This window comes from Bradyrhizobium sp. BR14999, assembly GCF_056106085.1.
On sequence record NZ_CM148536.1, the window covers coordinates 7,737,257 to 7,794,632 of the forward strand.

Annotated in this window: 51 protein-coding genes (2 of these 51 cut by a window edge); 33 read left to right on the forward strand and 18 right to left on the reverse strand. The window is 63.1% G+C overall.

All coding sequences use genetic code 11. From position 1 onward, the window contains the following. Window positions 1-702: the end of a phosphoketolase family protein gene (locus ACR9YP_RS36195; RefSeq protein ID WP_474218279.1), read on the forward strand. 1,713 nt of this gene lie to the left of the window's left edge; only the last 702 of its 2,415 coding nucleotides appear in the window; the start codon falls outside the window, past its left edge; it ends in the stop codon at window positions 700-702. A 4-nt stretch (window positions 703-706) separates the two neighbouring features. Further along, window positions 707-1,903 (forward strand): acetate/propionate family kinase, encoded by a 1,197-nt coding sequence (locus ACR9YP_RS36200; protein ID WP_474218280.1) that lies wholly within the window; start codon window positions 707-709, stop codon window positions 1,901-1,903. Window positions 1,904-2,157: 254 nt separating this feature from the next. Here the strand turns inward: ACR9YP_RS36200 and ACR9YP_RS36205 are convergent, their stop codons facing one another. Beyond that, window positions 2,158-2,997: an RMD1 family protein gene (locus ACR9YP_RS36205; RefSeq protein ID WP_474218281.1), complete on the reverse strand. Its 840-nt coding sequence runs from the start codon at window positions 2,995-2,997 to the stop codon at window positions 2,158-2,160. Window positions 2,998-3,336: 339 nt separating this feature from the next. On the opposite strand from ACR9YP_RS36205, the gene ACR9YP_RS36210 reads away from it, so the two are divergent. Then, window positions 3,337-3,912 carry a glycosyltransferase family protein gene (locus tag ACR9YP_RS36210; protein ID WP_438111557.1) on the forward strand — a complete coding sequence of 192 codons (576 nt, stop codon included), beginning with the start codon at window positions 3,337-3,339 and terminating at the stop codon, window positions 3,910-3,912. 62 nt (window positions 3,913-3,974) lie between these two features. Further along, window positions 3,975-4,904, forward strand: coding sequence for a bifunctional helix-turn-helix transcriptional regulator/GNAT family N-acetyltransferase (locus tag ACR9YP_RS36215; RefSeq protein WP_474218282.1), 930 nt, complete (start codon window positions 3,975-3,977; stop codon window positions 4,902-4,904). Window positions 4,905-5,155: 251 nt separating this feature from the next. On the opposite strand, the gene moaB is transcribed toward ACR9YP_RS36215, so the two are convergent. Together moaB and ypfJ are read right to left on the reverse strand one after the other, a co-directional pair. Continuing rightward, entirely contained in the window at window positions 5,156-5,719 is a 564-nt protein-coding gene (gene moaB / locus ACR9YP_RS36220; protein WP_128943726.1) for a molybdenum cofactor biosynthesis protein B, read from the reverse strand. Between the two features lie 216 nt (window positions 5,720-5,935). Next, on the reverse strand, window positions 5,936-6,877 hold the full coding sequence (gene ypfJ / locus ACR9YP_RS36225) for a KPN_02809 family neutral zinc metallopeptidase (protein ID WP_091894186.1): 942 nt from the start codon (window positions 6,875-6,877) through the stop codon (window positions 5,936-5,938). Window positions 6,878-7,298: 421 nt separating this feature from the next. On the opposite strand from ypfJ, the gene ACR9YP_RS36230 reads away from it, so the two are divergent. The 3 genes from ACR9YP_RS36230 to ACR9YP_RS36240 all read left to right on the forward strand — a co-directional run bounded on the left by ACR9YP_RS36230 (window position 7,299) and on the right by ACR9YP_RS36240 (window position 9,746). After that, on the forward strand, window positions 7,299-8,429 hold the full coding sequence (locus ACR9YP_RS36230; protein WP_091894188.1) for a site-specific DNA-methyltransferase: 1,131 nt from the start codon (window positions 7,299-7,301) through the stop codon (window positions 8,427-8,429). A gap of 173 nt (window positions 8,430-8,602) precedes the next feature. Continuing rightward, window positions 8,603-8,929, forward strand: a complete 327-nt coding sequence (locus ACR9YP_RS36235) for a hypothetical protein (RefSeq protein WP_091894190.1) — start codon at window positions 8,603-8,605, stop codon at window positions 8,927-8,929. Between the two features lie 130 nt (window positions 8,930-9,059). Further along, window positions 9,060-9,746, forward strand: a complete 687-nt coding sequence (locus ACR9YP_RS36240) for a glutathione S-transferase family protein (RefSeq protein WP_474218284.1) — start codon at window positions 9,060-9,062, stop codon at window positions 9,744-9,746. 55 nt (window positions 9,747-9,801) lie between these two features. Here ACR9YP_RS36240 and ACR9YP_RS36245 read toward each other — a convergent pair whose 3' ends face one another. Together ACR9YP_RS36245 and ACR9YP_RS36250 are read right to left on the reverse strand one after the other, a co-directional pair. After that, window positions 9,802-11,811, reverse strand: a complete 2,010-nt coding sequence (locus ACR9YP_RS36245) for a methyl-accepting chemotaxis protein (RefSeq protein ID WP_474218285.1) — start codon at window positions 11,809-11,811, stop codon at window positions 9,802-9,804. A 432-nt stretch (window positions 11,812-12,243) separates the two neighbouring features. After that, a complete protein-coding gene (locus tag ACR9YP_RS36250) occupies window positions 12,244-12,687 on the reverse strand; it encodes a nuclear transport factor 2 family protein (protein ID WP_474218286.1) in 444 nt (147 codons plus the stop codon). 91 nt (window positions 12,688-12,778) lie between these two features. On the opposite strand from ACR9YP_RS36250, the gene ACR9YP_RS36255 reads away from it, so the two are divergent. Further along, complete coding sequence (locus ACR9YP_RS36255; protein ID WP_474218287.1) at window positions 12,779-13,702, forward strand: LysR family transcriptional regulator; 924 nt, start codon at window positions 12,779-12,781, stop codon at window positions 13,700-13,702. Between the two features lie 95 nt (window positions 13,703-13,797). Here the strand turns inward: ACR9YP_RS36255 and ACR9YP_RS36260 are convergent, their stop codons facing one another. Then, window positions 13,798-14,418, reverse strand: coding sequence for a glutathione S-transferase family protein (locus ACR9YP_RS36260; RefSeq protein ID WP_128935576.1), 621 nt, complete (start codon window positions 14,416-14,418; stop codon window positions 13,798-13,800). A 128-nt stretch (window positions 14,419-14,546) separates the two neighbouring features. On the opposite strand from ACR9YP_RS36260, the gene ACR9YP_RS36265 reads away from it, so the two are divergent. Next, window positions 14,547-15,827, forward strand: a complete 1,281-nt coding sequence (locus ACR9YP_RS36265) for a flavin-dependent oxidoreductase (RefSeq protein ID WP_474218288.1) — start codon at window positions 14,547-14,549, stop codon at window positions 15,825-15,827. 193 nt (window positions 15,828-16,020) lie between these two features. Here the strand turns inward: ACR9YP_RS36265 and ACR9YP_RS36270 are convergent, their stop codons facing one another. Next, a complete protein-coding gene (locus ACR9YP_RS36270; protein ID WP_474218289.1) occupies window positions 16,021-16,440 on the reverse strand; it encodes a PaaI family thioesterase in 420 nt (139 codons plus the stop codon). A gap of 69 nt (window positions 16,441-16,509) precedes the next feature. After that, entirely contained in the window at window positions 16,510-17,610 is a 1,101-nt protein-coding gene (mutY, locus tag ACR9YP_RS36275) for an A/G-specific adenine glycosylase (protein ID WP_474218290.1), read from the reverse strand. Window positions 17,611-17,771: 161 nt separating this feature from the next. Between mutY and ACR9YP_RS36280 the strand changes: the two genes are divergently transcribed. The 8 genes from ACR9YP_RS36280 to ACR9YP_RS36315 all read left to right on the forward strand — a co-directional run bounded on the left by ACR9YP_RS36280 (window position 17,772) and on the right by ACR9YP_RS36315 (window position 27,485). Beyond that, on the forward strand, window positions 17,772-18,263 hold the full coding sequence (locus ACR9YP_RS36280) for a DUF721 domain-containing protein (protein WP_438111534.1): 492 nt from the start codon (window positions 17,772-17,774) through the stop codon (window positions 18,261-18,263). A gap of 138 nt (window positions 18,264-18,401) precedes the next feature. Then, window positions 18,402-19,073: a DsbA family protein gene (locus ACR9YP_RS36285; RefSeq protein WP_091894218.1), complete on the forward strand. Its 672-nt coding sequence runs from the start codon at window positions 18,402-18,404 to the stop codon at window positions 19,071-19,073. Between the two features lie 216 nt (window positions 19,074-19,289). Further along, entirely contained in the window at window positions 19,290-22,754 is a 3,465-nt protein-coding gene (gene smc / locus ACR9YP_RS36290; protein ID WP_474218291.1) for a chromosome segregation protein SMC, read from the forward strand. Window positions 22,755-22,864: 110 nt separating this feature from the next. Beyond that, entirely contained in the window at window positions 22,865-23,842 is a 978-nt protein-coding gene (locus ACR9YP_RS36295) for a small ribosomal subunit Rsm22 family protein (protein ID WP_474218292.1), read from the forward strand. A 137-nt stretch (window positions 23,843-23,979) separates the two neighbouring features. Next, window positions 23,980-24,540, forward strand: a complete 561-nt coding sequence (locus ACR9YP_RS36300; RefSeq protein ID WP_370990433.1) for a LemA family protein — start codon at window positions 23,980-23,982, stop codon at window positions 24,538-24,540. Window positions 24,541-24,573: 33 nt separating this feature from the next. After that, window positions 24,574-25,809 carry a M48 family metallopeptidase gene (locus ACR9YP_RS36305; protein WP_474218293.1) on the forward strand — a complete coding sequence of 412 codons (1,236 nt, stop codon included), beginning with the start codon at window positions 24,574-24,576 and terminating at the stop codon, window positions 25,807-25,809. A gap of 195 nt (window positions 25,810-26,004) precedes the next feature. Next, window positions 26,005-26,757 carry a P-loop NTPase family protein gene (locus ACR9YP_RS36310; RefSeq protein WP_474218294.1) on the forward strand — a complete coding sequence of 251 codons (753 nt, stop codon included), beginning with the start codon at window positions 26,005-26,007 and terminating at the stop codon, window positions 26,755-26,757. Window positions 26,758-26,816: 59 nt separating this feature from the next. Further along, the gene (locus tag ACR9YP_RS36315) at window positions 26,817-27,485 is read left to right on the forward strand and encodes a hypothetical protein (RefSeq protein ID WP_438111527.1); all 669 of its coding nucleotides are present in this window, start codon (window positions 26,817-26,819) and stop codon (window positions 27,483-27,485) included. Between the two features lie 246 nt (window positions 27,486-27,731). Here the strand turns inward: ACR9YP_RS36315 and ACR9YP_RS36320 are convergent, their stop codons facing one another. The 5 genes from ACR9YP_RS36320 to petA form a co-directional block, all read right to left on the reverse strand. Then, window positions 27,732-28,271: an adenine phosphoribosyltransferase gene (locus ACR9YP_RS36320; RefSeq protein WP_091894232.1), complete on the reverse strand. Its 540-nt coding sequence runs from the start codon at window positions 28,269-28,271 to the stop codon at window positions 27,732-27,734. 9 nt (window positions 28,272-28,280) lie between these two features. Next, window positions 28,281-30,446, reverse strand: a complete 2,166-nt coding sequence (locus ACR9YP_RS36325) for an anthranilate synthase component I (RefSeq protein ID WP_474218295.1) — start codon at window positions 30,444-30,446, stop codon at window positions 28,281-28,283. Between the two features lie 305 nt (window positions 30,447-30,751). After that, window positions 30,752-31,426 (reverse strand): dienelactone hydrolase family protein, encoded by a 675-nt coding sequence (locus ACR9YP_RS36330; RefSeq protein ID WP_370990430.1) that lies wholly within the window; start codon window positions 31,424-31,426, stop codon window positions 30,752-30,754. A gap of 240 nt (window positions 31,427-31,666) precedes the next feature. Next, the gene (fbcH, locus tag ACR9YP_RS36335; protein WP_474218296.1) at window positions 31,667-33,739 is read right to left on the reverse strand and encodes a cytochrome b/c1; all 2,073 of its coding nucleotides are present in this window, start codon (window positions 33,737-33,739) and stop codon (window positions 31,667-31,669) included. A gap of 62 nt (window positions 33,740-33,801) precedes the next feature. Then, window positions 33,802-34,332, reverse strand: a complete 531-nt coding sequence (gene petA / locus ACR9YP_RS36340) for a ubiquinol-cytochrome c reductase iron-sulfur subunit (RefSeq protein WP_091894240.1) — start codon at window positions 34,330-34,332, stop codon at window positions 33,802-33,804. Window positions 34,333-34,611: 279 nt separating this feature from the next. Between petA and ACR9YP_RS36345 the strand changes: the two genes are divergently transcribed. From ACR9YP_RS36345 to ACR9YP_RS36370, 6 genes are all read left to right on the forward strand, one after another. Continuing rightward, window positions 34,612-35,079: a tRNA (cytidine(34)-2'-O)-methyltransferase gene (locus ACR9YP_RS36345; RefSeq protein WP_249760248.1), complete on the forward strand. Its 468-nt coding sequence runs from the start codon at window positions 34,612-34,614 to the stop codon at window positions 35,077-35,079. A gap of 10 nt (window positions 35,080-35,089) precedes the next feature. Further along, complete coding sequence (gene queE / locus ACR9YP_RS36350; RefSeq protein WP_474218298.1) at window positions 35,090-35,722, forward strand: 7-carboxy-7-deazaguanine synthase; 633 nt, start codon at window positions 35,090-35,092, stop codon at window positions 35,720-35,722. A gap of 16 nt (window positions 35,723-35,738) precedes the next feature. Then, the gene (locus tag ACR9YP_RS36355) at window positions 35,739-36,104 is read left to right on the forward strand and encodes a 6-pyruvoyl trahydropterin synthase family protein (RefSeq protein WP_370990428.1); all 366 of its coding nucleotides are present in this window, start codon (window positions 35,739-35,741) and stop codon (window positions 36,102-36,104) included. A 129-nt stretch (window positions 36,105-36,233) separates the two neighbouring features. After that, a complete protein-coding gene (hemF, locus tag ACR9YP_RS36360) occupies window positions 36,234-37,121 on the forward strand; it encodes an oxygen-dependent coproporphyrinogen oxidase (RefSeq protein ID WP_474218299.1) in 888 nt (295 codons plus the stop codon). After that, window positions 37,112-37,855 carry an HAD family hydrolase gene (locus ACR9YP_RS36365; RefSeq protein WP_474218300.1) on the forward strand — a complete coding sequence of 248 codons (744 nt, stop codon included), beginning with the start codon at window positions 37,112-37,114 and terminating at the stop codon, window positions 37,853-37,855. The genes hemF and ACR9YP_RS36365 overlap by 10 nt, the downstream gene beginning before the upstream one ends. A 305-nt stretch (window positions 37,856-38,160) precedes the next feature. Continuing rightward, window positions 38,161-38,367 carry a YodC family protein gene (locus tag ACR9YP_RS36370; protein ID WP_438111518.1) on the forward strand — a complete coding sequence of 69 codons (207 nt, stop codon included), beginning with the start codon at window positions 38,161-38,163 and terminating at the stop codon, window positions 38,365-38,367. A gap of 262 nt (window positions 38,368-38,629) precedes the next feature. Here ACR9YP_RS36370 and ACR9YP_RS36375 read toward each other — a convergent pair whose 3' ends face one another. Next, window positions 38,630-40,546: an adenylate/guanylate cyclase domain-containing protein gene (locus tag ACR9YP_RS36375; RefSeq protein ID WP_370990425.1), complete on the reverse strand. Its 1,917-nt coding sequence runs from the start codon at window positions 40,544-40,546 to the stop codon at window positions 38,630-38,632. Window positions 40,547-41,757: 1,211 nt separating this feature from the next. Between ACR9YP_RS36375 and ACR9YP_RS36380 the strand changes: the two genes are divergently transcribed. From ACR9YP_RS36380 to ACR9YP_RS36395, 4 genes are all read left to right on the forward strand, one after another. Then, on the forward strand, window positions 41,758-42,159 hold the full coding sequence (locus tag ACR9YP_RS36380; RefSeq protein WP_091894255.1) for a hypothetical protein: 402 nt from the start codon (window positions 41,758-41,760) through the stop codon (window positions 42,157-42,159). Window positions 42,160-42,277: 118 nt separating this feature from the next. Next, window positions 42,278-43,180: a hypothetical protein gene (locus tag ACR9YP_RS36385; protein ID WP_474218301.1), complete on the forward strand. Its 903-nt coding sequence runs from the start codon at window positions 42,278-42,280 to the stop codon at window positions 43,178-43,180. A 119-nt stretch (window positions 43,181-43,299) separates the two neighbouring features. Beyond that, entirely contained in the window at window positions 43,300-46,668 is a 3,369-nt protein-coding gene (locus tag ACR9YP_RS36390; RefSeq protein WP_474218302.1) for an adenylate/guanylate cyclase domain-containing protein, read from the forward strand. A 66-nt stretch (window positions 46,669-46,734) separates the two neighbouring features. Next, window positions 46,735-46,950, forward strand: coding sequence for a DUF2158 domain-containing protein (locus ACR9YP_RS36395; RefSeq protein WP_438111793.1), 216 nt, complete (start codon window positions 46,735-46,737; stop codon window positions 46,948-46,950). A gap of 158 nt (window positions 46,951-47,108) precedes the next feature. Here ACR9YP_RS36395 and ACR9YP_RS36400 read toward each other — a convergent pair whose 3' ends face one another. The 4 genes from ACR9YP_RS36400 to ACR9YP_RS36415 form a co-directional block, all read right to left on the reverse strand. Next, entirely contained in the window at window positions 47,109-47,642 is a 534-nt protein-coding gene (locus ACR9YP_RS36400; RefSeq protein WP_474218303.1) for a P-loop NTPase family protein, read from the reverse strand. A 687-nt stretch (window positions 47,643-48,329) separates the two neighbouring features. After that, window positions 48,330-48,695, reverse strand: a complete 366-nt coding sequence (locus ACR9YP_RS36405) for a hypothetical protein (protein WP_474218304.1) — start codon at window positions 48,693-48,695, stop codon at window positions 48,330-48,332. Between the two features lie 63 nt (window positions 48,696-48,758). Next, entirely contained in the window at window positions 48,759-48,980 is a 222-nt protein-coding gene (locus ACR9YP_RS36410) for a hypothetical protein (RefSeq protein ID WP_128935602.1), read from the reverse strand. A 270-nt stretch (window positions 48,981-49,250) separates the two neighbouring features. Next, the gene (locus ACR9YP_RS36415; protein ID WP_474221174.1) at window positions 49,251-50,342 is read right to left on the reverse strand and encodes a TRAP transporter substrate-binding protein; all 1,092 of its coding nucleotides are present in this window, start codon (window positions 50,340-50,342) and stop codon (window positions 49,251-49,253) included. Between the two features lie 695 nt (window positions 50,343-51,037). On the opposite strand from ACR9YP_RS36415, the gene ACR9YP_RS36420 reads away from it, so the two are divergent. The 6 genes from ACR9YP_RS36420 to ACR9YP_RS36445 all read left to right on the forward strand — a co-directional run. Next, complete coding sequence (locus ACR9YP_RS36420) at window positions 51,038-51,835, forward strand: Crp/Fnr family transcriptional regulator (protein ID WP_474218305.1); 798 nt, start codon at window positions 51,038-51,040, stop codon at window positions 51,833-51,835. 222 nt (window positions 51,836-52,057) lie between these two features. Next, on the forward strand, window positions 52,058-53,401 hold the full coding sequence (locus ACR9YP_RS36425) for an ABC transporter substrate-binding protein (RefSeq protein WP_474218306.1): 1,344 nt from the start codon (window positions 52,058-52,060) through the stop codon (window positions 53,399-53,401). A 129-nt stretch (window positions 53,402-53,530) separates the two neighbouring features. Further along, window positions 53,531-54,559: an ABC transporter ATP-binding protein gene (locus ACR9YP_RS36430; protein ID WP_474218307.1), complete on the forward strand. Its 1,029-nt coding sequence runs from the start codon at window positions 53,531-53,533 to the stop codon at window positions 54,557-54,559. 15 nt (window positions 54,560-54,574) lie between these two features. After that, on the forward strand, window positions 54,575-55,504 hold the full coding sequence (locus ACR9YP_RS36435; RefSeq protein ID WP_474218309.1) for a carbohydrate ABC transporter permease: 930 nt from the start codon (window positions 54,575-54,577) through the stop codon (window positions 55,502-55,504). 1 nt (window position 55,505) lies between these two features. Beyond that, window positions 55,506-56,351, forward strand: a complete 846-nt coding sequence (locus ACR9YP_RS36440) for a carbohydrate ABC transporter permease (RefSeq protein WP_474218310.1) — start codon at window positions 55,506-55,508, stop codon at window positions 56,349-56,351. A gap of 452 nt (window positions 56,352-56,803) precedes the next feature. Next, window positions 56,804-57,376: the 5' end (the start) of a PQQ-dependent dehydrogenase, methanol/ethanol family gene (locus tag ACR9YP_RS36445; protein WP_474221175.1), read on the forward strand. It continues 1,113 nt past the right edge of the window; 573 of the gene's 1,686 nt are visible here — the first part of the coding sequence; it begins with the start codon at window positions 56,804-56,806; its stop codon lies beyond the right edge, outside the window.

Below are 57,376 nucleotides of genomic sequence, written 5' to 3' on the forward strand. Positions count from 1 at the left end.
GATCATTGCCTGCGCACCTACAACCGCATCAATGTGATCGTCGCCGGCAAGCAGCCGGCGCCGCAATGGCTGTCGATGCGGGAGGCGGCCACGCATTGCGATGCCGGCATCGGCATCTGGACCTGGGCGGGCACGGAGGACACAAACACAGAGCCCGACGTGGTGATGGCCTGCGCCGGCGACGTGCCGACACTGGAGACGCTCGCCGCCGTCGACCTGCTGCGCAAGGCGCTGCCTGACCTGAATATCCGCGTCGTCAATGTCGTCGACCTCATGACGCTGCAGCCGAAGGAGCAGCATCCGCACGGTCTGTCCGACCGCGATTTCGACAGCCTGTTCACATCAGACAAGCCGGTCATCTTCGCCTATCACGGCTATCCTTATCTCATTCACCGGCTGACCTATAACCGCACCAACCATGCCGGCATGCATGTGCGCGGATTTGCCGAGGAAGGCACCACGACGACGCCGTTCGACATGGTCGTGCTCAATGAGCTCGACCGCTACCATCTCGCGATCGAGGCGATCGAGCGCGTGCCGGGGCTTGCGACCAGGGCTGCGCAGGTCAAGCAACAGTTCCGCGACAAGCTGATCGAACACTCCCGCTATGTCCGCGAGCATGGCGAGGACATGCCTGAGGTCCGCGATTGGGTCTGGTCGAACACCGCCGGCGGCAACACGCCGGCCAAAGCCGGCGACTGAAGCCATGTCGGACACTGTTCTTGTGCTTAACTCGGGATCATCGAGCATCAAGTTCGGCCTGTTCGAGCTGGCGGCATCCGGCCCCGACCTGCTCTGCAACGGCTTGCTCGACGAGCACGAGGCAGCGCCCCGGCTCGTGGTGAAGAGCCCAGCGGGCGAGACAATGTTCAAGGCGCGGAAGGACTCATCCGATACGGACAGTGGTCATCTGTTCGCCGAGGTGCTGGCGTTCATCGACGAGCGTTTTGGCGAGCATCGTCTGCGCGCCATCGGTCACCGCATCGTCCACGGCGGTCCGGATTACTCCGGCCCGGTCGAACTGACGGACGACGTCTATGCCAAGCTGGCGGCGCTGACCAAGCTTGCTCCGCTGCACCAGCCGCGTTGCCTGGAGCCGATTCGCACCATCCAGGCGATCCGCCCCGGTCTGACGCAGATCGCCTGCTTCGACACCGCCTTTCATCACAGCATGGCCCAGCCCGCGAGCCGTTTCGCGATTCCGAGGCGCTATGAGGAGCGCGGCGTCCGGCGCTACGGGTTTCACGGCCTCTCCTTCGAATATGTCGCGGGGCGCCTCGCGGCAATCGCGCCGCAGCTCGTCGCAAAGCGCACCGTCATCGCGCATCTCGGCAATGGGGCGAGCCTGTGCGCGCTGCGCGATGGCCGCAGCGTCGACACCACGATGGGACTGACACCGCTCGACGGCCTCGTGATGGGCACGCGTTGCGGCACGATCGATCCCGGCGTGCTGCTCTATCTGCAACAGCACGAGTACATGTCCGTCGAGGCCATCCAGCATTTGCTCGATCTCGAGTCGGGCCTGCTCGGCGTCTCCGGCATCTCCGCGGACATGCGCACGCTGCTGGCAAGCCGCGAGGCTGCGGCGCGGGAGGCGGTCGATCTCTTCGTCTTCCGGGCGGCGCAGCAGATCGCGATGATGGCGACCACGCTTGAAGGATTGAACTGCCTGGTCTTCACCGGCGGCATCGGCGAGCATGCGAAAGAGATCCGCAGCGCGATCGGCGAACGTCTTAGCTGGCTCGGTGTGAGCATCGATGCCGCTGCAAATGATGCCGCGCGCGAGCGCATCAGCGGGAGCGATAGCGCTGTTGAGGTGTTCGTCATTCCAACGAATGAGGAACTAACGATCGCGCGGCATTGTGCGGCGGTGCTGCGAGCGACGAGAAATTCAGCCGCATAGTGCGTGATGAAATACGAACGGCAACTCCGATCTTCCCTTCTCCCCTTGCGGGAGAAGGTGGCATAGGCGGCCTCCGGCCGCCGTTCTCAAGAGACGCCGAAGCAAAGCTTCGGCTATGGCGCCGGATGAGGGCTTCTATCCACATGCACATATGCAAATGAGGCAAACCCCTCACCCGAGCGAGCTTGTGTCTCCTGGCGGTGCTGCCCTCTCCCGCAAGGGGAGAGGGCACTGCAATGCGCAGTCGCTCGCTATTAATGCGTGCCCGACCATATCTGAAAGCACCCGATCGCGATCTCGATCACGATCAGCACCACGATCGCAATTTCGAGGCGGAGCGAGCGCTGGGTGTCGATGATGTCGGTCAATGCGTTGGCGGTCTCCGACACCGCCGTGAGTTTGCGCTCGAGCGTGTCGAGGCGCTCCTTCAGCTCATACTCGTCCTCGAGCCGGGCATAGAGCCGGTCGAGCTCGGGCTTCTCCCAGAGCACGTCGGGTTTCTCGGCGACGGCAACACGGCCCGCGACACGCTGCTGGACGAGAAGCGCATTGCCGATCAGCTGTAAAATGCCCTTGCGCCGGCGCGGCGTGCGGCCGCGCTCGGCGAGCTCCCGCGCAAACGGCTCGATCACGTCGAAGACCGCCGCGACGCGCCGCTCGTCGCGGGCGAGCGACGTGCTCTTGGCGAGCGCATCCGCGATCAGGAGCAGCCGGTCGTCGGAGAATTTGGCGAGACAGATCGGCCCGCCCGGCTGGATCGCCTCGACATTCTCGTCCTTGCAGAGCTGCGCCTGCGCGGTCTCTTCCTCATGAGGACTGAACTCGCCGAGCACCCGCGGCTTCAGGCTGTCGATCAGCACCTTCTCCTCCGAGGGCAGAAGACCGATCAGCACCACGACGCCGTAGCGGAAAATCACGACAAGTCCGGCGTGGACGCGGAAGGCAGCCGGCGTCGAGGAGACCAGCGTGCCGATCTCGAGGCCGGAAGCATTGATGCGGTCGCCCAGCATCAGGGCGCGAACCCGCAGGGTCGGCACGGCGTCCTGCTTCGGCGTTGTTGCCGTCGCGTTGACGGCGAGTTGATCGGCATTCATGCAAGGCCTCCGTCAGCACCAATCAGCACCCAAGTCAGCACCCAAGTCGCACATCGTTCCCGTTCGACGGTTGGTTGCAGCCCATCCCCTCCTTGGACGGTTGCGAACTGCCCTGCGCCGCGCAACATCATCGTCGGACTCCGGGTTAATACGGACCGGACGAGCTTGTGCCGAAATATTCGACCAAAATACCATCCCGCGCGCGACACATTTGGCTGCGAGTTTACCATTGCATGCCGAAGCCCCGCCGAAAAAGTTGCACTCGGCAACGCCAAGTGTTTATGACAACATCATGAAAAGCTACGCTTCTTCCGAAGTGCAGATATTGAAGCTTCAATCATGCTGAGCGTCATCATTCCGACCGAAGGCGTCGAGCAGACGGCAGTCGCAACGCTGGCCGCGCTCGTCCCCGGCGCCGCGGCCGGCATCATCCGGGAAGTGCTCCTGGTCGACGGCACCCGCAACGGCGTCATCGAGCGCGTCGCCGACGTCGCAGGTTGCCGCTTCATCAGCTTCGAGGGCTCTTCGCAAGGGGCCGCGCGCGCCGCCGGCGCCCTCCAGGCCCGTTCGCCGTGGCTGATGTTCCTCCCTGCCGGCGCGGTGCTGGAAACCGGCTGGATCGAGGAGACCACCCAGTTCATCCAGGCCGTCTCGAGCAGCGGCCGCGATCGAGCGGCGGTGTTTCGCTATGCGCGTTCACCCTACGCCGACACCGGGCTCGGCGACATCCTCCGCGCCGTGGCGCGCAAGCTCGTCGGCCCGTTCGGCGATCAGGGGCTTTTGATCGCGCGCGATCATTATGACCGGATCGGCGGCTACCCGCCGCAGGCCCGCCGGTCCGAGGCACGGCTGCTCCGGCGGCTCGGCCGCTCGTCCCGGACCATGCTGCGCAGCCGGATCGTCATGGTCGGCTGAAGCCGCCCAATACTTGCCAAAGTCAAATAATTGTTTGACAATGGCAAGTATCGAGGTGACCCATGTCCTTTGAAGCTACCGACGACCACATCGGAGCGGTCCGCGCCTTCAACCGCTTCTATACCCGCAAGCTTGGTGTGCTCGACCAGCACCTTGGAAAAAGCCCGTTTTCGCTCAGCGAGGCCCGGGTGCTCTATGAACTCGCGCATCGCGACGACCTCGCGGCCAAAGAGATCGGAAACGAGCTTGGTCTCGACCCCGGCTATCTCAGCCGCATCGTGCAAAGCTTCGATGAAAAGGGGCTGATCACGCGAAGGCCCCTGCCCGCAGATCGCAGGCAATACCAGCTCAGCCTCACCGCCAAGGGCCGCCAGGCCTTCGCCAAGCTGAACCTAGGCTCGCAAAACGACGTTGCCGCCATGCTCGCTCAGCTTTCGGCCAGCGATGCAACGCGGCTCACGCAGGCGATGGCGACCATTGAGGCTGTGCTGGAGCAACGTCGAAGCCAGCCCGCGGCTTTCATGCTGCGCAGCCATCGCGTCGGTGACATGGGCTGGGTCATCTCCCGACAGGCCGCCGCCTACGCCGCGGATTACAACTGGGATATCAGCTACGAGGCGCTGGTCGCCGAGATCTGTGCACAGTTCATCAGGAACTACGACGCCGCGCGCGAGCACTGCTGGATCGCGGAAGTAGGTGGCGAGCCGGTCGGCTCGATCTTTCTGGTCAAGGCCACGGATGAGATCGCCAAGCTGCGCCTCTTGCAGGTGGAGAAGAAAGCGCGGGAGCTCGGCATCGGTCGCGCGCTGGTCGAGCAATGCATCCAAGGCGCACGCGAGAGGGGCTACAGCAAGATGACGCTGTGGACGCAGAGTATCCTCGTCGCCGCGCGCGGCATCTATCAAAGTGCAGGCTTCAAGCTCGTGAAGGAAGAGAAACACCACAGCTTCGGTGCCGATCTGGTCGGGGAGACCTGGGAGCGGGATCTCTGACGAGCTTGCTGCGGAAGAAATGCATGTTGCGGCGAGATGCACGTTGATGTGCCCTCTCCCCTTGCGGGAGAGGGCGGCGACGCTGGCAGACACAGACTCGCTTGGGTGAGGGGTATGTCTCCGAACTCTCCGTGCCGATAGAGACCCCTCACCCGTCTCGCCGCTACCGCGGCGATCCACCCTCTCCCGCAAGGGGAGAGGGGAAGAGGTCCGCGCCTAGCTCAGCGGAGAGAGCGTCAAAGCAACCGCAATCACACCGTCGCGCCTTGCGCCTTCGGTCTCCGCAGATGCTCGTCCAGCCTTGGCATGATCTCGACGAAATTGCAGGGACGCGTGCGGTAGTCGAGCTGGGCGGCAAGGATGCCGTCCCAGCCGTCGCGGCAGGCGCCGGGCGAACCTGGCAGGCAGAAGATGTAGGTTGCGCCCGCGACGCCCGCAGTGGCGCGGCTCTGGATCGTCGACGCGCCGATCTTGGCGTGGCTCAGCATATGGAACGCGATCGAGAAACCATCCATGCGCTTCTCGAACAGCGGCTCGATCGCCTCCGGCGTGACGTCGCGCCCGGTGAAGCCGGTGCCGCCGGTGGTGATGACGACGTCGATGCCGGCATCCGCGATCCAGCGGCGGATCACGTTGCGGATCGCCTCGATGTCGTCGGTGACGATCTCGCGCGCGGCGAGCTTATGGCCGGCAGCCAGGAGACGGTCGGCCAGCGTCTGGCCCGACTTGTCGTCGGCGAGGACGCGCGTGTCTGATACGGTGAGCACCGCGATGTTGAGCGGGATGAATTGCTTTGTCTCGTCTATGGAGGCCATTGTATCGCACCTTCTATCCCGCCCACCGCCGTCATCCTGGGGCGCTCGCCCTGCGGTGCAAGCGCACCGAAGGGCGAAGGATGGGCCACGGGCTCCGCCATCCTTCGAGGCTCGCCGGGCGAGCACCTCGGGCTGACGCCACTTCTTCTGAATCCTCAGAAGCGCAACCGCGCAACATAATTCGTGCTGCGTTGCGTCCGGGGCACGAAGCCTTCGTTACAGCGCCCCGGCACCGAACGTGTTGCAGGCCTGCACCGAGCCCTGCTGGTAGCCGGTCATGAACCACTGCTTGCGTTGCGCCGCCGAACCGTGGGTGAAGGAATCGGGCACGACGCGGCCCGTCGCCTGGCGCTGGAGCGTATCGTCGCCGATCGCGCTCGCCGTGGTCAGCGCGGCGTCGATGTCGCCGGGCTCGAGGAAGTTCGGGCGCTTCTTGGCCTCGCGGTTGACCCAGACGCCGGACAGGCAGTCGGCCTGCAATTCCACCTTCACCTGAAGCGCATTCGCCTCGGCCTTGCTGCCGGCCTGCTGCTGCAGCCGCGTCACGCGCGGAATGATGCCGAGCAGGTTCTGGATGTGATGGCCGGCCTCATGCGCAATGATGTAGGCGGTGGTGAAGTTACAGGCGGACTTGCCGGAGCAGCCGCGGAAGCGCGTCTCGACCTCTCGGAAGAAGCCGGTGTCGAGGAAGATGGTGCGATCCGGCGGACAATAGAACGGCCCCATCGCCGACTGCGCCATGCCGCAGCGGCCGCCATTGGTGGCGTTACGGAACAGTACGATCTTCGGACCGGTATAGGACTGGCCGCTGGCCTGGAAGATCTCGCTCCAGCGATCGTCGATCTCGCCGAGAATGCCGGAGATCATGCTGCCCATCTCGTCGGTCGGTGCGCCGCGCTTGCCGGAGGACGCCTGGCGGTCGGTCTGGTAGGTGGGCGCATGGCCGCCGCCGGTGAGGATCTCGGCGCCGCCGATCAGGATGCGCGGGTCGATGCCGAAGGCGTAGCCGACCAGGCCGAGGATGATGATGGTGCCGATGCCGAGCCCGCCGCCGCCCATCGGCAGCCCGAACCCGCCTCCTCCGCCGCCGCCAAACCCACCACCTTCGTCGCGACGATCCTCGATGTCGTCGCTGCGGCGGAAGTCATCGTAACGCATGGCGGCCTTTCCCCTGGGGGTCCCTGGTATCGTCGGCTTCGTCGGGCGCATGAGCGCCAAAGCTCAACGCGCCACACAGGTAAAATTTCCGTTGCGTTTATCAATATCGTGGCCGGCAAAAATTGCCTAGTGCGACACCATGCCGATGCCAGCAATTTTTTCCGAGGGTCGAGCAATTTTTTCCGAGAGAAATTTGGATCTTTTCTGAAGCCTCGACTGCTCGCGCGAGGCGAAGAAGCACGAAATGCACTGTAAAACACGGCGAATGCACGCAACGTCCCGCACACGACGCGCGATGCGGAGGCTGCTCACGAAAGCGGCGGGTTAAGTCGATTTTTACTTTGCCGCTTCAATGTATCGGTCAGTCGGTTGTTTGGTCCCGCGTCGCCGACAGCGTCGCCTGAGTCAGAGTTCTTGAGTCATGGTAGAGTCGCGTCGCGGGGCGTCTGCAAGGGCGCCCCGCACAAATTTTGAGTCCCCTTCGCATCGCATCATCCTCGGCGATTGCGTCGCCGAGATGTCGAAGCTTCAGGCCGGTTCGGTCGACCTCGTGTTCGCCGATCCGCCCTACAATCTTCAGCTTAAGGGCGATCTCAAGCGTCCCGACGAATCCCATGTCGATGCCGTCGACGACGAATGGGACAAATTCGATTCGTTCTCAGCCTATGACGATTTCACCCGCGCCTGGCTGCTTGCCGCCCGCCGCGCGATGAAGCCGTCGGCGACGATCTGGGTGATCGGCTCCTATCACAACATCTTCCGCGTCGGCGCCATCATGCAGGACCTCGGCTTCTGGCTCCTGAACGACATCGTCTGGCGCAAGACCAACCCGATGCCGAATTTCCGCGGCCGCCGCTTCACCAACGCGCACGAGACCATGATCTGGGCCGCGCGCGACGAGAAGGCCAGGGGCTACACGTTCAACTACGAGGCCCTGAAAGCCGCGAACGAGGACGTGCAGGCGCGTTCCGACTGGCTGATCCCGCTCTGCACCGGCGAGGAGCGCCTCAAGGGCGCCGACGGCAAGAAAGTTCATCCGACGCAGAAGCCGGAGGGCCTGCTCGCGCGTGTGCTGCTGTCCTCATCCAAGCCCGGCGATCTCGTGATCGATCCTTTCAACGGCACCGGTACCACCGGCGCGGTCGCAAAGCGTCTCGGCCGCTCCTATATCGGCTTCGAGCGTGACAAGACCTATGCGAAGGCAGCCGAAGCCCGCATCGCGGCGGTCGAGCCGCTGCCGGAACAGAGCCTCGCCCCATTCATGACCGCGCGCGAGGCGCCGCGGGTCGCGTTCTCCGAGCTGATCGAGCGCGGCATGATCATGCCCGGCACGAAACTGTTCGACTCCAAGAAGAAGCTCGGCGCTCTCGTGCGCGCCGACGGCGCCATCATGTTCGGCGACAAGGTCGGCTCGATCCACCGCATCGGCGCCGTGGCGCAAGGCTCGGCCGCCTGCAACGGCTGGACCTTCTGGCACGTCGAGACCAAGAAAGGTCTCAAGCTGATCGACGAGCTGCGCGCCGAGATCCGCGCCGGCATGGCGGCGGAGTAATCCGATCGTGATCTCGTAGGGTGGGCAAAGCGAAGCGTGCCCACCATCTTGAATGCCGTCTAGGACCCGGTGGACACGGCGCAAGAGCGCCTTTGCCCACCCTACGGCTTCTTGAAAGCCGCCCCCGCCAGGACTAGATTCGCCCGATCAGTCTCGTCCCGACCGGTCCTCCCATGCGACGACAGTCCGAGACATTGCTGCTGGTGCCGCTGCTGCCGATCTTCCTGCTCGGCATGTTTCCGATGTTCCTGATCGCGCTCTTGGGATTTTTCGGCCTCGCCTTGTTCGGCGTGCTCGTCGTCTGTGTCGGGCTCGCCAGCAGCAACGAGGCCCACGACAATTTCAATCACGACGTCATCGTGCACGGTTACGCGCGCGGAACGGAGCGCAAGGCGCGGGCTTCCGATATGCATCTCGCCACGCGACTCGGCCTGCGCCTGGAAGCGGTCGGCGCGGCGATGATCATTACGGCGGCGATCGGCCTCTGTTACGCCGCCTGATCTGCGCCGCGCGCAGATACCGCCCGGCAAACTCGCCGGTTGCGCTTCCGAAAGGTTCGGGCAAGACAAGCGGCCTCGCTGCAATGATGCTGCGCTCGCTCTCGGCAACAACCCCCTGGGGAGATGATCGATGCTCAAGTTCTATTTCAACGGATCGCCGAACCCGACCAAGGTCGCGCTTTATCTCGAAGAGTCCGGCCTGCCCTTCGAGCCGGTCGCGGTCGACACCCGCAAGGGCGAGCAGTTCTCGCCGGAGTTCCTCAAGATCAATCCGAACAGCAAGGTGCCGGCGATCGATGACAATGGCACCATCGTGTTCGACTCGAACGCCATCCTGCTCTATCTCGCCGAGAAGACCGGAAAATTCCTGCCCGCCGCCAGCATGCGCGGCGAGACGCTGTCGTGGCTGATGTTCATCGCGACCGGCGTCGGGCCCTATTCGGGTCAGGCCGTGCACTTCAAGCATTTTGCGCCGAAGGACCAGAACCACGACTACGCCCATAACCGCTATCAATACGAGACCGATCGCCACTACAGGGTTCTCGACGGTCACCTCAAAGGCCGCCGCTACATGGTCGGCGATGACTATTCGATCGTGGACATGGCGCTGTGGGGCTGGGCGCGGATGGTGCCGTTCAAGCTCGGCGACGACGCCTTCGCGCGATACCCGAACGTGAAGCGGCTGGTGGACGAGATCTCGGCGCGGCCCGCGGCGGCGCGCGCGATCGCCTTGAAGGACAAGTTCGCCTTCAAGGCCGAGATGGACGAGGAGGCGAGAGCCAACATGTTCAAGCACATGAAATCGAAAGTGGCCTGATCGCGCGCCGTTCTTCGAGGCCACGCGCATGCGCGTGGCCTCTTGCTTTTAAAGCTCAGGCGGCGTGAACCGTCTCCAGGAACCTCGCGACTTCGACCTTCAAGCGGTTGCTGTCGGCCGACAGCGAGCGCGCCGCCGAGAGCACTTGCGACGAAGCCGAGCCGGTCTCGGAGGCGCCGCGCTGCACGTCGCCGATATTGGTCGAGACGCGCTGGGTCCCGTGAGCGGCCTGCTGCACGTTGCGGGAGATTTCCTGCGTGGCGGCGCCCTGCTCTTCCACGGCGGCAGCGACCGCCGAGGAAATCTCCGACAGTCGCTCGATGGTGCCGCTGATCTCCCTGATGGCGCCAACCGATTGCTCGGTGGCGGCCTGGATGTTGGCTATCTGCTGGCCGATCTCGCCGGTCGCCCTCGCCGTCTGCTCCGCGAGCGCCTTGACCTCGGAGGCGACCACGGCGAAGCCGCGACCGGCTTCGCCCGCGCGCGCGGCCTCGATGGTGGCGTTGAGCGCGAGGAGATTGGTCTGGCCGGCGATGGTGCTGATCAGCTCGACCACGTCGCCGATCCGGGCGGCCGCCTTGGAGAGCTCGCCGACGCGGTCGTTGGTCCTGCTGGCCTGACCGACGGCCTCGCCCGCGATGCGGGCGGATTCCTGCACCTGGCGGGCGATCTCGCTCACCGAGGAGGACAGCTCCTCGGTGGCGGAGGCGACCGCCTGCACGTTGGCGGTGGCTTCCTGCGATGCGGATGCCACTTCGGTCGACAGATCCTGGGCGCGCGAGGCGGTCGTGGTCAGCGTGCCGGCGGAGGCTTCCAGCTCGTTCGACGCCGACGACACGGTGTTGACGATCTCGCCGACGGCCTGCTCGAATTGGTCGGCGAGCCTGACCATGTCTTTCTTGCGGCTCTCGGCCTGCCGCGCCTCGAGCTCGGCCTGCTCGGCGCGCATGCGCTCGGTGTCGATCATGTTGTCCTTGAACACCTGGATCGCCTTGGCCATGTCGCCGGTCTCGTCGGCCTTCCCGCGCCCGGGAATCTCGATCTCGAGATCACCGCCGGCCAGCCGCCCCATCGCACGCGTCATCGAGGTCAGGGGACCGACGATGCTGCGGGCGATCAGGAAGGCGACGATGCCGCCGAACAGGATGGCGAGACCGCCGGCGGTCTCCTGAACGGTCGTCGTGCTGGCGATCACGGCTGCGGCATGGTTGCGCGATTCCTGATAGTCCTTCTTCAGCGTCGTTTCTGCGGCCTTGAGTTTGCCGATGCTCTCGACGATGAGGGGCGCGAGGTTCTTGTGATAGATCTCGTCGGCCTGAAGCATCGCGGCCGATGTCATCTCGAACGCGGATTTATAGATTCCGAGCGAGGTCTTCACCGGCGCGAGCGTGGCGCGCAAGTCCGCGGCCTGCGGGCTTTTCTCGATCGCCGCGAGCCGTTGCGCTGCCCTGTCCACACTCGCCCTGAAATTCGCCGGTCCCTGCGCGTCGCGCAGGGCCAGGAAACGCCAGTTTGCGACCCGGACAAGGAGGATCCTGGATTCGAGGTCGGCGACCAGGGCCGCGGTGTCTTCATCGACGGCGGCGCGCGCCGCATCGACCAGCTTGCCCATCTTGACGGCCAGCTCCTCCCCGCTCGGCAGCAGGGTCGCCTTGCCCGTTCTCGCCTCGTTGACGGCATCCCCGAGATTGTCACGCAGGCGTCGCATCTTGGCGATGTCGCCGATGAGGCCGTTGTAGAGGGCTCGCCGCTCCTCCGAGAGCGTGCCCTTCGCCCCGACCTGCAACAGCTCGGTCGCCGCGGTCTCCCGCTCTTGCGCCTCTTTCATCGCGGGTTCGTTGGCGTCGTAGACGTAACGCAGATTGGCGCGCTGGATCGCCTGAAGATGGGTCGATATCTCCAGCACCCGCGCCGTGCTGTCCGAGAGCGCGGACTGCCTTGCGACCTGATCCTGCACCGCCCGCAAATTCCAGACGGCGACCACCGCCATCACCAGACCGACCGCCACGAGGGCCATGAAGCCTGCGTACAGGCGTCCCCTGATCCGCAAACGAAACTTCGACATTCCCACTGTCCACCCAGATGCATTTCACTTCGAGCGGCCGAACGATTCCGGCGATCGTCACCGGCCGCCCCGGCAGCCGCGTGTCGCGTCTTTGCGACTCACGCTGCACCGCGACACAATGGGGGACACTCGTTAATTGAACCTTCCAATTGTTCGCGCAGAGCCGCGGCAGCGCCGACAAAACCTGCTGATTTTGTCGGCAGTTGCTCCCGCTTCCTACTTCCGCCGGACAGGCTTCTTCAGCTCATACGCGATCTCCGCCCGGGTCATCCCACAGTCCTGAAGCTCCCGTCATGGCGGCGAGCTGACACCGTGCCCGAGACCGCTCGCGTCTGATACGGATCAACTCGACCAGCGCCTGCCAGGCCCGCACGATCATCACCGGCTCTGACGGACGAGATCGGCCGACGGACGTGACGCGGCTCAAGTTCGTCAGCTCGCAGCCCCCGCGCCCGCTTGCGGAAAAGGACCGAGCGCCCTCTCGGTCAGGACCGAGTCGCAATATTCCCGGATCTCCTTGATCTTGCCGTCCTCCAGGCGAAACACGAGACAATAGTCGTTGTCGTAACGGACGCCTTCGGGCGTGACGTTGTCGCCCTTGGCTTCCACCACGACGATGTCGCCATCGGCAATGAAGCGGTGGGCGACCGTGCGCGTGCGGTCACGCAGGCGGGTGCGGACATAGCCGTGCAGATCGTTGAGGATCGCCTCCTTGCCCGAAAAGGTGCGCGACCAGGAATATTGCCCGGTCACGACCCATTTGGCGTCGTCGGCAAGGCTCGCGGTGAACAGCGCACGATCGCGCGCGGCGGGATCAGGGTTGGCGGCGGCGGCAAAGATATCCTGCATCAGTTTCTTGTTGGCGCTCGCGCTCATGGCGGCATCTCCGTTTGGTGGCAACACGGAGAACATCGCCGCTCAACGAGAATTCTTCAAATCGATAGCGAATATGATATCTATTCACCTCATGAATTTGAATTCGCTTGACCTCAATTTGCTGACCGCCCTCGACGCACTGCTGCGCGAGGCCAATGTCAGCCGCGCCGCACTTCGGATCGGCCTGTCGCAACCGGCGGCGAGCCATGCGCTCCAGCGCCTGCGCGACATCTTTGCCGATCCGCTCTTGGTGCGCACCGGCGCGCGGATGGAGCTGACGCCCCGGGCCGAGGCGCTCCGCGCACCGCTGGCCCACGCGCTCGATCAGGTGCGCGGGTTGTTCGTGCCTGAGGATTTCGACGCGGCGCGCAGCGAACGGCAATTTCGCCTGATGATGCCGGATCTGGCGGTCGAGCTGTTGATGCCGCCGTTGATGGAGAAGGTGACGCGCCTTGCGCCCAACGTCCGTATCGAGATTGTGCCGTGGCGCGGATCTGCGATCTTCCACGCCGAGTTCGCCCGCACCATCGACCTCGTGATCTCGATCGGCAATGCCTTCAAGGGATTTCACCGCCAGCTGCTTTACACCGACAGCGACGCGCTGGCGGTGCGGCGCGGCCATCCGATGGTTGCGAAGCTGACGCGACGCGAAACGTTCCTGGCCGCACGCCATGTCGGCGTCATCATCCGCGGCAGCGCTGAGGATCTGATCGACACCTGGCTGCGCAGCAAGGGCATCGAGCGGCACATCTCATTGGTGGTGGCAGGCTATCTCGAAGCGCTGCACGTCGCCGCCCGCACCGACCTCGTCGCCTTCGTGCCGCGAAGACTGATCGCGGCGCTGTCGAAGCAGCTCGGCCTCGTCACGGTGACGCCGCCGCTCGACCCTGGGATCGACGAGCAGTTCATGTTCCATCCGACGCGCGCGCAGATGGACCCCGGCTCGATCTGGCTGCGGCGGCTGATGCTGGAGACGGGACGCGAGTTGGAGCAAGCCAAGCGCAAGCTCTCGTAGGGTGGGCAAAGCGAAGCGTGCCCACCGCTCTATATTGCAATCGTGGAAGATGGTGGGCACGGCACTTCGCGCCTTTGCCCACCCTACAAGCGCTCTTACGCCTTCTGCGCGTCCATCACCTTGCGCACCGCGGGCCGATCCGACATGCGCTTGAAATGATCGGCGATCTTCGGCGTCGCGTTGATGTCGACGCTGTCGCCTTCGAGCCAGGTCGAGAGCGTGTAGAGATAGGGATCGCAGATCGTGAACTGCTCACCCATCACCCAGGGCCCTCTGAACATCTTCTGCTCGATCAGGGCGAAGCAGGCCGCCATGGTCTTCGGGACCATCGCCTTCATATCGGCGAACGAGCTCTCCTGCGTCGCCCAGCGCGCGCCGCGCATCTTGTGGGCATGGTTGATGTGCACGGTCGAACAGAGATAGGAGTTGAACGACTGCACCTGGGCGAAATCGAAGGGATCGTCGAGCGGCGCGAGCTTCGCCTTGGGAAAGGTCTGCGCGATATAAGCCAGCATCGCCGGCGTCTCGGTCAGGATCCCGCGATCGGTCACCAGGGCCGGCACGCGGCCCTTCGGGTTGATCGCGAGATAGTCCGGACTGTTCTGCTGGTTGTCCTTGAAGCTCAGCCGCTCGGCCGTGTAGTCGGCGCCAACCTCCTCCAGGGTGATGTAGGTGGCGAGCGCGCAGGTGCCGGTGGCGTAATAGAGCTTGAGCATGTCGGACCTCCTGGGAAAGCTGGAAATTAGCGGCTGTCGGCCGTCAGGTCCATAGCACGAGCCCCTCTTCGCAGTTGCCCACCGCCGCCCGCCTATGCCAAGACGCCCGCAGTCGGAGGGGTTTTGTCATGACGGTACTCATCGCCGGTGGCGGCATCGGCGGGCTGACGCTTGCGCTCAGCCTGCACGGAATCGGCGTTCCCGTAAAAGTGCTCGAGAGCGTCGCGGAATTAAAGCCGCTCGGCGTCGGCATCAACGTGCTGCCGCATGCGGTGCGCGAGCTGATCGAGCTCGGTTTGATGGACAAGCTGGATGCCAGCGGCGTGCGCACCCGCGAGCTCGCCTATTTCTCCAAGCACGGCAAGCCGATCTGGAGCGAGCCGCGCGGGCTGGAGGCCGGCTACAAATGGCCGCAATTCTCGATCCATCGCGGCACGCTCCAGCAACTCCTGCTCGACACCACGGTCGAGCGGCTCGGCCGCGAGAACATTCTCACCAGCCATCATTTGACCGGCTGGACCGAGACGGCGGATGGCGTGCGCGCCGACTTCATCGACAAGGCGACCGGCAAACCCGCCGGGACCTACGACGGCGCGATCCTGATCGCCGCCGACGGCATCCATTCCGCCGCGCGCGAAAAGCTGTACCCGGGCGAAGGCGCGCCGATCTGGAACGGCCGCATCCTCTGGCGCGGCGTCACGCCTGCGAAGGCCTTCCTCAGCGGCCGCACCATGATCATGGCCGGTCACGAAATCCTGAAATTCGTCTGCTACCCGATCTCGAAAGAGCCGGATGCGGCGGGCAATCACCTCATCAATTGGGTGGCCGAGCGCCACATGCCGCCGACCTATCAATGGCGCCGCGAGGACTATAACCGCTCCGCGCGGCTGGAGGAGTTTCTGCCCTGGTTCGAGAGCTGGCAGTTCGACTGGCTCGACGTGCCCGGCCTGATCAAGAACTGCCCGCACGCCTATGAATATCCGCTGGTCGACCGCGATCCGGTGTCGCAATGGACGTTCGGCCGCGTCACGCTGATGGGCGATGCCGCACATCCGATGTACCCGATCGGATCGAACGGCGCCTCGCAGGCGATTCTCGATGCCCGTGTCATCACGCGTGAAATCATGGCGCATGGACCGACGGAAGCCGCGCTGCTCGCCTATGAGGCCGAGCGGCGGCCCGCGACCACCGACCTCGTCCTGCTCAACCGCAAGAATGGCCCCGAGCAGGTGATGCAGCTGGTCGAGGAGCGCGCGCCCGACGGCTTTGAGGTCGTCACCGACGTGCTGTCGCAGAAGGAGCTGGAAGAGATCGCCGCGAATTACAAGCGCGTGGCGGGCTTCCAGGTCGAGGCGCTGAATGCCAAGCCGGCGATCGTGAACGCAGGCGCGACGCGCGCGGGGGCGTGAGTTTTTGCTGATCGTCGAGCCGCGCGCTCCTCTTCACCTCTCCCCGCTTGCGGGGAGAGGTCGGATTGCATCGAAGATGCAATCCGGGTGAGGGGTACAGGTCTCTCGACAATCTCCCGTGTGGAGAGAAGCCCCTCACCCCAACCCTCTCCCCGTAAGAACGGGGCGAGGGAGTGAGAGAGCGGTGCACACCTCACTTCACCACCCTCGCCGCCTCCAGCAGCCGCTCGCTCGCGCTCGCCGTCGCCAGCACGGTGCCGTCCTCCGTCGTCAGCTTGCCCTCGACGAACGCAATGGTCTTGCCGAGCTGCGTCACCCTGGCCTCACCGATGATCGGGCCGGGCTTTGCCGGGCTGAGGAAATTCACGGTCATGCTGATGGTGGTGGTGTAGAGCCGGCCCTCGCTCATCACGAGCACGGCCGGGCCCATCGTGTCGTCGAGCATGGCCGAGAGCATGCCGCCCTGGATGAAGCCTGCGGGATTGCAGAACTCCGGCTTGCCTTCGAAGCCGAGCTTGATCCAGCCCTCCTGCGGGCGGGCATCGAGCAGGCGCCAGCCCAATAGCTCGGCGCAGGGCGGCTTTCGAAAGTTGTCCAGCGCAGTCTTGACCATACGAACCTCCGTTGCCGTCGAAGGGGATAACGCAGGCCTGCTGCCAGCATGATGTCAGCAGGGTGGGCGCTAGAGATCCAATCCATGCGCGATCACCTTGCGCATGAGGTTGGGGAGCGCTTCGCCGGCAAGCGTGGCGATCGGCACCCAGCGCATGCCACCGGGCGCGCGGGTGCGGGCCTCCGCCTTCGCCGTGTAGACGATCAGCTCCAGCGGAAAATGCGTGAAGACGTGGGTGACGACGCCCACCTTGCGCTGCCAGCGCGTCAGCCCCTTCAGCTCCGGCGCCTGCAGCTTCGCCGCCGCATCGTCCTGGCCGGCGAGCCAATCCGAGCCGGGGACTTCGGTCATGCCGCCGAGCAGGCCCTTTTCCGGTCTTGAGCGGACGAGCAGCTCATCGCCGCGCGTGACGACGAAGGCAGCACCGCGCCGAAGCGTTCCGCTCTTCTTCGGCGCCTTGCGCGGAAATGTTTCCTGCGTGCCTTGCGCACGTGCGATGCAATCCTCGTTGAGCGGACACAGCGAGCAGGCAGGCTTCTTCGGCGTGCAGATCGAGGCGCCGAGATCCATCAGTGCCTGCGCGCTGTCGCCGGCCCGGGAGGCGGCCAGCAGCGTCGCGGCCAGCTGCTGGATCAGCGGCTTGGCCTGTGGCAGCTCCTCCTCGACCGCGAACAGGCGCGACACCACCCGCTCGATGTTGCCGTCGACCGGCATCGTGCGGCGATCGAACGCGATCGCGGCGATCGCGGCCGCCGTGTAAGGCCCGATGCCCGGCAGTGCGCGCAGGCCTTCCTCTGCGTCGGGAAAGACGCCGCCATGCCCGCGCGTCACCGCGACCGCGCAGGCATGGAGGTTGCGCGCCCGCGAGTAGTAACCGAGCCCGGCCCACATCCGCAGCACGTCGTCGAGCGAGGCCCGCCCCAGCGCCGTGACGTCGGGCCAGCGCGCGACGAATTTTTCGAAATAGGGCCCGACCGCCTTCACCGTGGTCTGCTGGAGCATGATCTCCGACAGCCAGACGCGGTAAGGGTCCGATGCCTGTCCGGGGCCCGCGCGCCAGGGCAGCCGGCGGCGGTGGCGGTCGTACCAGGCGAGTAGGAGTTTCGGGCGCGATGAGGCTTTCGACTGAACTGGTTCCGACTTGGCCATGAGGGCAGATCTGGGGCTCATGGCTACACTGTAGCGGCAACGCGCCGGTCTCTCCACGTCATGCCCGCGCCTGTCGCGGGCATCCACGTCTTTCTTCGCGGCAAGACGTGGATGGCCGTGACAAAGCCCGGCCATGACGGCAGCAGTTCCTGAGGCATCGCGCACGGTGCTATAAGGTCCCGATGTCCAAATTCCCTCCCAAACCCGGCCCCATCAGCGCCAAGCCGCTGTCGCTCCTGCTCAACGACGTCTTTGCCGAGGCCTATGCCAAGCAGGGTTTTGCGGCGCGCGAGTTGGTGACGCGGTGGGCGGAGATCGCCGGGCCGGAGATCGCGGCCCATGCCGAGCCCTTGAAGATGCAATGGCCGCGGCCGGTGGAGGGCCAGCCGCAGGAGCCGGCGACGCTGGTGCTGCGGGTCGAAGGGCCGATGGCGCTGGAGATCCAGCATTCGGCCGATGTGATCCTGGAACGGGTCAACCGCTTCTTCGGCTGGAGCGCGGTCGGCAAGCTGGCCTTCCGCCAGGCCCCCCTGTCGCGCGCCCGGCGGCCGGCACGGCCAGGCCCGCCGGATCCCAAAGCGGTGGCCAAGGTGGCGGAGAGCCTGGGCGATATCGAAGATGAACAACTCAAGACCGCGCTGGCGCGGCTCGGGGCCGCCATCAAGCGAAATTGAGCCTTATTCCGCCGCTAATCTGGACCCTGACTTGCCGCTCGCCATTGCCTCAAACGACGTTTCAAGCTAGCGACAGGCCGCCCGGGCGGGAACTCGATAGACCCCTGGGGCGACACCTTGCCAATCCGGGAGCCGACCTTGATCATCACCCGCCGCGCCTTCACCACGATGCTGTCGCTGACCGGGCTTGCCGCGCTCGCCGGGCTCTCGCCGCTGCGATTCATCTCCGAGGCCATGATCCCTGAAGCAATGGCGCAATCCGCCGCGGATGTGGCCAAGCCGGTGTCGTTGCCCGACATGGCGCTCGGCCCGAAGGATGCCGCCGTCACCATCACCGAATACGCCTCGATGACCTGCCCGCACTGCGCGGCCTTCAACGAGCAGGTGTTCCCCAAGATCAAGAAGGAATACATCGACACCGGCAAGGTGCGTTACATCTTCCGCGAGTTCCCGCTCGACATCAAAGCCGCTGCCGGCTCGATGCTGTCGCGTTGCATCGCCAAGGACGACGCGCCGAAATATTTCGCCGTCACCGACATGCTGTTCCGCCAGCAGAGCGACTGGGTGATGAAGAACACCACCGAGACCCTGACGCGGATCGGCAAGCAGGCCGGCCTCACCCAGCAGCAGGTCGAGGCCTGCCTGAAGGACCAGTCGCTGCTCGACAAGATCGCCGCGGACCAGAAATACGCCAGCGACGTTCTGAAGGTGGATTCGACGCCGACCTTCTTCATCAACGGCGAGAAGATCAAGGGCGAGGCCTCGTTCGAGGAGTTCGCCAAGAAGATCAATCCGCTGCTGAAGAGCTGATTCGCAACGCCACAATCCTGATTCGCGCATCTAAAGCCGTATCATTCCCGGCATAAATCCCTTGGGAAAAACGGCTTTCGCCGGTTGCCCTCGCGGCGCACCGCGGCCATTGTCCGCCGCACGAGCCGCCTCGCGCGACTCGCCCAGACAGCGACAACGCCTTCCATGGTATTGTCCCGGCAGGGGATTCGCGCCTGCCAACAGAGATGCGTGCTTATGAAAATCACCCGCCTGCGCCTTCACGGTTTCAAGTCCTTCGTTGAGCCCACGGACTTCGTTATCGAGCCCGGCCTGACCGGCGTGGTCGGACCCAATGGCTGCGGCAAGTCGAATCTCGTCGAGGCGCTGCGCTGGGCGATGGGTGAGACCTCGTACAAGTCGCTGCGCGCCGCCGACATGGACGCGGTGATCTTCGCCGGCTCCGGCAACCGTCCCGCACGCAACCACGCCGAAGTGACGATGACGATCGACAATGCCGATCGCACCGCGCCGGCGGCGATGAACGACAGCCAGCTTCTGGAAGTCTCCCGCCGCATCGAGCGTGAGGCCGGCTCGGTCTATCGCATCAACGGCCGCGACGTGCGCGCCCGCGACGTGCAGATCCTGTTCGCCGATGCCGCCACCGGCGCGCGCTCGCCCGCCCTCGTCCACCAGGGCAAGATCGGCGAAATCATCCAGGCCAAGCCCGAGCAGCGCCGCCGTGTGCTGGAAGACGCCGCCGGCGTCGCCGGCCTGCACGCCCGCCGTCACGAGGCCGAGCTGCGGCTGAAGGCGGCCGAAACCAACCTCACCCGCGTCGAGGACGTGATCGGCCAGCTCTCCGGCCAGATGGAAGGCCTGAAGAAGCAGGCCCGCCAGGCCGTGCGCTACCGCGAGGTTGCGGCCAAGGTGCGCAAGGCCGAAGCAACCCTGTTCCATCTGCGCTGGATCGGCGCCCACGCCGACGTCAACGAATCCGGGCAGACGCACGATCTCGCGGTCCGCGAGATGGCCGAGCGCACCCAGCACCAGGCCGAAGCCGCACGCATCCAGGCCATTCGCGCCGCCGAGATGCCGGCGCTGCGCGATGCCGAAGCGCGCGCCGCGGCCGGGCTCCAGCGCCTCACCAATGCCCGCGAGCAGCTCGACCGCGAGGAAGAGCGCGCCAAGGAGCGCGTCGCCGAGCTCGAGCGCCGTCTCGCCCAGTTCGAGGGCGACATCTCGCGCGCCCAGCAGCAGACCATGGACGCCGACGTCGCGCTGCAGCGGCTCGACGCTGAGGACGCCGAGCTGAAGGAAGAGATCAAGTCGCGCGTCGAGAAGCGCTCCGGCGTCGACGAGCGCGTCGCGGAAGCCGAAGCGGTGCTGACCGAAACCGAGCAGCGCTTCGCCGAGCTCACCACCGCGCTCGCCGACCTCACCGCCAAGCGCAACCAGCTTGAAGCCAATGTCCGCACCCATCGCGACAAGCTCGCCCGGCTCGACCAGGAGATCGCGAGTGTCGCGGCGGAAGAGCAGAAGCTTGCGCAGGAGACCGGCGGCTTCGGCGATCTCGACGAGCTGACCGCTCTGGTCGAGACCGCGGAGCAGACGCTGGCCGCTTCGGAAGCCGCGGCGCAGGCGAGCGAAGCCGCCCATGTCGCCGCGCGCCAGACGCTGGAATCCTCGCGCTCGCCGCTGGTCGAAGCCGACAAGCGCGTGCAGCGGCTCGAGACCGAGGCGCGCACGATCTCGAAGATCGTCAACGGCGAGACCAAGAATCTGTGGCCGCCGATCATCGACGGCATCACCGTCGACAAGGGATTTGAAAAGGCGATCGGCGCCGCCCTCGGCGACGATCTCGACGCGCCGGTCGATCCGTCGGCGCCGATGCGCTGGACCAATGCCGGCGTCACCGACGGCGATCCGGAGCTGCCCGAGGGCGTCGTTCCGCTCGCCAACCATGTGCAGGCGCCGGCCGAGCTGGCGCGCCGTCTGGCGCAGATCGGCGTGGTGCCGCGCGAGCGCGGCGCCGAGCTGGTCTCGCAGCTCAAGACCGGCCAACGGCTGGTCTCGCCCGAGGGCGACGTCTGGCGCTGGGACGGCTTTGTCGCCGCGGCCCACGCCCCAACCGGTGCCGCGCGGCGGCTTGCCGAACGCGCCCGCCTCGTCGACATCGAGAACGAGCTGGAGCAGGCCCGCATCGACGCGCAGATCAAGCGCCAGGCGCTGGAGAACGCCGAGTCCGAGCTGCAGATGGCCGCCAGCACCGAAGGTGCCAGCCGCGAAGCCTGGCGGGCCGCGCAGCGCGAGCTCAACGTCGCCCGCGAGCGCCACGCTGGCGCCGAGCGCGAGATCAGCCGCCACGCCGCACGCAAGGCGACGCTGTCGGAAGCGCACAGCCGTCTCGCCGCCGACCGTGCCGAGGCCGAGGCGGCCTACGAATACGCCGAGGCCGGCATCTCCGAACTGCCGTCGAGCGAGGACACCGAGAACCGGCTCGCCGCCGTCCGCAGCGATATCGAAGCCCATCGCCGCATGGCCGCTCAGGTCCGCGCCGAGGCGCAGGCGCTGGCCCGCGAGGCGGAGCTCGCCGACCGCCGCGTGCAGGCGATCCTGGCCGAGCGCACCGAGTGGCAGAACCGCAAGGAGAGCGCGGCCTCCCACATCGACACCATCCAGGCCCGCATCGCCGAACTGACGATCGAGCGCAGCGAGCTCGAAAACGCACCGGCCGTGTTCGCCGAGAAGCGCAGCGCGCTGATCACCGAGATCGAATACGCCGAGAACGATCGCCGCATGGCCGCCGACGCGCTCGCCACCGCGGAATCCGCGATGGCCGAGACCGACCGCGTCGCGAAGCTGACGTTAGAGGCGCTCTCCAGCGCCCGCGAGGCCACCGCCCGCGCCGAGGAGCGCATGGAAAGCGCGCGGCGCCGGCTCGAGGACATCGAGCGCGAGATCCGCGACATGCTCGAAGTCGAGCCGCAGGCCGTCGCCGGCCTTGCCGAGATCGAGCCCGGCGCCGAGCTGCCGCCGCTGCACGACATCGAGGAAGACCTCGAAAAGATGCGCCGCGACCGCGAGCGCCTGGGCGCAGTCAACCTGCGCGCCGAGGAAGAGCTGCGCGAGGTCGAGACCCAGCACACCGGCCTCGTCACCGAGCGCGACGACTTGGTCGAGGCCATCAAGCGGCTGCGCCAAGGCATCCAGAGCCTCAACAAGGAAGCGCGCGAGCGGCTCCTGACCTCGTTCGAGATCGTCAACAACCACTTCAAGCGCCTGTTCGTCGAGCTGTTCGGCGGCGGCGAGGCCGCGCTGCACCTGATCGAGAGCGACGACCCGCTGGAGGCCGGTCTCGAAATCATCGCCAAGCCGCCGGGCAAGAAGCCGCAGACGCTGTCCCTGCTCTCGGGCGGCGAGCAGGCGCTGACCGCGATGGCGCTGATCTTCGCGGTGTTCCTCACCAACCCCTCGCCGATCTGCGTGCTGGACGAAGTCGACGCGCCGCTCGACGACCACAACGTCGAACGGTACTGCAACCTGCTGCACGAGATGACCGGCTCGACCGACACGCGCTTCATCATCATCACGCACAATCCGATCACGATGGCGCGGATGAACCGGCTGTTCGGCGTCACCATGGCCGAGCGCGGCGTCTCGCAGCTGGTGTCGGTCAGCCTCGCAGAGGCCGTGGACATTCTCGACCAGAACGTGGCGTGATATCTCTGCCGTCGGCCCAGGGCTCGCAAAGCGAGAACCCGGAATCTCGCGCTACAATCTCCAGATTCCGGGCTCGCGCTACGCGCGCCCCGGAATGACGGTGGGCCAACATGATCTCACCCACCCTCCCGGCCGAACTGAAAGCAGCCCTCGACGGCAAGCTCCAGGGCTTCTCGCGCACTGACGCCGCACAACGCTCGCAGAAAATCTCGACCGCCTATCGCGCCGGCGGCGGCTCCGCCACGATCAAATCGGAGGCCGATGCGCTTGCCTATGCGCTGGCGCGCATGCCGGCGACGTATGCGGCGGTGGCCGCAAGCCTGAATGCGCTGACCGAGATCGCGCCGGACTTCGCCCCGGAAACATTGCTGGACGTCGGCGCAGGTCCGGGCACCGCCAGCTGGGCCGCTGCCGAGGCGTTTCCGTCGCTGCAGGATTTCACCCTACTCGACGCCAACGCCTCGCTCAGCCGGCTCGCGCTTGAACTGGCACGGGACAGCACGCGGCTGGCGGAGTGCCGCTATCTGCCAGGGGATGCCGGCGGTAACCTCGCCGAGGTCTCGCAAGCCGATCTCGTCGTTGCCAGCTACATCATCGGCGAGCTCAACGAAGGCGACCAGCGCAAGCTCGCGGACGCGATGTGGGCGAAAGCGCGCCACGCGCTGGTGGTGATCGAGCCCGGTACGCCCGCCGGCTACGCCCGCATCCTCGCGCTGCGCCAGCAACTGATCGCGGCGGGCGCGTATGTCGCCGCGCCCTGCCCACACGAAAAGCCCTGCCCGCTCATAGCGCCCGACTGGTGCCATTTCTCCCAGCGCCTGCCACGCTCGCAGGCGCACCGGCAGATCAAGGGCGCCGAGGTGCCATTCGAGGACGAGCGCTTCATCTACGTCGCCCTGACCCGCACGCCGCACGCCGCGCGCGCCGCGCGCGTGCTGGCGCCGCCGGACGTCGGCAAGGCCGAGATCAATGCAAAGCTCTGTACCGAGGCTGGGGTCGCGCTGGCGAAAGTCCCACGACGCGACAAGGCGGCCTATGCGGACGCCCGGCGCTGGCGCTGGGGCGATGCGATCATGTCCGAAAGTTAACCTCGTCCGGCACTTTGGCCTTGAACTTGGTTGGTTCCTGATCCGACCAAGCCTTACCTCCCCTCTGCGCCGGGCTCTCGCTTCGCGCCAATTTGGTCTACCCTAGCGCCCGCTTTCTTCCCCTTCAGGAGTTCTCCATGTCGACCGGCTGGATCGTTCTCGGCGTCATCGTCGTCCTCGTGCTGTTCGCCTTCAGCGCCTACAACCGCCTGGTGGCGCTGAGCCAGCGCGTCGGCCAGGCCTTTGCCGACATCGACGTGCAGCTCAAGCAGCGCCACGATCTGATCCCGAACCTGGTCGAGACGGTGAAGGGCTATGCCTCGCATGAGCGCGGCACGCTCGACGACGTCATCAAGGCGCGCAATTCGGCAATGTCGGCGCAGGGACCGGCGCAGGTATCCGCCGCCGAGAACCAGCTGTCCGGCGCGCTCGGCCGGCTGATCGCTCTGTCGGAGGCCTATCCCGACCTCAAGGCCAACGCCAATTTCCAGCAGCTGGCATCCGAGCTCTCCGACCTCGAGAACAAGATCGCGGCGAGCCGCCGCTTCTTCAACAATGCGGTCCAGGAATACAACACCGGCATCCAGCAGATGCCCGCTGCGCTGTTCGCCGGCATGTTCGGCTTCACCAGGAAGGACTTCTTCGATCTCGGCACCAGCCGTACCGAGGTCGAGGCGGCGCCGCAGGTGAAGTTCTGATTTGAGCCGATAGGCCGGCAGGGCACCCGCGTCATGGCCGCGTATGGTCTCTACACGCACATCGCCTCGAACAAGTTTCGTTCGATGCTGCTGCTCGCCGGCCTGTTCATGCTGGTCTACGTGCTGGTCTTTGCCGGCGCGCTGGTGGCCGAAGTCGTCATCAACGGCAATGGCACGGTGGCCTACTATCTGGGCCGCGCCTTCGCCGACCTGCTCAAAGCCGCGCCGTTCGCGACCATGGCGGCGATCGCCTGGATCGCGATCGCCTATTTCTTCCATCAGTCGATGATCGACGCCGTGACCGGCGGCCACGACGTCACCCGGCAGGAGGAGCCGCGGCTCTACAACCTGCTCGAAAACCTCTGCATCTCGCGCGGCATCACCATGCCGAAGCTGAAGATCATGGAGAGCCCGGCGCTGAACGCGTTCGCGACCGGCCTCAATCCGCGGCAATATTCCATCACCGTCACCACCGGTCTCCTCGATACGCTGAACGACAAGGAGATCGAGGCAGTGCTGGGCCACGAGCTGACCCACATCAAGAACGGCGACGTGCAGCTCATGGTGGTCGCCGTCATCATCGCCGGCGTGGTCGGCTTCTTCGGCGAATTGTTCTTCCGCCTGTTCACGAGCTTTGACTGGAGCCCCAGCTCCGGCGGCTCGTGGTCCTCAGGCTCCTCCTCGTCGTCGCGGTCGTCCTCGTCGTCGAGCGACAGCAAGAGCTCCGGCGGCGGCGCAATCATCGTGATCATCATCGCGGTCGTGCTGATCGTGCTGGCCTGGCTGCTGTCGCAGGTGGTCAAGCTCGCGCTGTCGCGGTCGCGCGAATATCTCGCCGACGCCGGCTCGGTCGAGCTGACGAAAGACCCCGACGCCATGATCTCGGCGCTGCGCAAGATCGAGGGCCGCGGCGAGCTGCCCGGCGCGACCTCGGCGGTGATGGAGCTCTGCGTCGACAACCCGCGCGAGGGCTTTGCCGATCTGTTCGCGACCCATCCCTCGGTGCAGTCCCGGGTCGACGCGCTGGTTAGGTTTGCCGGCGGTCGCGACCCCGGTCCCCTGCCGACGCTCACGGAGGAGACGGAAGAGCCGGGGGCGCAAGCCGACCGGCAGGACGCCCCGCCGCCGCTGCGCCATGGCCCGTGGGATGACGCCGACGGATCGGCCAGCCCGCCGCCGGTGCCGGCACCCAGTCCCTCCGGAACCGCCCCCAGCAACCCGGCGGGCAATCCAATGGGTAACTCTATGGGGCCTTGGGGCCGCCATTGAGCACCTGATTCCCGCCCCGCGCGGCGAGTTTCACCGCGATTGGGAAAAACCTCGGGAATTGCCGTAACTGGGGCCTACGGAATTGAATTCTCCCTTGTTTCTGCCATGTTCGCGCCCAACAGCAGACTTGGGACGTCGATTTGGGGCCCGGCCGATTGCGACCTCGCGATCGGGGGCGCGCGTTAGGGGACAGCAATGGCAAAGCCGGCAGTGGTTGTGGTGGGCGCGGACAAGGGCGGGGTCGGCAAGACCACGGTGTCGCGTACCTTGCTCGATTATTTTTCCGCCAACAACGTGCCGACGCGTGCGTTCGACACGGAGTCGCCGCGCGGAACCCTGAAGCGCTTCCACCCCGACGTCACCGAGATCGTCGACATGACGACCACGGCCGACCAGATGAAGATCTTCGACACGCTCAATGCGGTGAGCCCGTCGGTGACCGTGATCGACGTCCGCGCCGGCCTGCTTTCGCCGGCGCTGGCTTCGCTCCGCGACATCGGCTTCCTCGACGCCGCCAAGGCCGGCCAGATCACCTTCGCGGTGTTCCACATCCTCGGCCCCTCGATCGCCTCGCTGGAGGAGATCGCCGAGACCGCGGGCTTCATGAACGGCGCAAAATATTTCCTGGTGAAGAACTTCATCAACGACACCCAGTTCTTCCAGTGGGACCAGTCGACCTACAATTCCTACTTCCACCGCATCAAGGACGCGACCGAGCTGACCATCCCCAAGCTCAACGAAATGGCCTATGAGCAGGTCGAGGTCTCCTCCGTCCCGTTCCTGAAATTCGTCGCCAACAAGGGCATGAACGACGACGCCGCGAACTATTCCTTCGTGCTGCGCGGCTATGTCCGGCATTGGCTCGCGAATGTCTGGAGCGAGTTCGACCGGATCCGGCTGACCGACATCGTCGGTTCGAAACCCGTCACCCGCAACAGCGAAAAATAGTTGCGCAAGCAGGGCTGATACGGCTGGATTGGGCGTCGAGTTCGCTCAGATAATGCGTGATGCCCGCGACACCCGTCTACATCATCTGCTCGCCCCGCCCGCAGGTCGGCAAGACCCTGCTGGCGAGGCTATTGAGCGAATTCCTGCTGCTCAAGAACGGCAACGTCGCGGCCTTCGACGTCAACCTGAAGGAGCCGTCGCTGCTGGATTACTTGCCGAAGATCACCGAGACCGCCGACGTGATCGACACCTACGGCAAGATGCAGCTGATGGACCGTGTCATCGTCGATGACGGCCTTGCCAAGGTGATCGACCTCGGCTTCCACGCCTTCGACGAGTTCTTCAAGATGACCGAGGAGATCGGCCTGCTCAAGGAAGCGGCCCGCCGTCACGTCGCGCCTCAGATCCTGTTCGTCGCCGACACCGACCGCGTTTCGGCCCGCGCGCACGAGATGCTGCGCGGGCAGATCCCGCGCATGAACCTGATCACGGTGGACAACGAATACGTCGTGCGCGGCGAGCTGCCGCCCGCAATGGCCGGCGGCCGGCTGTTCCGCCTGCCCGCGCTCCCCGGCTTCCTCAAGACCTATATCGACCGGCTGACCTTCTCTTTCACCGGCTATCTGCGTCAGGAGAAGGACGCCTCGACCGAGCTGCACCAGTGGACCCGGCGGAACTACATCGCCTTCCGGGAACTCGAGCTGAACCTGATTCTGCAGCGGTCCTAGAGCGGGATGAGCATCAGGCGTCTCGGTGCCACCTCTCCCCGTCGGGGAGAGGTCGGAATGCGCCTGGCGATGCGAAGCATCGTCAGTGCAATCCGGGTGAGGGGCTGCGGCAACCAGTGAGACCGGATCCCCTCACCCGGATCGCATCTTGCGATGCGATCCGACCTCTCCCTACGGGAGAGGTGAACCAAGGCCACAGCAGCCGGCGGCGATACATCTAAAATCGGGACGATATTCTTCGCCCGCTCAGTGCCCCTCGAACGTCATCAGCGTGCGCACTGGCACGTCCATGGCGCGCAGCTTGGCCGCGCCGCCGAGTTCGGGCAGGTCGATGATGAAGCAGGCCGCGACGACATTGGCGCCGATCTGGCGCAACAGCTTCACCGCGCCCTCCGCGGTGCCGCCGGTGGCGATGAGATCGTCGACCAGGATCACGCGCTCACCGGGCAGGATAGCGTCGACATGCATCTCCATCTCGTCGATGCCGTATTCGAGGGAGTAAGCGATGCGCACGGTGGTGTGCGGCAGCTTGCCTTTCTTGCGGATCGGCACGAAGCCGGCCGAGAGCTGATGCGCCACCGCGCCGCCGATGATGAAGCCGCGCGCCTCCATGCCGGCGACCTTGTCGATCTTGTTGCCGGCCCAGGGATTGACCAACTCGTCGACCGCGCGGCGGAAGGCGCGCGCATCCGCAAGCAAGGTCGTGATGTCGCGGAACATGATCCCCGGCTTGGGATAGTCAGGAATGGTGCGGACGCTCGCCTTCAGATCGTGGTCAAAGGTCATTGGTGCCTCTCAATCAACGCGCGCATCCAGCCGGAACGCGTTTTCAACAATACGCAGCCCCACCTCGCCACCGAGCGACATCAACGATTCCGGGTGGAATTGCACGCCGGCGACCGGCAGGGTCTTGTGCTCGAGCGCCATGGCGACGCCGTCCTCGGTGCTGGCGGTGACGCTCAGAACTTCGGGCATGCTGTCGCGCTCGACAAACAGCGAGTGATAGCGGCCGATGACGATCTCGTTCGGCAGATTGCGCATCAGGCGTCCGCCGCGCACCTGCACCCGCGAGGGCCGGCCGTGGGCGGGATAGGTGAGCTGCCCGAGTTCGCCGCCAAAATATTCGCCGATGGCCTGCACGCCGAGGCAGACGCCGAACACCGGCAGCTTCTTCTCCAGCGCCGCATCGATGGTCTTCTTGATCGCGAAATCCTCCGGTCTGCCGGGGCCGGGCGACAACACCAGCAAATCCCACTTCTTCTGCTTGAGCATGTCGAGGGCATGCACGTAGCGGACCACGGTGACGCTGGCACCGACCTGGCGGAAATAGTCGGCGAGCATATGGACGAAACTGTCGTCATGATCGATCAGCAGCACCTGCTTGCCGCTTCCGGTGGCATCGGGCGCGAAGGTCGACAGCGGCTTTGGCGGATCGCCGCGTAGCGCCTGGAACAGGGCAGCGGCCTTGACCTGGCATTCGCGATCTTCCGCGGCGGGCTCTGAATCGAACAGGCAGGTCGCGCCGACACGCACTTCAGCCAAGCCATCCTTCATGCGGATGGTGCGGATGGTGAGGCCAGTGTTGATGCTGCCGTCGAAATTCACCGCGCCGATCGCGCCGGCATACCAGCGCCGCGGCGAGCGCTCGTGATCCTCGACGAACTGCATCGCCCAGAGCTTTGGCGCGCCTGTTACCGTCACCGCCCAGGCGTGGGTGAGGAAGGCGTCGAGCGCGTCGAAACCCGGGCGCAGCATGCCCTCGACGTGGTCGACGGTGTGGAACAGCTTCGAATAGGTCTCGATCTGCCGCCGCGCCAGCACCTTGATGGTGCCGGGCACGCAGACGCGCGCCTTATCGTTGCGGTCGACGTCGGTGCACATGTTGAGCTCGAACTCGTCCTTCTCCGAGTTCAGGAGCTGGCGGATTTGCTCGGCATCGCCGATTGCATCGGTGCCGCGCGCGATCGTGCCTGATATCGGGCAGGTCTCGACGCGGCGTCCGTCCGAGCGCACGAACATCTCCGGCGAGGCCGACACCAGGAATTCGCCCTCGCCGAGATTCATCAGCGCGCCGTAGGGCGACGGGTTGATGACGCAAAGGCGCTGGAACACTTCGGCGGGCGAGCGGTCGCAGGGCTCGGCGAACAGCTGGCCCGGCACGGCTTCAAAGAGATCGCCACGGGCAAAGGCCGCGCGCGCGGTCTCGACGGTGGCCTGGTATTCGCCGGGGGCGTGATCGGCAAAGCCCTGGCGCGGCGTCTTCAGATATGGGCTGTCGGCAGTCTCGCGCGGCAGGCCTTCGGTCGACTTGCCCTTCCAGGCGAAATCGTAAGTGAGCACCACGCCGCGGCCGGTGGCGCGGTCATAGGCCAGCAGGCGATCGGGCACATAGAGCACGATGTCGCGCTGGTCGTTTTCGCGCGGCCGCTTCTGCACGAGGTCCTCGATCTGGAACACGAGGTCGTAGGCGAAGGCGCCGAACAGGCCGAGCAGACCGTCGTCATTGGCGGCGAAGGCGGCGACGAGATCGCGCACCAGCGACATCACGCTGGCACGCCGGGTACGCTGGTCCTCCTCGACCGGCGCATCGCCGCGGATGATGTGACCTGCAAGCCGCGTGGCCGTCTTCTCGGAGATCACCACGCAGGGCTCGCGCAGGACCTCGGTGAGAAAGGCGATCAGCACCTGCCCGCGTTGGTTCAGCGCTTCCAGCTTGAAATTGACACCTGATGTCTCGAGCTTGAGCGGCGGGTCGGAGAAGCCGAGATCGAAGCTCTCGTAGCGGCCGGGCACGGTCGTGCCCGAGGACAGCACCACGCCGCGGCGGCGGTCGAGCAGGCTGACGAGATCGTCGAGCCGGCTCGCGCCGCCGGTGAACTGCTCGGCCACGCGCGTGATCGCGAGACCTGCACGGGTCACATAGTCGCTTCTGGCCGGGAGGGCAAAGACTGTCCTGTTCATGTCGTCCTCTTACGAAACTTGCCGAGGGAACGCCACACAGGACAAACGATCAGGCCGCCGCACTGCGTTGGCGACCTCAGACGATTTGGGAAAGGAAAATCGCACCGGCCACCTCGTTAGGAGGTGCGCCACCAGAGACGGGCTGGGCGGACGGCGGTGCTCATGGGGCGGATACTCACCATGGCGCGGGGGCGGCGTCAAGGGCGGCGCCAAGGGCTGTAGCCCGGATGGAGCGTAGCGTAATCCGGGGTCATGCCACGAGACAATCCCCGGATTACGCTTCGCTCCATCCGGGCTACGGGCTATCAGCCGAGATGTTTTCGGAAAAACTCCGTCGCCCTGCCCCAGGCGAGTTCGGCGGCCTCGCGGTCGTGCACGGCCTGGCGCTGCTCGTTGACGAAGGCGTGCTCGGCGTCATAGCGGAACAGCTCCAGGGACTTGCCGGCGGCCTTCATGGCCTTTTCGAAGCCACTGACCAGCTCCGGCGTGCACCAATCGTCCTTGTTGGCGAAGTGAGCCTGGAGCGGGATCTTGACGTCGGCGGGCTTGGCCGCCTGCTCCGGCGGGATGCCGTAGAACACGACGCCGGCCGCGAGCTCCGGGATCTTGGTCGCGCCGATGATGGTGACGGCGCCGCCGAGGCAGAAGCCTGTTAGCCCGACCTTGGCGCCGTTGCGCGACAGATATTGCGTGGCGCCGCGCACCGTCTGCGTGGTGGCGTCCATGAAGTCGAGCGAGTTCATCTCCTTGTTGGCACTGTCCGTATCGTGATAGGGCACCACCTTGCCCTTGTAGAGATCCGGCGCCAGCGCATCGAAGCCCGCGAGCGCAAAGCGATCGCACAGGCCCTTGATCTGGTCCGACAGGCCCCACCATTCCTGGATCACAACCACGCCCGGCGCGTTGCCGCGCCCGGCATTGGCGAGATAGCCCGAGGCGTCCTTGCCGTCCGGGCGCTTGAAGGTGATGGTGGTTCCCATGGTGTCCTCCGACGAGTTTTGGGGAGCGGTTGTGGGTATTCTGGCGGGTGCAAGAGGATGACGCAATCCACACGCACGTCTTTCCGGGGCGCCCGAAGGGGCGAACCCGGAATCCATCAGGCTACAGCATTGGTGGAGGAATGGATTCCGAGCTCGATGCTACGCATCGCCCCGGAATGACCGCCCAACAAAAAAGCCCCCTCGCGGGGGCTTCTTCATTTTCGTCTCGTCTTACGCCACTCAGTGCGAGCCGGCCCAGACCTTCTTCTTGGTGAAGTACATCAGGCCCGCGAAGATGATCAGGAACACGAACACCTGGAAGCCGAGGCGCTTGCGCGCTTCCATGTGCGGCTCCGCGGTCCACATCAGGAACGTGGTGACGTCCTTGGCGTACTGCGCGACCGTGGTCGGCGAGCCGTCATCGTAGGTCACCTGGCCGTCGCTGAGCGGCTTCGGCATCTTGATGGCGTGACCCGGGAAGTACTTGTTGTAATAGGAGCCTTCCGGGATGGTGACGCCCTCGGGCACCTTCTCTTCAAAGCCCTGAAGCACGGCCGCGACGTAATCCGGACCCTGCTCCTGGTACTGGGTGAAGAAGTCGAAGATGAACCAGGGGAAGCCGCGCTTATAAGAGCGCGCCTTGGTGATCAGGGACAGGTCCGGCGGTGCCGCACCGCCGTTCGCCGCACGCGCGGCCTGCTCGTTCGGGAATGGCGAGGGGAAATAGTCCGCCGGCCGGCCCGGACGCTCGAACATGTCGCCGGCATCGTTCGGGCCGTCCTTGACTTTGTACTCGGAGGCAAACGCCGAGGCCTGCGCCACCGAATAGCCGGGGCCGCCGGCTTCCGCGAGGTTGCGGAAGGCGATGTAGGACAGGCCGTGGCAGCTGGCGCAGACTTCCTTGTAGACCTTCAGGCCACGCTGGAGCGCGCCGCGGTCGAACTTACCGAAAGGGCCCGAGAACGACCATTTGTTGGCCGGCGGCTGGTCGTTGCCTTCAGACGCTTTCGCGCTGTCGATCGAGCCCGCGAACAACGAACCGGCGAGCGCAAGCATGATCGCGGTCGACACCATCGGCGTCGATCTGCTCCCGGTTTTGGCCAGCACCGCATCCGAGATCGAGTTCGGAACCGGTCGCGGCTTCTCGATGCGCGCGAGCAGCGGCAGCACGATCAGGAAGTAGGCGAAGTAGCAGACCGTCAGCACCCGGCCGGCAATCACGTAGATGCCTTCCGGCGGCTGCGCGCCGAGATAGCCGAGCAGGATGCAGACCACGACGAAGATCCAGAAGAACTGCTTGGCCAGCGGACGGTACTTCGACGACCTCGTCCTGGCGCTGTCGAGCCAGGGCAGGAAGGCAAGGATGATGATCGCCCCGAACATCGCGATGACGCCAGCGAGCTTGTTCGGGATCGAGCGCAGGATCGCGTAGAACGGCAGGTAATACCATTCCGGCACGATGTGCGGCGGAGTCACGCCCGGGTTCGCCGGGATGTAGTTGTCGGCGTCGCCGAGATAGTTCGGCATGTAGAAGATGAACCAGGCGTAGAGCAGCATGAAGCAGGCGACGCCGAACATGTCCTTGATGGTCGCGTGCGGCGTGAACGGCACCGTGTCCTTTTCCGTCTTCGGCTCGACGCCATCAGGATTGTTCTGACCGGCGACGTGCAGCGCCCAGACGTGGAGCACGACGACGCCCGCGATCAGGAACGGCAGCAGGTAATGCAGCGAGAAGAAGCGGTTCAGCGTCGGGTTGCCGACCGAATAGCCGCCCCACAACAGCGTCACGATGCTCTCGCCGACATAGGGAATGGCGGAGAACAGATTGGTGATGACGGTTGCGCCCCAGAAGCTCATCTGGCCCCAGGGCAGCACGTAGCCCATGAAGCCCGTGGCCATCATCAGCAGGTAGATGATGACGCCGAGGATCCACAGCACCTCGCGCGGCTCCTTGTACGACCCATAATAGAGGCCGCGGAACATGTGGACGTAGACGGCGACAAAGAACATCGACGCGCCGACCGCGTGCATGTTGCGCAGCAGCCAGCCGTAATTGACGTCACGGACGATCAGCTCGACCGACTTGAAAGCGAGATCGGCATTTGGCGTGTAGTGCATCGCCAAGATCACGCCGGTCAGGATCTGCATCGCCAGCATGAAGGAGAGGATGGCGCCGAAGGTCCACCAATAGTTCAGATTGCGCGGGGTCGGATAGGCGACGAAGGAGGAATGGATGAGACCAAAGATCGGCAGACGCCGCTCGATCCATTGCAGGGCCGGATTGCTCGGCTGGTAGTCGGATGGTCCGCTCATGATGCGATCCTGAGGAAATAATACGACGAGACGGCGCGAAGCTTCGGACGCGGGTCCGAAGCTCAGCCGATCTGGATTTTGGTGTCGGAAACGAACTGGTACGGCGGCACTGGCAGGTTCGCGGGCGCGGGCCCCTGGCGGATGCGGCCGGACGAATCGTACTGCGACCCGTGGCAGGGGCAGAAGAACCCGTCGTAATTGCCCTCATGAGCGATCGGGATGCAGCCGAGATGGGTGCAGATGCCGATCACGACCAGCCACTGCTCGTGGCCGGACTTGACCCGGGCTTCGTCGGACTGCGGATCGGGCAGGCTCGCCACGTTGACGGCGCGCGCTTCGTCGATCTGCTTCTTGGTGCGGTGGCTGATGTAGATCGGCTTGCCGCGCCAGAACACCTTGATGTCCTGGCCCTCGGCGATCGGGCTGAGATCGACCTCGATCGGCGCACCGGCGGCGATGGTCGAGGCATCCGGATTCATTTGAGAGATGAAGGGCCAGAGCGCGGCCGCGCTCCCTACTGCTGCGGCTGCCCCCGTTGCAACGAATAAGAAATCACGGCGTGTCGGATGGTCCGCCGAAGACGCTGTCGTCACGATTCCAACCCTTTCTTCTTATGCGACCGGTCGAACCGCTCCGGGGGGCGCCCATGAGGTCCCCGGAAGGCTGCCGGCGCCCGCGGCCCCCCGCGGCGGCAGAACTTTGCTTGCTCACGCCCAAAGCGGGGAAAACAGCAGTCCAGAATCGTTCTATTGGCACCCTTGCCGGGCGAGCGCAAGCCCGCTATCGGCGCGGGAGCGTGCAATGCACGAATTCCCGGGGATGCGATGTTTTATTGAGACATTTTGCGCCCGCAACCCAGCCCGCCACAGCCCATGCAGATAGCGCTTTTCCAACCCGACATTCCCCAGAACACCGGCACGATTCTCAGGCTCTGCGCCTGTCTGGGCATGGCCGCTCACATCATCGAACCGGCAGGGTTCCCCGTCTCGGACCGCTCGTTCCGCCGGGCGGGAATGGACTACCTTGACCAGGTTAGCATCACCCGCCACGACTCCTGGGCGAGATTCGAGGACTGGCGTGCGGCACAAGGCTACCGCCTGCTGCTGTTCACCACCAAAGGTGCCACCGACTATCGCGATTTCCGTTACCAGACGTCGGACATCCTGCTATTCGGACGCGAGAGCGCCGGCGTCACGGATGCGGTGCTCGAGGCTGCGGATGCGCGGCTGGTGATACCGATCAGGGCCGGCCTGCGGTCGCTCAATGTGGCCATGACCGCGGCGATGGCCGCCGGCGAGGCGCTGCGCCAGATCCGGAACCCCGAAGGCCCAAAGGATTGAGGAGAGAGAGTTGAGTTACGCGGTCAAGGAAATCTTCCTGACCCTGCAAGGCGAAGGCGCCCATGCCGGGCGCGCGTCGGTGTTTTGCCGTTTTGCCGGCTGCAACCTCTGGAGCGGCCGCGAGGCGGACCGCAGCGAGGCGACCTGCAAGTTCTGCGACACGGATTTCGTCGGCACCGACGGCACGCTCGGCGGCCGCTATGCCTCAGCCACGGAACTCGCCGACACCATCGCCGCGCAATGGGCCGCATCCACCGCCAATCGCTATGTGGTGCTGACCGGCGGCGAGCCGCTGCTCCAGGTCGATGCCGCCCTGATCGATGCGCTGCACGCGAGAGGCTTCGAGATCGGCGTCGAGACCAACGGCACGATTGCCGCCCCGGAGGGGCTCGACTGGATCTGTGTCAGCCCCAAGGGCGGCAGCGAACTCGTGCTCCGCCGCGGCCACGAGCTGAAGCTGGTCTACCCGCAGGCGCTCGCCGCGCCCGAAGCCTTCGAAGGCCTCGCCTTCGAGCGCTTCTCGCTGCAGCCGATGGACGGACCCGAGGTCGCCCAAAACACCGCGCGCGCGATCGATTATTGCCTGCGCCATCCGCAATGGCGGTTGAGCGTGCAGACACATAAATCGCTCGGCATCAGATAGGATTGTTGACGGACAGATGTGGGAATTGACGAAATCGTTCCGCTTCGAGGCGGCGCACTCTTTGTCGGGCACGACGTTCGGTGCGGCGAGCGAAGAGATCCACGGCCACTCCTTCCGCGCCGAGGTAACGGTTCGCGGCACGCCGGATCCCAACACTGGCATGGTCGTCGACCTCGGGCTCCTTCAGCGCGCCATCGAGGACGTGCGCCTGATGCTGGACCACAAGTACCTCAACAAGATCGAGGCGCTGGGCACCCCGACGCTGGAAAACCTCTCGCGCTTCGTCTGGGAGCGGCTGGCCCATATCGATAAGCTCACCCGCGTCAGCATCCACCGCGACAGTTGCAACGAGAGCTGCACCTATTACGGTCCGCAAGGTTAGACTTCGTAGGGTGGGCAAAGCGAAAGCGTGCCCACCAATCAGGATCACGACAAGAAATGGTGGGCACGGCGCAAGGGCGCCTTTGCCCACCCTACGGCACACTCCGCTTGGTTGACGACGGGAATGCAGATGGACGCCTCAACAATCGAAGACCGCAAGGGCCGCGCCCGCGCCTGGTTCGAAGCCTTGCGCGACGACATCTGCGGGAGCTTCGAGCGGCTGGAGGACGACGCGCCGCAAAGCCTCTATCCGGGCGAAGCCGGCCGCTTCAAGCGCACGCCGTGGCAGCGCACCGATCATACCGGCGCGGCCGGAGGTGGCGGCGTGATGTCGATGATGCATGGCCGCCTGTTTGAGAAGGTCGGCGTGCACTGCTCGACCGTTCACGGTGAGTTCGCCCCTGAATTTCGTGCTCAGATCCCCGGCGCCGCGGAGGATCCAAAATTCTGGGCCTCCGGCATCTCGCTGATCGCGCATCTACACAATCCGCATGTGCCCGCGGTGCATATGAACACACGCTTCGTCGTTACCACAAAAGCCTGGTTCGGCGGCGGCGCCGACCTCACGCCCGTGCTCGACCGACGGCGGACGCAGGACGATGCCGACAGCATCGCCTTCCACGCCGCGATGAGGGAGGCCTGCGCGCAGCCGAGCGGTGTCGCCGACTACGACAAGTACAGGAAGTGGTGCGACGAATATTTCTATCTGCCGCACCGCAAAGAGGCGCGCGGCATCGGCGGCATCTTCTACGACTGGCATGACAGCGGCGATTGGGACGCAGATCTTGCCTTCACCCAGGACGTCGGCCGCGCCTTCCTGATGATCTATCCTGAGATCGTGCGGCGCAATTTCGCGACAAGCTGGACCGCTGCGGATCGCGAGGAGCAATTGATCCGGCGCGGCCGCTATGTCGAGTTCAACCTGCTCTACGACCGCGGCACCATCTTCGGGCTCAAGACCGGCGGCAATGTGGATTCGATCCTGTCGTCGCTGCCGCCGGAAGTGAAATGGCCATGAGCCTCGCCATGCCGCCGCTCCCTCGCGCCATGCTGATCGACATGGACGACACCATCCTGTCGGCCTATGGCCGGCCCGAGATCGCCTGGAACACGATCACGGCCGAGTTCGCCGAAGAACTCGCGCCGCTGCCGCCAGCGCTGGTCGCAACCGCGGTGCTGGCGTTCGCGCGAAACTTCTGGGCCAATGCGGAAGCCGCATGGCGGCTGAAGCTCGCCGAAGCCCGCCACCTCACGGTCAAGGGCGGCTTTGCCGCGCTCGCGGCCGCCGGCCATCGCGCCCTGCCCGACGATCTCGCCATCCGCCTCGCCGACCGTTTCACCGCCTATCGCGAAGAGGAGATGTTCGTCTTCCCCGGCGCGCATGAGGCCATCGACCAGTTAAAGGCACTCGGCATCAAGCTCGCGCTGGTGACGAACGGCGCCGCCGATACCCAGCGCGCCAAGGTCGAGCGCTTCGAGCTCGCGCACCGCTTCCACCACATCCAGATCGAGGGCGAGCACGGCTTCGGCAAGCCCGAGGAGCGCGCCTATCTGCACGCGATGGAGGCGCTCGGCGTCAGCGCGAAGGACACCTGGATGATCGGCGACAATCTGGAATGGGAAGTCGTGACGCCGCAGCGCCTCGGCATCTTTTCGATCTGGATCGACGTGCATGGCGACGGCCTGCCCGAGGGCTCGATCGTCAAGCCCGACCGCATCATCCGCTCGCTGACCGAGCTCCTGCCGGGGTAAACAAGCCCGCGAAAACAAATTATCGAAAAACAACCCCATGCACAGTAGCCGACTGTTGCAAACTCAAGGGCTTACGGCAAACGCAATTCGATTTTCGATTTTGCGAAATTCCTTTGACACGTCGGGCAAAACAGGGGCATGATGGCATCGTCGCGGGCTTTGCGATGAAGGCCCCTTTGCGGGGGCCCCGGCACTTGATCGTTCCGTGCATGGGAATGCGCGGTTTGATCCACCGCCCCCGTTTTCCGGATGTCATGACAAATTGCTAGCTTCGCGTCCGGTCAATCAACGCGAAAGGACAATCCATGGAAGTGAAAGTCGGCGATGTCGTGATGCTGAAGTCCGGCGGCCAGCCGCTGACGGTCGCGGAAGTGAAGGAGAACGACGTGCTCTGCCTCTGGATGGGCATGGAAGGCGATTTGTTCCGCGAGACGTTGCCGCTGGCCACGCTCGCGCGCGTTGAAGAGGACGAAAGCGACGAAGACGACGAGGATGAAGACGACGAGGAGTAGGCAGACCCAAGACCGCACCCTGGTCGGTCAGATCGGAGTGCTCGGCTCCGGCGCGCCCGATGTCCGCTTCACTGCCACCAGCGGCGCAATAGCGGACATCGCTGAATGTCGCAGAAGGGCCAACAGGCGATTTCACCTGAACGGACGCTTCTGGCGCAAACCGCACGTTTGCCTGTGCACGTTGTCAGTTCGGGAGTTCTTATGACGCGAATATCGGTCCACTTTCCACGCAGAAGCCCCGCTTGCAGGACCAGAAGTTTCTTCATCCTTGGGGCAGCGACGCTTTGCCCAAATCATCGAGCACGCGTTGCCGAACAGCATCGGACCGATAGGGGAACACGTAGCGAATGTTCGCTAGGCTGACGTTCGAATTCCAGTTTTGCAATCCTGCCACTGCTACTCTGGCTTCCTCAAGTTGACCGAGCGAGGCATGAGCCGCTGCCCTGTACACTAAGTCCCTAAACGCTGGCTGATTGATCTTCGCCAGCTCATCGACAGCGTCGTGGATTTTGCCGGCCGCGTAATATGCTTCTGCCAAATAGGTGTGGAACCAGGGCGGATAGTTAGGATCGAGCTCGCTCGCCTTGCGAATGGAGGCCAACGCCTCCATCGGCCGTCCCGCAAAGGTCAGCGTCTGCGATAGATCGACGTGGACAATGGCGTCGACCGGCGCCATCGCAAGCGTGATCTCCCGCTCGTCAAGCGCGCGGCTGTAATCCTGTTTGCAATAGACATAGGCAAGAGCCATCAGCCAATGGCCGTGCATCTGCCCCAGCCGCGGGACATCCTTCCCAGCCATTCCCTCATTTCCGAGGGCGAAGGCGCGATCAAGATCGCGCCGCGGGTCGTCGCTGAAGCCTCTGCGAACATCCTGAAGATATGTCCAGGCCAGCTTGATCTTGATGATGGCCGAATCGGGGAACCGCTTCAGCCCCTCAAAGGCGATCTGCCGCGCTTGCTCCAGGTCCTCTTTTGGGCCGCGCATGATTAGCCCATGTATCCGCAGGAAATAGTCGTATTCCTGAAGCTTCGCGGGATCCTTGCTCCAAGCATTACGGTAATCCGCCCCGCGAATCTCGCCGTGCATGCTGCCCACTGAACTGACAATCTTGTGAGTGACCGCATCCTGTAGGGCGGCAACATCATTGCCCTCCTCATCGTAACGCTGCGCCCAGACATGGTGCCCCGATGCTGTCTCGATTAGCTGCGCCGTGATCCGCACCCGATCGCTATCCTTCCGAACACTACCTTCGAGAATGTAGCGCGCGCCGAGCTCGCGGCCGATCTGCCGAATGTCAGGAGCTTTTCCCTTATACGCGAAGGCCGAGGTGCGCGAAATTACACGGAGCTCCGGGTTCTGCGAGAGCCATGTAGTTAAGTCTTCAGTGATACCATCGACGAAATACTCAAGCGCCGGATCGCTGCTCATATTTGCAAAAGGTAGCACAGCGATTGACGGTTGCTCGGAAAGCAAACCTCCAAACGAAGGTTTCGGCAGCACAGCGGCAGTTTCGGTAGGCGAAGTTCGCTGCAGCCAATACGTAACGCTGGTCACACCCATCAGCGCAAGCAGTGCCGCCGCAACGAGCCAACCGCGGCTCCTGAGCAGCAATGGCGCACGCGAACTGCTGCCTGGGTGGACACGATACACCCGCACGGCCTCTGCGATGTTCTTAACTCGTTGCTCGCCAAGAAAGTCATATCGGAGGGGAAGTTTGTTCCTAACTTGATCAAAAACTGCACCGGAGATGTAGACTGTGCCCGGCTCGGCCAGATTCTCCAACCGAGCAGCGATGTTCACTCCGTCGCCGTAAATGTCCCCTTGATCCAAAATGATATCGCCGACGTTGATCCCAACACGAAACTCAATCCGCCTCTCCCTCGGCACATCCGCATTGCGTTCAATCATTCCGAGCTGGACCTCGGTGGCGCAGCGCAATGCTTCCACAACGCTGGGGAATTCAATTAGAACGCCGTCACCGGTCGTTTTGACAATGCGGCCTTTATGCTCGGTAATTTTTGGATTGATCACTTCACGCCGATGGGCCTTGAGGCTTTCAAGGGTGCCCTCTTCGTCTGCACCCATGAGGCGAGAGTAGGCGACTACGTCGGCGGCCAAGATCGCGGCCAGTCTCCGCTTGGCGTGTTTTGGAGCTGTAGATTTATCCGCGCTGGGCATGCGAGCCTCCCTACTGGAAGAGCACACGGCTCCGCAGAACTCTCCGATTGACGAGAGGAGCGCCCTTCAATCGCGACTTTGCGCCGGCTGTTCCGGCCTCCCGTACATGCACCTACGTCGCCATCGCTTCTAGTTGGGCGGGGCGGCCGGCTCAAAGATCGACCTCCATCCTCCGACCTTCACAAGCCCTTTTCAAGCGCCTTGCCTGCCATCATGCTGCGACGCCAGTCACCATCGTTGCGAAGTCTTTGGGACGGAGGCGTCCTGCCATTTTGTTAAACCATCCAAATATTGGCGGAACAGCGGAGATTACTGTCAGCAACACTGACGAAACGGAGAAAAGCAGCTGCAGTTCGCCGACGTCAAAGCGAATGGAATATTCAATCTCAGATCTTTGAGTGAAACGGGTGCATCACAGCAAAAACGGGCTGACCATGTCGCAGCTGGGTCAAAGGCTGCCCTTGGCAGTCTGCATGATGCTATTCTGCTCACCTCTCGGAAGCGGGCAGTGCGCACGCGCTGGCGGAACTCCAACGCGCTGGAACGTCTCAGGGGAAGCGACCTCGTGAACCAAGAGATCAACGTTCTGGGCGTGTCGGATAAGATTTTCAGAGGTGCGGGTATCTCCGGAGAGCACGACAGAGCGACCGGAATAGTCGATGCGATAGCCGAAAGCGGACTTCACCGGCGCCCCTGGGCCATCGCCGCTGGGGCAAGGGCGAGGGCAAATAGTACAATTCCTAACATGCGCTGGATAATTTTTGAGGCCATGCGCTGCCCTCCTCTTCGAAATCTAAAGAATGATGACGTGTGCTGCCGCTCGTACATCGCGCGTCTCGAAGCCCTAGACCAATTTTTTCGGCCAACCTCTGAGTGGGGGCAAGATTGGAGATGCCGGGGCCTACGCATTCCCGATTTTCAAGCAACAAAGCGTGCCGCAATCGGCAGACATTTAAATCGCAACGCCGGGTAGAGGCGCGTGCTGGATATTTAAATTTCGTATCCAATTTGTTTGGAGTTGGCCAATCCGAATACCGTCACCAGCGCGGCTCTCCCCCAGAGGGGCACGATGGACTTATGATCATGCGGCCGTGATCGCTATTCTAACTTGCCATCCTGAGGTTATACAATTAAAATGCAAAAATATAATGCATTTAAATGATGCGGGACGGCGAGATCCCGAGCCCGCTTTAATTAGGGAGGGCTGATCAATGGCTATTAAAAAGAATGTCGTTTTGAGGGGCGCGGCGGCTCCGACAGAGGTGACGGTTCCAACCTTCTCCTTCAGCCCCAACGATTCCCTCGCGCAGTTGATCGTCGACGCGTGGGTCGAAGACGATTTCCGAAATTCGCTGCTGGAACGTGAGGCGGACAACACTACCGTGACGGCCGCCGCCGCGAACCGAGCCAAAGTCGCGCTCGCGGCGCGAGGTATCTATCTGAACCGCGCGGTCATCATCACGGAAGAAGAGCACGATAGTCACTACATCATGCAAGACCCCGATGAAGTCGTCTTTGTGCTGCCGAACAGAGGCCGCGTGACCCCTCGACCCGGCCAGTCTCTTCTGGAAACGGCTCGCTTGCTGATGTCTTGTACGCCCAACGGAATCTAGCGCCGTTACCGCTCGGTTCGAGGGGAGGCGCGATCCGTCTCCAGTTTGAAGCGCGTGTCCGAAGTGGCAACGGCAGACAGACGGTCCGTGCTGAGCACTGCAGGTTGGGAGGTTTCTAATGGAGCGGTTGAGGACGGAGTGGGTCAACGTCACGGGTGATATTTCGATCATTGCTCGCGACTCCGGACAGGTCTGGTTCCACACCACGGGTGGGACGAAAGGGAACGTAGATCCATTCGCGACGCCGATGACGGGCGTGGGTACGGCGGGCAGCGCGATCGGGCTGCTCGACGGCGCGATCAATCTCGGATTTGCCGCGATTGAAGAACGCCTCGCGCGTCCGGACCAGACGCTCGCGGGCTATGTTGTGGCCCTGGTCGGCGCCTATCACACGTCTGTCGATACGCCTCGAAATCTGCGGCGCGCGGCCAGCCGCTTCGAGGAGCTGGGCAGGCCCGAGGTCGCGGCCTACCTTGAAGAACGGGCGCGCGAGGAGTCTGGTCACGACCGCCTCGCGCTCAAGGACCTGCGTGCGCTCGGTTTGCCGGCCGAGCAACTCGTCACCAATTTCATCCCGCAGGGGATCAAGCCGCTCTGCAAGCGCTTCGATGACCTTTGCTCGCAGGACTACCCGATCGGCTGCATAGGGTACTCCTACTGCCTGGAGCGCATCGCCGCGCTCAAGCAGAAGGCCGACGTCGAGAAGGTCCAGGCGCTGTGTCCGGATGGCGTCGACGCGACCCGCTTTCTCAGAAGCCATAGCTCTCTCGGAAGTGAGGCCACGCACGTCAAAGACACCATCGACTTCGTCGCGTCTCTTCCTGCGAGTGACCGTATCACAGTCGTTCAGGAGACGTATGAATCGGCACTGATCATGGCGGAAGGCTATAACCACGAACTCCATAAATCCGAAGCCGAGATGGTCGACGAGCTTCGACAGGCGATCGGAGAAGCGCTCCCATACTGTCTCAGTTCAGGGCCTTCAAAAGACGAGGATTGCAGCACTCGCCCCGCGGCTTGAGCAGAACAGCGCGACGTCATCGCGGTTTGCTGGGCCTGAGCGCAAGCACGCACTGTTCCGGCGTCCCCGTCGTGAGATAGTATAAGGGGTCCTACGGCGGTAAGAGGAGGGCCTCTTCGATGACGAGGACAAACACCGACTTAGCCGAGTGGCTGGTCAGACACGGTCTAGGCCAGTACGCCCAAGCCTTCGCGGAAAACAACATCGAATATTCCCTCCTTCCGGATTTGACGGAAAACGATCTCAAGCAAATTGGAGTGTCTTCCTTAGGTCACCGCAAGAAGCTGCTTAGGGCGATTGAAGCATTGACCGCTTCGCGCCAGCCCGGCGGCGAGACGCTTGCGGGTTCAAGAGTCGCTGTGGCGCCGCCCTCCATTGCGCAGCATCGCGAACCTGAGTTCCGTCAGATTACCGTACTGTTCAGCGACCTTGTGGCTTCTACACAGCTCTCCGAGAAGCTGGACCCTGAGGATCTCCAAAAAATTATCGACGCATACCGGGAGGAATGCAGCACCGCGATCGGGCGGTATGGCGGCGAGGTGGCCCGGTATTTCGGCGATGGCGTCATGGCATTTTTCGGCTGGCCCTCCGCTCATGAGGATGACGCCATTCGTGCCGTTCACGCCGCACTGGAGATCGCGTCCGGGGTCACGAAGATTTCAGGTCCGGTTACTCTGTCTTGTCGAGTGGGTGTTTGCTCTGGACCGGTTGTTGTCGGTGACATTGGAGATAGCGGCCGCTGGTCGATGGACGCGGTGGGAGAGACGCCGAACATTGCGGCGCGCCTGCAGGCCCTTGCCGCTCCAGATACGGTACTCATCTCAGAGACGACGAGGCGTCTCATATCGGCCGCTTTTGATTTTCAGGACCTCGGCATCCAGAAACTCAAGGGTGTGACTCAACCCCTTCATTTGTATCGCGTGCTGGCGGCGAAAAGCACGGTTAGCCGCTTCGAAGCTGCGCATACGGGCTCTCTTACTCCGCTCATTGGACGCTCAAGCGAGCTGAGCCTGCTGCTCGACAGGTGGCAAAAAGTCAAGGAGCGTGATGGCCAAGTCATACTTCTTTCGGGTATTCCGGGAGTCGGGAAGTCGAGGCTGCTCCACGAGTTGAAATCGCATATTCAGCAGGAACCGCATATTCTGCTGCATCATCAATGCTCGCCCTACCACAATCAGAGCGCGTTCTTCCCCGTCATCGAGCAGATCCAACATTCGGCCCAAATAACACCGCGCGAGCCCGATGCAGACAAGCTCGCCAAGCTCAGGGCTTACCTTCCCGACAATTCCGCCGAACCGGTCCTGCTGGTCGCCAGGCTGTTATCCATCCCGGTGCATGATCACCTCCAATTGTCCCGCCTGACCCCGCAGCAAATAAAGAACAGAACCATAAGCACGCTTGTCGATATGCTGTTGGCGTTCTCCGTCCAAGGGCCCACGCTCTGCATCTTTGAGGATGCACACTGGCTGGATCCGTCGACGGTCGAGCTGCTTGACCTGATTATCAGCCGGATCGACCACGCCCGCGTGCTGCTTATCGTGTCGTGCCGGCCGGAGTTCCGCCCTGCATGGATCACTCATGCGAATATCACCGTGCACTCGCTGACTCGATTATCGCACACGGAAGTGAAGGCGATGATTGGAGGTCTGTTGAGGGGCGGGAGGATGCCTCAGCCGCTGCTGGACCAAATTATCGAAAAGGCCGATGGCGTCCCGCTATACATCGAGGAACTGACAAACAGTATGTTGAGCGCACCTGTACTCGGTCGAGGTGCGTCCGAGCGGACGGCACAAGCAGCATTGCTCAGGGTTCCGGACACGCTGAGTGACGCATTGATGGAGCGGCTCGACCGCGTTGCGCCGAGTCGCAAACTTGCAATGATTGCGGCGGTGATCGGGCGCGAGTTCTCCTATGATCTGTTGTCGGCCGTATCGCAACTCGACGAAGATAATATCCTGTCAGCACTCTCGCTGCTCGAACAGGCTGACATCATATATCGAGTCGACATTTCGCCCTCCCTCCGCTTCGCGTTCAAACACGTGTTGCTGCGTGATGCGATCTACAATTCTTTGCTCAGGAGCAAAAGACAGCAGATCCACGCCGAGATCGCCACGGTCCTGGAGCATGACTTTCCGGAGCTTGCGGAAAATCAGACCGAAGTCGTGGCGTATCATCATCAGGAAGCAGGCAATCACAATTCGGCTATCCGTTATTGGCTCAAGTCCGGGCAGCGCGCGCTCGCGCACTCCGCCAACATCGAAGCGATTGCCAATTTTCGAAGTGCGCTTCAGCTTCTGAAAACGATGCCCGAAACGCCCGAGCGGACCAAACAAGAGGTCGAGGTTCAGCTGGCGCTGGGAATACCGCTTATCGCCGTCAAAGGGTATGCCTCCACGGAAACCCGCGAAGCGTTTTCCAGAGCTCGCTCCTTATGCCTGCGTCTCGGCGACATCCCTGAATATTTCCAAGCCCTGTTTGGGTTGTGGGGACACTCATGGATGGGTGGAAGGAATGATGAGGCGCTCAGCATGGCCGATGAGTTTCTGCTGCGGTCACGAGGCTTGTCTAGCCCCGTGCTGTCGATGGTGGCTCATAGAGTGATGGGCAGCACGTTGTTGACCATCGGGGACTTCCAATCCTCGGCGAACCATTTCGAAGAGACGATCAGGCTTTCGATCAGCGAAGGAAGACAGCCCCTTTATCACCTTTACATGGTGGAGCCTCAAGCGGCTTCACTGCTGCTTCAGTCCTGGGACTTGTGGTTCCTCGGCTATCCCGATCGATCCCTTTCGCGCGTGTCGGAAGCGTTGGCCCTGGCTCAGGATCTTGCTCACCCGTACACAGTGGCGTTCGCTCATTACATGACCTCTGTCGTGCACCTTCTGCGCGGGGACGCCGCTCGCGCTCTCGAGAGCGCCCAGAACAGCTTCGAAATGTCACAAGAACAGCGGTTTTCGCTGTACGTAATTCTATCGCGAATTTCGCGAGGCCGGGCCGTCGGCGAGATGGGCCGAATTGAGGAGGCCCGATCCGAGATCGCACTGGGAATCGACGAGGCGCGGCGCAACGGTGTCGGTTTCATGCTGCCAATGATGAATAGCTGGCTGGCGGAAATTGACGCCAAGGCCGGCGAGAATGAACGCGCACTATCGTTGGTCGAAAGGCTCCTGGCCGGCATAGGTGATGTGACGGGCAGGGCATGGGAGTCGGAATTACACCGGCAAAAGGCCCAAATTCTCCTATTGCTCGACCCATCGAAAGTCGGCGACGCCGAGTCTCATCTTAGGAAATCCATTGAAGTGGCGCGTGGTCAAAGCGCCAAGTCCTTGGAGTTGCGCGCTGCCACAAGCCTCGCAGAACTCTGGCGGAGGCAAGGAAGGATTGATGAGGCGCGCGCCCTGCTAGAACCGATCTGCGATTGGTTTGACGAAGGAGCCGAAACGGCTGACCTCATGCGTGCGCGCGATTCTCAATGCGCGCTGCATTAATCCTGCCTCTCGCAGAAGTGACAGCCAATCGGACGCTTTCCCGTCGACCCGCCATGAGCGGACATGATGGCGCTGGTCCGCCAGGTTAGCTCGGAGCCGCCCTCCGGTGGCCATCCGCTGACGGTCGCGGAGGTGAAGGAGAACGACGTGCTCTGCCTCTGGATGGACATGGAAGGCGATTTGTTCCGCGAGACGCTGCCGCTGGCGACGCTCGCGCGCGTCGAAGAGGACGAGAGCGACGAAGACGAGGATGAAGACGAGGACGAAGACGACGAGGAGTAGGCACACCGAAGACCGCACCCTGGTCAGATCGGAGTGCCGGCTCCGGCCCGCCCGATGTCCGCTTCTCTGCCACTAGCGCACAATAGCGGACATCGCTGAATGTCGCAGAAGGGCCACGAGCGGGTGTGACACGCTGCCGTCAGCGTTGCCAGTGGTGCTTAAAGCCGTAGGTCCGTATTGGTCATGTTGGCACGTAAATTTTCGAGCAACTGTGCAATTTGTTCTCGGCTCTCCAGCCGCAACTTGGTCCCGGAGAAATCGTTGAACATCCTAGAATGGCCAGCAAAGGAGGATGGTGTCTGCCGAGTCCAATAGGCTTCCGCCCACTTCATCAGTTCCGCGGCGTCATGACTTGTTGCTCCCCGCCGCAGGCCGCGGGCTAGTAGCCCGGCGCGGCAAACGCTCCACGGAAAATCTAGCCAAATGAGAGTGGTAGCTTTGGGAAGGGCCACTTCTGCCAGCCATCCGAACACGCCTTCGATAATCCAGCGTGGCTGGTCGGAAATATCCAAAACCATCTTTCGCGCGACGTCTTCGTTTCGCTTTTGGCCATAGCTGCCTTCTTCCCAGTGCAGCAGGTCAAGATCGATCACAGGGATATGGGCTAAATTGGCGACGGCTTCGGCCAACGTGCTCTTACCAGAGCCACTGTTTCCAATAACCACCGTGCGTTCGGTCAGAGGTTCAGTCATTCAAGCCGGCGATGGTTGGTTCTCGTTTCGACGACGTATAACGGGTCAAAGGCTGCCCTGGGCGGTCTGCATGACGCCATTCTGCTCACCTCTCGGAAGCGGGCAGTGCGACGCCCAGAGCGGAGGTCAGCCACGGCCATTTCCGGACTTTTGTGGCGCAATAAATCGCGTTAGGTTCAGAAGCCTGGTCAGTGGTGCCGTGAGCAAGTTATTGCCTCTCTGTTCGGTAGATGGGCAGCCATAATTGTTTTCAGGCGAGTCTCTCGTCAGATCGCCCGTACAGTGCCTCATTACGCAGCGAAGACAAGCCGTCCGAAGAAGGATCGGGATGATGGAGTCATTGCCAAGCCGCACCGCGTTGGCAACGTCGCTTATGAGAGCGCTGCATTCGCGGTCCGACAGCGCATTGGCGAACACTGTTGAGCGCGGCACTGGTGTCGGTTTCGGGGCATGAGCGCCGGTCGGCGGCTCCGCCGGACCACGGCTCAAGTCTTGCGTGCAATCAGTTCGCAAGGGGCAATGATGCCTTTCGAGATACACGTAATCATGTTGCGTATCTGATCTTGCCGTCTCTCGCCCATCAACGTGCGCAAGGCCAGCGGTCCAGCAACGCCAGCGGCAAGCGAACGGGCCAGCTCTCAAGTGCCGCGTTGAAGTTGGTGCAGCGGTGCGACGAGGTACGTGGCGTCAACCGAGAGGTCGGGCTTGTCTGAACTGGAAAGTGCTCGGCGTGAACCTCCTGGCCACGGCGCGCGCCTTGCCCTCGCATGTTTCCAACGCAATCTTCTGGGCAAGCATGACATCTCCGATCGGCAGCGCGCCGATCGGCATGAAGCACAGCCCCTCCCGCACGCGGCCTCTTTCGTCAATCTCGCACACGTTCACCGACGTCCCGGCGTGGATCCGGTACCGCTTCCCACTTTCGCTTCCGACAACCTCGAAGTAGCCCCTCCTTGCGAACTGCTCCCACTGCGCGGGCGATAGCCAACGCCGCAAGAGCAGCAGCGACCGCCCCTCTGGTGTGCGCTCGGCGCCGTGCCTGATGAAGAGCATTCGCGCCGCTCTCGTGCGGGAGCGGAGGCCCGACGCCGACGGCCGAAAGCCGAACATGAGCGGCTAGCCGCCGATCAATCGGGGGAAAAAGAGGGTTTCATCCGCACTGGGGTCGAACGATCGGATCTGCGAGATCTGACCGGGACCCGTCCGGACCGCGGCGGTGAAGCCGGCATTCGTCAGCTCATAGAACCGCTGCTCCGCCTTCGCCACTTCCTGCAGGTCGCGGGGGTTGAAAGGGTGATGGCTGTCGCCGGTGCGGTCCATCACGATCTGAATCGCCATGATCGTCCTCCTCGGATTGATAATGGCCCAAGGGATCCCATCCAGTATCCGACTAACGTGACGAACTTTCAAGACAAGACCACTTCAATCCGAAGAGCGATCTGCTGCTGACCGCAGAAGACAACCGAGTTCTGGAAGCGTGCCATCATCGACGCGGTCAGCGCGAATGCTGTCGTCGGCCCGCCATCGGGCCGCGACGGCCGGCTTCCTTCCGGCTGAAGCTGATAAGACAGGTCGAAGAGTATCCCGCAGGGCCCGCGCGCGGCTCGTTCAGCCCTTTGAACGCATGCGGATCATGAATGTTTCATATGAATACTCCGCGATCTGCCACCAGAGATTCTCGTCGTTTCGAAAGTCCACTTGCGAATCGTAGATCTTCTTGAAATCAGGGTTGGACGCGGAGGTTTCCGCATTGACCTCGTTCGAAGCCTTTAGGCACGCCTCCATCACCGCCTGGCTGAACGGACGCAGAAGTGTCCCGTTGGCGACGAGCCGTTTGATGGCCGCCGGATTGCGCGCATCATAGCGCGCCTGAACGTCCATGTTGGCATAGCCGCAGGCCAGAGCGAGGAGCGACTTGTAAGCCTTTGGCAGGGCGTTCCACTTGTCCAGGTTGATGAAGAAATGCAGCGCCGTGCCACCTTCCCACCAGCCCGGATAATAGTAGTACCTCGCGACCTTGTAGAAGCCGAGCTTCTCGTCGTCATAAGGACCGACCCATTCGGTTGCGTCGATCGTGCCTTTTTCCAATGCGGGATAGATGTCGCCGCCTGCGATCTGCTGCGGAACCACGCCGAGCTTTGAAAGGGTCTTGCCCGCCCAACCGCCAATCCGCATCTTCAATCCGCTGAGATCTTCGACGCTGTTGATCTCCTTGCGGAACCAGCCGCCCATCTGCGTGCCGGTATTGCCGCCCGCAATACCGTATATGTTGTACTTCTTGCCGAACTCGTTGAGCATGTCCTGACCGCCGTGATCCTGAAACCATGCATTCTGCTGGCGCGAGTTCAGGCCGAACGGTACCGAGCAATAGAGTGCGAAGGTCGGATCCTTGCCGATGAAATAATAGGCGGCGGTGTGGCACATTTCGACCGTTGCGTTGCTTACTGCATCGACAGCCTGCAAGGCAGGCACGATCTCGCCGCCTGCGAAGGGCTGAATTTGAAACTTGTTGTCGGTAGCTTCCGCAACATATTTCGCGATCGTCTCTGATGCACTGAAAGGCACATCCAGCGACTTCGGCCAACTCGTGGTGCAGCGCCACTTTAGTTCAGGCATCGACTGGGCGACGGCTGGCGCAACAACGGCGGCAGATGCGGCGAGGCCGGCGCCTGCCGTACTTAGAAATTGACGACGTTTCATGGCGTTTCCCCTGTGGATGATTGCGCATTGAATAAAACCGCCGGCCCGCGGCCATTTCGACGGCAGTACTCCTCCGGGGATCAATTTTTCATGCGGGCCTTTCTTGGATGAACCCGGCAGATATCAATTATATCAGACATAGGGATGCGCAGGAGATGCGGACAGCCACCACCTGAAAGTCAAATAGGACCGGATGGATTGGGAAGCGGCCACGCTGCATTGCGGCAATCTTGCGCCGACGAACCCCGCCTGAACCACTGACGGCGCGAAGCGACGCAATAAATGACATCACTTCGGCTTGCGTCGTCAGGCGAGATGGCGAGCGAAGGTCCAGGACCGCTTCGGGTCAAAACCGGCGGTCTGGACCGGTGCAAGCCGCTTCCTGTCTACTCGACAGCCGCCGCTTGGACGAGCATCGAGCTAGACAGGATCGGGCCAACAAGCCCAATAACCGAAGTCGGTGTAGAGCTCGATGACCGAAATCAAATCGCCTCTGATGCCCGAGTGAACAGATTGGGCCGCCAGCTTACAGCCTATTCGTTGGGGAGTTGAAGGCGCCTTTGACCGGCCGTCGCTGGATTGTCGGGTGCCGGTGACTCCAGGTCGAAGAGGGAGTAGCTTCGCGCGGAGAAAGCCCCAATGCCGGCGGAACAAGGCCGGATCGGGGCGCATCCGGCGGACAGCCCCATGGGATAGTGTTCAAAAGTGCGCTGAGTGGTGCCGACCGCGAGCAGACGGTGCGGGTTCAGAACCGTCTGCTGGGCGGTCTTACGCCGGCGTCCTTTGAGCGGCTTCGTCCCTTCCTGCAGCCCGTTGCGCTCAAGCGCCGGGCAATTCTTCAGGACTACCACCACCCCATCGAGCATATCTACTTCATCGAACGCGGCGTCGCCTCGCTGCTGGTGCGAACTCAGCGTGATGGTCCGGTCGGAATCGCCATGGTTGGACGGCTCGGTTTTGTCGGCGTGGCGGCGGCGCTCGGTTTGCAGCGCTCACCCAATCGCTGCCTGATGTCGGTCCCCGGTTATGCATTGCGCATCGCGGTGCCGGACCTGCGCAGGGCCGCGCACAGATCCCCGGACATCCAGCAGCAGCTGTTCAGCTATATCCACGCGCTGTTGGTCCAGAATGCCCAGACAACGCTTTGCAGCGCCCGCCACAGCCTGGAGGAACGGCTGAGCCGCTGGCTGCTGCTCGCAGCCGACCGTCTGGACGACCGGATCATCCCCGTGACGCATGACATGCTGTCGGTCATTCTCGGCGTGCGACGCGCCAGCATCACGACGACGCTTGCGGAACTGGAACAATCCGGCGGGCTCATCAGGCAGCGAGGTAGCATCGACGTGTGCGATCACGCGGCCCTCGAGCTGAGAACATGCGAATGCTATCAGATCATAGCGTCGGAATACCGGTACATAAATCGCAGCGGCCTGCACGAGCACCGCATTTCCGCGGACGCCGACCTTATGCGCGCCTGCCTTTGCTGCGTCTGACGCAGCCATCCAAACAGCTTGCTTCCAGCCAGCGCCACGCGACTTCGTCCGCTGTCAATCTTTGTACGGCAGCGTACCGACTGACCAGCTTTAGTAGAAAGGCCGGTCCGGGCCTCAAAGCTATAGTGACGCCAGCGATAACAAGATCCAGGGCGGAGCTAGACTGATCCCTCATCTGGATGAGCCTTTCTCCAACTGGCGATATCCGCAGGAGGAGTCCAGATGAGCACGGGCAATTTTTTGCGCGTCACGCGACGTCGTTTGCTGACACAAACTGGTCTTATCCTGGCCGCCGCTTCGGTGCCGTCCCTTGCTGCCCCATTCGTCTCCCGTGCGCTTGCCGACACCAAATCCATCTCCATCGTACAGTGGAGCCATTTCGTCCCGGAGTACGACAAGTGGTTCGATACGTTCGCAAAGGACTGGGGAGAGAAGAATCACGTCGAGGTCACTGTAGATCACATCCCGGTCGGCAACGTCGCCGCGCGTGCGGCCGCCGAAGCCTCCGCACAATCGGGCCACGATCTGTTCGGCTGGAACGGCGCAGGCGGCGCGCACCTCTACCGCAAATTCCTCGTCGACGTGACAAGCCTCGTCGAGGCAACCGAGAAGAAGTACGGCAAGGTCAGCAGGATCGGCCGCCAGATCGGATACAACCAGGACGATAAGACTTGGTCAGCTTTCCCCGATTTTTACATCAACTTCCCCGCCATGTACCGCAAGAGCATGTGGGACGAGATCGGGATGCAGCCGGACACGTGGGACAACGTGCGTATCGGCGGCGCCAAGCTGAAAGCCAAGGGCCATCCGGTCGGCATTTCGCTCGGACACAGCAACGACCCGAACACGACCTGGCGCGGCCTGCTCTGGAGCTTTGGCGGCGCGCTCCAGGACGCCGACGGCAAGAACGTCGTGCTCAACAGCAAGGAGACGATCGAAGCCGTCAAGTTCGTCACAGCGCTGTACAAGGGGGCGATGACGTCGGAAGTGCTGTCGTGGGACGACTCCAGCAACAATCGCTATCTTGTTTCGGGCATCGGCTCGATGATCGTGAACCCGATCTCGGCCTATCGGACGTTCCAGAAGGCGAACAAGAAGGGCGCCGACGACACGTTCGTGATGGCTCCGCCAAGGGGGCCGGTACGCCAGATCATGGGCGGCGCTTCCGAATTCTACGGCATCTGGAAGTTCGCCAAGAACAAGGAAGGCGCAATCGAGTTCCTCAAATACTACGCCGATCATTGGCCGGAGGCGTTCAAGGCGAGCGAAGGCTACAATAACCCCTGCTTCGCCAATCTGGTGCCGAAGCCGATGCCGATCCTCTCGAACGATCCGACTTCGACGCCATCAGACAAATTAGCGGTGCTACAGGAGTCCGAGCAGTGGTCGGTCTCCCCGGGATATCCCGGCCCGTCCTGGCCCGCCGTCGACGAGGTCTATAACAACTTCGTCATCTGCGACATGATGGCAAAGGCGGCGAGCGGTCAGATGTCCGCCGAGGACTCGGTCAAATGGGCGCATCAACAGTCTGATGCCATTTTCAAGAAGTGGCACGAGAAAGCCTGAAGCCGTGTCCGGACGCAGCCCTCCTTTGCGCGCTCCGGCAGCCGGCCACGTTGCAGCTCATTGGCAAACACGATTGGCGCCCTGCCCAGCGATTGGCAGCAGAGCGCCACATGAGCTCCGGGAGGATCGATGGCAGCCGTATTGACCAGGGATATCGTCAAGAAGTTCGGCGAGATTAACGCCGTCAACGGCATCTCGCTGAGGGTGCCGGATGGCGAGTTCATGGTGCTGCTCGGCCCCTCGGGCTGCGGCAAGACGACGTTCCTCCGCATCATCTGCGGCCTCGAGCAACAGACCAGCGGCGACCTCCTGATCGGCGGCAATGTCGTCAACGACATCCCGCCCCGCGCCCGCGGCATTGCGATGATGTTCCAGAGCTACGGCCTTTATCCGCACTACACGGTACGTAATAACATTGCCTTTCCGCTGCGCACGCAGCGCATGCCCTCCCAGGACATCCAAAACAAGGTCGAGTGGGCCTCGCAGTTGCTCGGCATCGGCCATCTTCTCGACCGGCGGCCACGCCAACTCTCAGGCGGCGAGCGCCAGCGTGTGGCGCTTGCGCGCGCGCTCGTTCGCGAACCGACCGCGCTTCTGCTCGACGAGCCGTTGTCCAATCTGGATGCCAAACTCCGTACCTCGGCCCGCCAGGAGATCAAGAACTTTCAGCAGCGCGTTGGCCTCACCACCATTTACGTGACCCACGACCAGATCGAAGCGATGGGCATGGGCGACCGTATCGCGGTCATCGATCATGGAAGGATTCGGCACGTGGGAACGCCAACCGAGATCTATGAAGATCCTGCCGACCTTTTTGTCGCAACCTTTGTCGGCGCGCCGCCGATGAACATCGTCACCCGCAATGGCGGCGGCTATCTCGGATTCCGGCCGGAGAATTTCTTGCCCAGGGACATGATTGAAGACGGAGGCGCGACCGAATTTTTGTTTCGCGTCGACCGTTCGGAATATCTCGGGTCCGAGCGCATTGTTTACGGCGTGATGGATGGCTTTGACTCGAAGCAGCCGATCACGGCGAAGTTGCCGCCAGCCCACGTCGCCGAAGGAAGCATTCGGCCCGGAGAGTGGCATCCGTTCGCAGTGAAGAACAGCGCGTTGCGCCATTTCGACGCCAACGGCAATCGTCGCACTCGCCACTGAACCGGGGATTCGCCGATGGCTGTCATCGCGGAGCCTGTTGCAAAGCCAATTTCACGCTTTCGCTTCGTCCTGGACCGGCGCGAGGTGCTTGAAACGGTCATGGTCGCGCCGGCGATCCTCTACGTCTTGCTATTGGTCGGCCTGCCGCTCCTGCTCGCGGTCTATTACTCGCTCAGCGCCTATACCATCTACAACCCAACCTGGAAGTTCGTCGGTCTGGCGAATTTCGAGCAGATCCTGCAAAATCCGAATTTCCTCGACACGTTGCGCAACACCTTCATCTTTACATTCGGGTCGCAATTGCTCGGCCTCGTGCTCGGAAAGTTCGGCGCCTTCCTGCTGTTGCAGCCCTTCCCCGGCCGCAAGATCGTGCGAGCGCTAATCATCCTGCCTTTTGCGGTACCGGTCGCGCTCGCCACGATCGCCTGGCAGTGGATGTTCGATTCGCTCTACAGCGTGATCAACTGGACCTTGATTGCGGCTGGCATCCTTACTCGCGAAGAGGCGCCGAACTGGCTCGGCAATCCGTACCTTGCGATGCTGTGCATTGTCATTATCAACGCTTGGCGCTTCTTTCCATTTGCCATCGTGATTTTCCTCGCCGGCATCACTGCGGTTCCGCAGGACGTGATCGACGCCGCGACGGTCGATGGTGCAGGCTTTTGGCGCCGCAACTACCAGATCATCCTGCCGATGATCCTGCCGATCATGGCCATCGGCCTGATCTTCGGCATCGTGTTCACGTTCACTGATCTTTCCATCGTCTTCCTGCTGACCCAGGGCGGCCCCGGTGGCGCAACCTCGGTGCTGGGCTTTGAAGGCTTTCAGACCGGTATTGTATCCGGCGACGTGGCGCACGGCGCCGCGATCTCACTGTTCATGCTGCCGGTGCTGCTAGTCGTGGTGATCTTCATGCTTCGCTTTATTCGTCGCCGGGAGATTTGACATGTCGGAGCCTCTTGTTCGCTCGCTCCGCGGAACCGGGTTTTTCGTCGGCGTCGCATTCTTCGTTATCCTGGCCGCGTTTCCGTTCTATTGGATGATGATCACGGCGTTCAAGCAGAACAGTGACCTTTACAACGTCACCAACATCCCGTTCTGGTTCAACGAGCCGCCGACGCTGGAGCACATCAAGTACCTGTTCGAGGAAACCCTGTTCGCGCACTGGCTGTTGAACTCGCTGATCGTCGGCGTCTGCGTTACCGCGATCACCCTGGTCACTGCGGTTCCGGCCGGTTACAGCCTGGCCCGCATGACCAGTCGCAAGGGCGAAGCGCTCGGAATCATGATCTTCCTGACCTACCTGGTGCCGCCGACTTTGTTGTTCCTGCCGCTGTCCCGGATCATCGCCGAACTCGGACTGCAAAACTCGATGTGGTCGCTGGTGCTGGTCTACCCGACCTTCACGATCCCGTTCTGCTCCTGGCTGCTGATGGGGTTCTTCAAGGCGCTCCCGGTCGAGATCGAGGAAGCCGCAATCGTAGACGGCTGCAGCCTGTTTGGCGCCTTCATCAAGATGGCGATCCCGCTGTCGGTGCCGGCGATCCTGACGGTGGTGATCTTTACGTTCACCCTGACCTTGCAGGAATTCGTCTACGCGCTGACCTTCATCTCGTCGTCCGACCAAAAGCCGATCACGCTGGGCGTCTCGACCGACCTGATCCGGGGCGACGTGTTCTTCTGGGGCGAGATCATGGCGGGCGCTTTGATTGCCGCCATCCCCGTAGCCATCGCCTACAATATCTTCCTCGATCGCTTCATCGCCGGCATCACCGGGGGCGCTGTCAAATAGCCATCGTGCTGCTTCTGGCAAGGGGGTGAACCAGGCTCCTGTGCGCCGCCTTCTTGGACCCGCGCCTCGGCCGCCGTGCCGGACGCCGCGAGAACACAGAGTCGCATCCACTGTTCGGACATCATCCGACGTTGGCGATGTGTCGGCTCAAAGAGAATGGGCGTTCGGACAGTCTCGCTGCCAAATTACGTCGCTTGCGCTTGTACTACTTTGAGCGTTGAATTCATCGTGATGCTACGGCGCTGCTGAACGAATACATTCGGCCGCAGCGGATCACCGTCTGGTATCTGCACCCCTCGCCGAGGTCAGGAGACGAGCTGCACGGATGAGGCAGCTTCTGCAAGCGGCCGCAGCAGACTGCATGTTGGACGTAGTTCTCGCGATACAATAAGGGAGGCAGAACAATGACAGTCAGTACAAGGCACCTTACCTATGTTGCCGCACTGGCCGCTATGCTTGCACCATCAGCTTGGGCGATCGCGCCGTCAGAGATCAATTCCGCTCGCATCGAGGCGGCCGAGCAGAATCCAGGCGATTGGCTGACCTATCACGGCGGCTATAAATCGTATCACTACAGCGGGCTCGATCAAATCAACGCGAGCAATGTAAAGAATCTCGAAGTCGCCTGGATCCATATGCCCGGACGTTCCACGCGGGGTCTGCAGTCGATGCCGCTCGTTGCTGACGGCGTGCTCTATTATTCGGGTTCCTATAGCCGCGTCTATGCGCTCGACGGGGCGACCGGCAAGATGATCTGGTCGCACTTTCCGGTGCTCGACGAGGAACTCGTCGCGATGCAGACGCACTCACCGTACAACCGCGGTGTCGCGCTCGGCGATGGCAAGGTCTTCGTTGGCACCGTCGACGGGCATCTCCTCGCGCTCGACATGAAAACCGGCAAGGAGGTATGGAACACGCAGCTGGTCGACTCCAAGAAGCTCACGGTCGGCTTCACGGGTGCGCCGCTGGTGGTGAAGGACACCGTCATCATCGGCAGCCAGGGCGGCGAATGGACCTCGCGCGGT

Coding starts and splice junctions, on each gene's coding strand:
- ACR9YP_RS36435 (WP_474218309.1), top strand. CDS start 54,575: ATGGCTGTCATCGCGGAGCCTGTTGCAAAGCCAATTTCACGCTTTCGC.
- ACR9YP_RS36440 (WP_474218310.1), top strand. CDS start 55,506: ATGTCGGAGCCTCTTGTTCGCTCGCTCCGCGGAACCGGGTTTTTCGTC.
- ACR9YP_RS36245 (WP_474218285.1), bottom strand. CDS start 11,811: ATGTCGAAGTTTCGTTTGCGGATCAGGGGACGCCTGTACGCAGGCTTC.
- ACR9YP_RS36345 (WP_249760248.1), top strand. CDS start 34,612: ATGCAGATAGCGCTTTTCCAACCCGACATTCCCCAGAACACCGGCACG.
- ACR9YP_RS36390 (WP_474218302.1), top strand. CDS start 43,300: ATGACGAGGACAAACACCGACTTAGCCGAGTGGCTGGTCAGACACGGT.
- fbcH (WP_474218296.1), bottom strand. CDS start 33,739: ATGAGCGGACCATCCGACTACCAGCCGAGCAATCCGGCCCTGCAATGG.
- hemF (WP_474218299.1), top strand. CDS start 36,234: ATGGACGCCTCAACAATCGAAGACCGCAAGGGCCGCGCCCGCGCCTGG.
- ACR9YP_RS36355 (WP_370990428.1), top strand. CDS start 35,739: ATGTGGGAATTGACGAAATCGTTCCGCTTCGAGGCGGCGCACTCTTTG.
- ACR9YP_RS36395 (WP_438111793.1), top strand. CDS start 46,735: ATGGCGCTGGTCCGCCAGGTTAGCTCGGAGCCGCCCTCCGGTGGCCAT.
- ACR9YP_RS36400 (WP_474218303.1), bottom strand. CDS start 47,642: ATGACTGAACCTCTGACCGAACGCACGGTGGTTATTGGAAACAGTGGC.
- ACR9YP_RS36250 (WP_474218286.1), bottom strand. CDS start 12,687: ATGAGCGCGAGCGCCAACAAGAAACTGATGCAGGATATCTTTGCCGCC.
- ACR9YP_RS36295 (WP_474218292.1), top strand. CDS start 22,865: ATGATCTCACCCACCCTCCCGGCCGAACTGAAAGCAGCCCTCGACGGC.
- ACR9YP_RS36410 (WP_128935602.1), bottom strand. CDS start 48,980: ATGGCGATTCAGATCGTGATGGACCGCACCGGCGACAGCCATCACCCT.
- ACR9YP_RS36325 (WP_474218295.1), bottom strand. CDS start 30,446: ATGAACAGGACAGTCTTTGCCCTCCCGGCCAGAAGCGACTATGTGACC.
- ACR9YP_RS36425 (WP_474218306.1), top strand. CDS start 52,058: ATGAGCACGGGCAATTTTTTGCGCGTCACGCGACGTCGTTTGCTGACA.
- ACR9YP_RS36405 (WP_474218304.1), bottom strand. CDS start 48,695: ATGCTCTTCATCAGGCACGGCGCCGAGCGCACACCAGAGGGGCGGTCG.
- ACR9YP_RS36205 (WP_474218281.1), bottom strand. CDS start 2,997: ATGAATGCCGATCAACTCGCCGTCAACGCGACGGCAACAACGCCGAAG.
- ACR9YP_RS36215 (WP_474218282.1), top strand. CDS start 3,975: ATGTCCTTTGAAGCTACCGACGACCACATCGGAGCGGTCCGCGCCTTC.
- moaB (WP_128943726.1), bottom strand. CDS start 5,719: ATGGCCTCCATAGACGAGACAAAGCAATTCATCCCGCTCAACATCGCG.
- ACR9YP_RS36330 (WP_370990430.1), bottom strand. CDS start 31,426: ATGGGAACCACCATCACCTTCAAGCGCCCGGACGGCAAGGACGCCTCG.
- mutY (WP_474218290.1), bottom strand. CDS start 17,610: ATGAGCCCCAGATCTGCCCTCATGGCCAAGTCGGAACCAGTTCAGTCG.
- ACR9YP_RS36210 (WP_438111557.1), top strand. CDS start 3,337: ATGCTGAGCGTCATCATTCCGACCGAAGGCGTCGAGCAGACGGCAGTC.
- ACR9YP_RS36310 (WP_474218294.1), top strand. CDS start 26,005: ATGGCAAAGCCGGCAGTGGTTGTGGTGGGCGCGGACAAGGGCGGGGTC.
- ACR9YP_RS36270 (WP_474218289.1), bottom strand. CDS start 16,440: ATGGTCAAGACTGCGCTGGACAACTTTCGAAAGCCGCCCTGCGCCGAG.
- ACR9YP_RS36230 (WP_091894188.1), top strand. CDS start 7,299: ATGGTAGAGTCGCGTCGCGGGGCGTCTGCAAGGGCGCCCCGCACAAAT.
- ACR9YP_RS36315 (WP_438111527.1), top strand. CDS start 26,817: ATGCCCGCGACACCCGTCTACATCATCTGCTCGCCCCGCCCGCAGGTC.
- smc (WP_474218291.1), top strand. CDS start 19,290: ATGAAAATCACCCGCCTGCGCCTTCACGGTTTCAAGTCCTTCGTTGAG.
- ypfJ (WP_091894186.1), bottom strand. CDS start 6,877: ATGCGTTACGATGACTTCCGCCGCAGCGACGACATCGAGGATCGTCGC.
- ACR9YP_RS36300 (WP_370990433.1), top strand. CDS start 23,980: ATGTCGACCGGCTGGATCGTTCTCGGCGTCATCGTCGTCCTCGTGCTG.
- ACR9YP_RS36375 (WP_370990425.1), bottom strand. CDS start 40,546: ATGCCCAGCGCGGATAAATCTACAGCTCCAAAACACGCCAAGCGGAGA.
- ACR9YP_RS36415 (WP_474221174.1), bottom strand. CDS start 50,342: ATGAAACGTCGTCAATTTCTAAGTACGGCAGGCGCCGGCCTCGCCGCA.
- ACR9YP_RS36385 (WP_474218301.1), top strand. CDS start 42,278: ATGGAGCGGTTGAGGACGGAGTGGGTCAACGTCACGGGTGATATTTCG.
- ACR9YP_RS36380 (WP_091894255.1), top strand. CDS start 41,758: ATGGCTATTAAAAAGAATGTCGTTTTGAGGGGCGCGGCGGCTCCGACA.
- ACR9YP_RS36200 (WP_474218280.1), top strand. CDS start 707: ATGTCGGACACTGTTCTTGTGCTTAACTCGGGATCATCGAGCATCAAG.
- ACR9YP_RS36260 (WP_128935576.1), bottom strand. CDS start 14,418: ATGCTCAAGCTCTATTACGCCACCGGCACCTGCGCGCTCGCCACCTAC.
- ACR9YP_RS36305 (WP_474218293.1), top strand. CDS start 24,574: ATGGCCGCGTATGGTCTCTACACGCACATCGCCTCGAACAAGTTTCGT.
- ACR9YP_RS36365 (WP_474218300.1), top strand. CDS start 37,112: ATGGCCATGAGCCTCGCCATGCCGCCGCTCCCTCGCGCCATGCTGATC.
- ACR9YP_RS36320 (WP_091894232.1), bottom strand. CDS start 28,271: ATGACCTTTGACCACGATCTGAAGGCGAGCGTCCGCACCATTCCTGAC.
- ACR9YP_RS36240 (WP_474218284.1), top strand. CDS start 9,060: ATGCTCAAGTTCTATTTCAACGGATCGCCGAACCCGACCAAGGTCGCG.
- ACR9YP_RS36430 (WP_474218307.1), top strand. CDS start 53,531: ATGGCAGCCGTATTGACCAGGGATATCGTCAAGAAGTTCGGCGAGATT.
- ACR9YP_RS36370 (WP_438111518.1), top strand. CDS start 38,161: ATGGAAGTGAAAGTCGGCGATGTCGTGATGCTGAAGTCCGGCGGCCAG.
- ACR9YP_RS36265 (WP_474218288.1), top strand. CDS start 14,547: ATGACGGTACTCATCGCCGGTGGCGGCATCGGCGGGCTGACGCTTGCG.
- ACR9YP_RS36235 (WP_091894190.1), top strand. CDS start 8,603: ATGCGACGACAGTCCGAGACATTGCTGCTGGTGCCGCTGCTGCCGATC.
- ACR9YP_RS36255 (WP_474218287.1), top strand. CDS start 12,779: ATGAATTTGAATTCGCTTGACCTCAATTTGCTGACCGCCCTCGACGCA.
- ACR9YP_RS36280 (WP_438111534.1), top strand. CDS start 17,772: ATGTCCAAATTCCCTCCCAAACCCGGCCCCATCAGCGCCAAGCCGCTG.